Here is a 41,135-nt window from a genome sequence, read left to right as displayed (position 1 = left end):
GGCGAGAGCTGCCAGAGGACCGATATTGGGCAACTGGAATTGCAACTCTCCTTCAGGCGTAAAAGAAGGATCCAGGTCGAGCGCGCCGGAAATGCGGTTCTGGCCAAGCTCTACGAGCAGTTCCTGCAGGCGTCTCGCTCCATTCTCACTTGAGAGCACGGCGGAACCACGCAGGGTCTCGCCTGCCACATTGCCCGAAAGCGTTACGTTGGCTGAAGGTGTCGCCGCACTCGCGACACCTGTTGCGGTGAGTTTCAGCCCCTCGATGGCACGGCCGCCCGTTTCGATGCTTTCGCCGGTAACATCGAGCTGAAACTGCGGCGCGTCCAGTGAACCTTCGAGCGTCGAGGAAAAAGAAATCGCACCTCTCGCCTGCGGGCTGACAAGAGCCAGATCTGAAAGTGCGCCGTTAAGGTCGAGCTCGATCACGCCATCACGCAAGGCAACATTGCCCTGTGCATTAAGCCCCGTCGATTCGAGTGCCAGATCAGAAACCTGAATCACTCCCTCAGCCGTCCTTGCGAAGTTCAGGGAAAGATTCGCGTTTTCTCCCAAGGGGCCACGGGCAGCCTCGGGCAAGGCGCGGCTAGCCACGTCGCCAGTCAGCGCCATGGTCACGGCACCGGTATCAAGTGCGACGTCACCATTAGCGCTCAATGTCAGAACCGAATTGCCGAGCTGAGCGCTTTCGAGCGTCAGCGCGTCGCCGGTGAAGCTCCCTTGTCCACGCAGGCGTAACGCGCCTTCGAACAACTGCGCGAGTGTTGCATTTGGCGAAGACAACCCTTGTCCTTCAAGCACAAGATCGAAATCACCGCTCCTCTCAGCAATATTGAAGGCCGGCGATGTCAAGGAAAGCGTCGTCTCCTGCCCCGACACGATCCCGGCATCAAAAGCGGCAAGCTGCGCACGCGCCTCGAGTGCAGGCGCTTCGCCAGTGCCGGAAACCTGTAAATTCACATTGCCTATATCCAGATGCGTTGCGCCCTCGCCCTCGCCAAAAGCAATCGGCACAGAGCCATTACGAGCTGTAACCGTTACGTCAATATCGCTATCGGCACTCGGATTGTAGGCACCCTGCGCATTCAGCTCGAGAGCGCTAGAGACGAGATTTGCGCGCTCGATAGAGAAACCTCCGTCGGCATCCTGACTGGCTGCAAGATCCAAATTGCTTTCACCTGCGAGCAGAGAGCGAAAGTTTTCCGGCAGGAAACGGTCGAAGCTTCCATTGCCTTTGGCAGTCACTGACCGAACGCCATCTCGCACCGCATGTGTCAGGTCAACCGCTGCAAGCGGCTGGCCATCCACATTGAAGCGGGCACGCCCCGCCCAGTTATCTGCGGGTCCACCGCCGGTTACATTGAGTTCCACCGGTGACTCTGCTGGCAAGCCAAGCAGACGCGCAACGATACCGCCAGTTGGCTCAGCACCGTTAATGTTGACGGCGAGCTCCTGCGTCGCTGCATCGAAACCGATGATTGCATCCAGGCGCCCCGGAATGTCGCCCAGCCGATCGACGGAGCCTTCAAGAGAAACAATGCCGAGGTCACGCGAAACGTTCGTCGCTCCAGTCGCGGAAATCGATGCAGCCTCCCCGACCAGCCCTTCACCAAGTTGTATCTGCGGAAATTCGAAACGATCAATATCGATTGAAACCGGCAGCGACAGGGGTTCGTCGGAGGCAGGCGGCGGATTTTCGGCAGGCAATGGCACGCGTGAGACGACGATTTCGCCAGCCGCAACGCGTTGGGCTGAGAAAGTGCGGGAAAGAAGTGATAGCGGCGACCAGTCAACCTGCACATCACGCAGCGTGGCATACTCACCTTGCCTATCACCTATGCTGACACGCTCAACCCGCAAGTTCCCGCCAAACAGGCCGTGAATACCTTCCACGTCGACAGTCTGGTTCTCATTGCTCGCAACGCCGGAAATTATGCGGGCGAGTTGGCTGCGACCGCTCTCGGACAGACCTATATAGCCCACCGCCATCGCAAGAACCGCCACAATCAGGGCAACGCCGATAAGCGCGTAGCGCGAGATGGTCTTCACTGTGCTCATCGTCAATTCGCCTAGAATCTCTATCGCATTGCGGCCGCGGCCGGCGTTTAGGGCCTTGTCAGAACGCCTGACCAATGCCGGCATAGATGCCGAACCTGGCATCGTCCGGATCGCGATTAAGCGGCATTGCCACATCGAGTCGAAGCGGACCGAACGACGTAAGATAACGCAAACCAACACCGGCACCAAATTTCATATCCGAGAAATCTGGATAATTTTCGGTCGAAACGGAGCCTGCATCAATAAAAGGCACGATGCCGACAGTTTCCGTGATCGCGATACGTGCTTCAAGCGAGGCTTCCGCCAGCGACAGGCCGCCAATCGGCTCCCCATCCGCATTTTTGGGGCCGATACCTTGATATGAATAGCCACGCACCGATCCACCACCACCGGCATAGAAACGACGGTCGGCCGGAACATCGGAAAGACCAGCCCCGACCAGGGATCCCGCCTTTACGCGACCCGCCAGAATGAAGCTATCTCTCGGCGTGAAGCTGTAATAGGCGGAAACTTCGCCCTGGAGTTTGGCAAACGGCGTACCATTGAGAATGTCATAGGTCGGCTCGGCAAAGGCCAGAGCCCTGATGCCTTCCGTGGGGTTCAGTTTGTTATCCCGGCTATCATAGACATATTGCAGCGGCACCGAAGCAAGCAGATAGCGATTACGCCCAAACGCATCGTCGATCTGCGACCATTCCAGCGCGAATTCCGCCGAAACGGTCTGCCGCTCGGTGAGTTCGTAGGAGACACCGACTGTTCCCTTCACCGAAAGACGGTCATAAGCATCCGGGTGTTCCCAGACACCATTGATCTTGGCAAAGAACTTCGACGGCGGACCGATGACACCGGGCTTTTCGAAAATGATGCCGCCCTTGTAATCGAACTCGCCAGGCTGGGAGGTGGCGCCAATGCGGCTGACGGAGCTTTCGAGACGGAGATTTTCGGCACGTCCGAAAAGATTGCGATGACCCCAGTAGCCTTCGAAACCGGCGCCATCGAGATTGGAATAAGATGCGCCAACGCCGAAGTAGCGCATCTTGCGTTCCTTGACTTCCACATCGATAGGCAGTCGGCCATTAGGATCAAGGCCCGTGCCTTCCTTCATCGCCACGGACGAGAAAACCCCGAGATCAAGCAGACGTTCGCGCGCTTTGTCCACACGCTCCGGCGAATAACGCGTACCGGGTTCAAGACCGACCATATATTCAGTGAATTCGCGATCGACAAGCTCGGTGCCACCGACAGTGGTCTCGCCGAAATCGCCCAGAGGTCCGGCCTCAAGGTTGAGCGTCACATCGAGCGTCGCAGTACGGTGATCGGCAACGACTTCCCGTCCGACCACGCGCGCGAGCGGTCGGCCTTCTTCCTTCAGGCGACGCACGATTTCGTCCTCGGCCTTCAGAATCACACGTGAACTGGCATCGCTACCTGAAACGAGATCGAAGTCCGCAGGGTCAAGCCCGGCTGCATCCCCCGCAAGGCGAATATTGCCGAGCTTGAACTCAGGCCCCGGGCTGGCACGGATCTCGATGGGAACCGGACCTGTACCGAACTGCGCATCGGGCGGGAGATCGTCAATGTCGCGGCCATTGATCAGAACGGTGATGACGCCTTGGTAGCGCGCTTCATTATAGAGTGTCGCGACCAGACGTTCGCGATCCCCCCGCGCTTTCACAATGAGACCAAGAGACCCGGAAACCGGAATATCCTCGTCGTTTATCAGGCTGGACGCATCGCGCAACGCCCTCTCGACGTCACTGTCCTCCTGCTCCATCGTCAGGGTAACGGTATAGTTCAGAGGATCGACAATATCGACAGCTGCCTCTTCCTTGTCACCTTCGAAGAAGCGAAACCCAAAGAGTTGAAAAGCATCGGCCTGCGCGACAGGCCCGATCACAAGACCGGCCAATGCCCCCCCGCATAGCAGAGCGCGCCACGTTGAGCGGCGGCAGGAAGTGGGCTGTGGATTACGCGACAACTTCAAAATCATGCGCCGAGCTTATCGTGAATAGACTAAAATTGTAATGAATTGGGGAGCTCCCGACATCACAGCTCGTCTTTCATGGTTAACAGATCGTTGCCATCCCTCCTCAATAGCTATCCCATCCCGCTAGTGTCCAGCACTGCGAAGCTAATTTATGTTTCTGATCGACATATAAAAAGACACCGCGTCGCAAACGACGCAGTGTCTCGAAGGCTCGGAAAGGGAGAGACGGTCAGGCCGCGCGAGACGTTCCGCGCGTATTACCGAGCAATTCCACCTCTTGAGCTAGAGCTGCGGCCAGTTCAGGACGCTGCATCGCCATATGAAGCGTTGCCGCAACGTAGCCGGCCGGTGAGCCGCAATCGAAGGTTCGGCCCTTGAACTCGAGCGGACGGATTTCCTGCTGGGCCATGAGCTTGATGAGCGAGTCAGTCAACTGTATTTCGCCACCCGCGCCCGGTTCCTGGCTCTCCAGCAACTGGAAGATTTCCGGCTGAAGAATATAGCGTCCCGACAGAAAGAGATTGGTCGGAGCCGTTCCCGGAGCGGGCTTTTCGATCAGGCCATTGATGAGCGGACCGTTGGAAGACGGGCGCAGGGAGACAATGCCGAACTTGTGCGCATCTTCTTCCGCGCATTTTTCGACTGACAACACGTTGCCGCCAAATTCCTTGTAGACGTCCACCATTGATTCAAGGCAGCCGGTGTCGTTGACCATCAACATGTCAGGCAGAAGAACCGCAAACGGTTCGTCTCCCACAAGATGGCGCGCCGTCCACACCGCATGCCCCAGACCAAGGGCTTCCTGCTGACGCACGAAGGAGACCCGGCCAACCCCAGGAGTAGCCTCGCACAACTTGTCAGCGATCGCGGTCTTCCCCGATTTTCGCAGAGAAACATCCAGCTCGAAATTCTTGTCGAAGTAATCCTCAATGGAGGATTTCATACGACCGGTTACAATAATGACATGGTCGATACCGGCCGAAAAAGCTTCCTGCACAATATAATCCAGGACCGGGCGATCCACGATCGGCAAGAGTTCTTTCGGCACGCTCTTCGTTGCAGGCAACATGCGTGTACCGAAACCTGCCGCAGGAATAATCGCTTTCCTAATCCGGGGATTCATATTGGCACTCCTTTACTGCTTATCTGGTCGGGCGTTACACGCACCGCCGAACTAAGCATTACGATTGCCAATGGTTCCGCTTTGCACAATTATCTTTTTGTTGCGCTGCGAAACAAAATTTTTGCCCTCATTTTAATCGATGCAACCGAAATGGACAAAAAAGCATTTAAGCCTGACCGTACGTGCGATACTGCTTCAGTTAAGCCAAAAGTTGTTTGGAAATTTAGGAATGAATGCCCTGGAAAAGCCCGAGAACCTCCCGACCTCACTTCTCCCTCTTCCGGCATCCGCCGAAAGCCCCATCCGCTCCAATTTCCTCCACGAAGACGAACTCGTCGCATTGGGCGAAAGCTTGGCAGCAAATGCCATAGACAACTGGCAAGGCCTTACGCTTTTTGATTTCCAGGCGCGAAATCAGGAAAACGGCGAGAAGATCCTCACCGTCTATAATGAGATTAACCAGGCGGTCGCTAATGACGAAGCCATTACGCCAGCCGCGCAGTGGCTGCTGGACAATTATTATGTGATCGAGGAAACGATCTATCAGGTAAAGCGCGATCTGCCCCGCCGCTTCTATCGTGAGCTTCCGGTTCTGGATATTGAGCCGGGGAAAAGCGTGCCGCGCGTGCTGGCCCTTGCCTGGCTCTATGTCGCCCACACGGATTCCTCCGTTTCAGGTGCTACTTTCCGAGCGATTGTTGACGGCTACCAGAAAACCAAGCCGCTGCGGATCGGCGAAATATGGGCTCTGCCTTCGATGCTGCGCTTCGTGCTGATCGAGAATTTGCGCAGACTTGCCCTGCGCGTCAATCGCACGCGCCTTCTGCGGCAAACCGCGAACAAGGTGGCCGACCGTCTATTGAGCGCCGAAAGCGAAGAGCAAATCCACGCGATCCTCGCCCCTTACGCCACTCATGCCTCAGACTCCACCTTCTCGACGCAGATGCTTTACCGTTTGCGGGATGGTGCCCAATATTCAGCTGCGGCTCTGACTTGGCTCGAAGCGGAATTTGAACGCAATAATACAGATGCCGAGAAGGTAACCAGCCGGGAGCACGCAACGCTTTCCGGCGGCAATGTCACGATGAGCAACATCGTGCGCGGCATGCGCCATATCAACGATGTCCAATGGACAGACTGGTTTGAGGAGGTGAGCCAGGTTGACCGTCTGTTGCGCGAGCAAACCAACTTTGCCAAGCTCGATTTCCACTCTCGCGATCAATATCGGTCCGAGATCGAGGAACTGGCGCGCGGCTCTGGCAAAACCGAAGACGAGGTCACGCGGGCGACGCTCGACCTGCTGCAGCGCAAGGAGCTTGCTCCCCAGCCCAGAGAAGCAGTGGGTGCACGCAGCAGTGAGAACGATGTCGGATTCTATCTATTGGGTTCGCGGCGGGCGGAACTCGAGAAGCACGTTGGCTACAAACCCACCTTCGGCCACCGCGTCAAGCGTAGCTTTGGCAGGATGGGATGGGCTGGCATTGCCGTTCCGGTTTTGCTGTTTACTGCGATCCTGACCTGGATGGCGGGGGCGGCCCTCGCTTCGCTTGGTCTGTCGGCTGCGGCGATTGCCGTCATGCTCTTCTTCTTCATGCTGCCCGCAGCCGACGCAGCAGTGAGCTTCTACAATACGGTCGTGATGCAGTTCATCAAGCCGACCCGTCTCGTCGGCTTCGAATACAAGGAAGGCATTCCAGCCGAGGCGCGCACCCTGGTGGTCGTACCAACGCTGATCGGCTCTCGTGAAGATGTTGAAGAAAGCATCCGAAACATCGAGATCCATTATCTTTCCAATGCGACCGGCGACGTGCGTTTTGCAATTTTGTCCGACTGGCCAGACAGCAATCTGGAGGAAAAAGAAGCCGATCGCCGTGTCTTGAACTATGCGCGCGAAGAAATTGCGCGTCTCAATGCACGCTATCCGATGGAGGGGTCGCCGCGCTTCCACATGCTCCATCGCCGGCGGCTTTACAATGAGGCGCAGGGCGCCTGGATGGGTTGGGAACGCAAGCGTGGCAAGCTGCACGAGCTAAACCTGCTTTTGCGCGGCGAAAAAGACACGACGTTCATGCCCCTCGACAATCCGCTTCCGGAAGATGTCGTTTATGTCGTGACGCTGGATGCCGACACGCGCATGATGCGCGAAACAGTGACCCAGCTTGTCGGCAAGCTGGCGCACCCGCTCAACCGTCCGGTTATAATGCCGAAAACAGGGCGTGTCGTTGCCGGATATACGATCCTGCAGCCGCGCGTCACACCGTCATTGACCACGGGGGACGAAGCTTCGTTCTTCCAGCATGTTTCCTCATCCAACCGCGGCCTGGATCCCTATGTGTTCGCAGTGTCCGACCTCTATCAGGACGTCTATGGAGAAGGCACATTTACCGGCAAGGGCGCTTATCATGTCGATGCTTTCGAAAGCGCTATTGGCGATCATATCCCGGAAAATGCGATTCTAAGCCACGACCTGCTTGAAGGCGCTCTCGCACGTGCAGCTCTCGTGACCGATGTGGAGGTCGTTGAAGATTATCCGACACGTTATGCGGTCGACGCGGCACGCCATCATCGTTGGGCTCGTGGTGACTGGCAGCTTCTGCCTTTCATTTTCAACCCGAAACTGCCGATCTCCGGCATTTCGCGCTGGAAGATGATCGACAATCTGCGCCGAAGCCTGACCCCGATCTTCTGGATTCTCTCATCGGTCGCTGGCTGGGCCTTCCTTGACTTTACCAATGCCGTGCAATGGCAGGCGCTGCTGATCATCAGCCTCTTCATGGCTCCCACCTTCGACATCTTCAATTCGATCCTGCCCAAATCGAACGACGCCACGCTACGCGGTCATTTCCGAGCTCTCGGCAAGGACGTCGCGTTTGGAACGGCTCAGGTCGCGTTGAAGATGATGGTGCTGGCCGATCAGGCCTGGATGATGGGCGATGCTGTCGTGCGCACGCTGCATCGCCTTTATTCGAGTCGCAAGCAGATGCTCGAATGGCATGCGGCATCCCAGGCGAGCAAGAGCGCCGCGCGCACGATTCCAGCACATTATCGCATCATGCGCGGCGCGCTCATAATCGCCGTTCTCGGCCCGCTCCCTGCTCTGCTCTCAGGCTCAAGCGGCGTGTGGCTTGCTCTCATCTTCTCCGCCTTCTGGCTATGTTCCCCGGCGTTTGCCTATTTCATCTCGCGCTCGGCAGAGACGGAAGAACGCCTCGAACTGGACCCGGAAGATCGTCTGCGCCTGCGTCGCATCGCGCGCCGGACCTGGCGCTATTATGAGGATTTCACCACCGAAGAACATCACTTCCTGCCCCCGGACAATTTTCAGGAAGACCCCACGCCACAAGTTGGCGCGCGGACGTCCCCGACCAATATCGGCATGTATTTTCTCTCAGTCGTTTCTGCGCGCGACTTTGGCTGGATCGGCCTTGAGGAGACCATTCGGCGCGTGGATCAAACATTGACGACCATTGAGAAGATGGAGCGTTTCCGCGGCCATCTCTACAACTGGTATGGCACACGCGATCTCGCACCGCTTCAACCAACCTATATCTCGGCGGTCGACAGTGGCAATCTGGCTGGCCATCTCGTCACGCTGTCGTCAGCATTGACCGAATGGGCAGAATCTCCGGCGGTTGCGCTGCATGGCGACCTCGAGGGCATCATCGACGCCGTCAGCATTCTTGAAGAAATGCTGGGGGCCCTGCCCGACGACCGCCGCCAGATGCGCCCCTTGCGCAAGCGCCTGTCCGATCGCATCGAAGGTACACGCCGCGCCGTCGCTACAATCCAGGATGAGCCTGAAATGGCTTCCGTGCGTACGATAAACCTTGCCGTTATCTCTGCTGATCTCGTCAAGCTGGCGCAAGCAATCCACACCGAAGCTCAATCCTCGGAAAGCGAAGACGTGTTGGCCTGGGCAAAGCTCGTCGCCAAGACGTGCGAAGCACATATGAGCGATACGTTGACGGATCAGGACAATCTTGTCGCGTTGCGCAGGCAGCTTGAGAGCCTTGCACAGCGCTCCCGTCAATACGCCTTCGAAATGGATTTCAGCTTTTTGCTGCGCGAGGAACGCAAGCTGCTTTCCATTGGTTATCGTGTCGTCGAGCAGCAGCTTGACGAAAGCTGCTATGACCTTTTGGCCTCCGAAGCGCGTCTGACCAGCCTTTTCGGCGTCGCGAAGGGCGATTTACCGACCGAACACTGGTTCCGACTGGGGCGTCCGATCGTCGAAATCGGCTCGCGCGGGGCGCTCATGTCCTGGTCCGGTTCCATGTTCGAATATCTCATGCCCCCTCTGGTCATGAAGGAACCGAGCGGCGGCCTGCTCAACCAGACCAACAATCTCATCATCGACCGCCAGCGCGCCTATGGCCGTGAACGCGATGTGCCGTGGGGGATCTCGGAAGCGGCCTTCAACGCCCGCGACCGCGAAATGACCTACCAGTATACGAATTTCGGTGTTCCCGGCCTTGGCCTGAAGCGGGGACTGGCGCAGAACCTGGTGATAGCGCCATACGCTTCCATCATGTCGGCCATGTTCCAGCCGCGTGAAGCAATCGACAATCTTACCAAGCTGCGCGCCATTGGTGCGCTCGGCCGCTACGGTTATTATGACGCCGTGGATTTCACGCCGCGCCGCGTGCCGGAAGGCGACCGTCGCGTGGTCGTGAAGAACTACTATGCCCACCATCACGGCATGTCGATCGTCGCCATTGACAATGCGATTTTCGAAGGCCGCATGCGCGATCGCTTCCATCGAGACCCGGTGATCGAGGCTGCGGAACTGCTTTTGCAGGAAAAGGCGCCGCGCAACATCCCTGTTGCCGTTGTCCGTGCCGATACGGCCGAACCTGTCAAGCAGGCAGACATCGAGGCGACGCCCGACATGCGCATCACGCGCGACCCAGACAGATCACTGCGATCCACCGTCATCATGTCGAACGGTCGCTATTCGCTTATGCTGTCTGCGACGGGCACAGGCTTTTCCCGCTGGAACGATCTGGCCCTGACACGTTGGCAGCCGGACCCGACGCTCGATACGTTGGGCTCGTTTATTTTTCTGTCCGACCCGCAAACGGGCGAATGGTGGTCAGCAACCGCCGAGCCGCGCCGCGCGCCCGACGAACAGGTCGTCACCTACTTCTCGGACGACAAGGCTACTTTTGTGAAAGCGGCGGGCGGGCTTCGCTCGGAAGTTGAATGCATCGTCACTTCGGAGTGCGACGGCGAAGGCCGCAAGGTCACCGTCTGGAATGACAGCAACACCGATCGCGTCATCGATATTACATCTTACAGCGAAGTCGTGCTGGGTCAGGAAGCGGCGGACAATGCTCACCCCGCCTTCTCCAAGATGTTTGTCGAAACGGAAATCGCTCTCGACCGCCACGCGATCTATGCACAACGTCGCAAGCGTTCCGCCTCCGAGCCGGATGCGCATATGCTGCATTTCCTCAGCGCCGATATCGATGCCGCTGGCATGACCAGCGCTGAAACCGGCCGCCACGCTTTCATCGGGCGCGGGAGGGATCTCGGTACCGCTGCCGCTTTCGATAAAGGCACTGTGCTTTCCGGTCGCAGCGGCTTCATGATGGATCCCGTCATGTCTTTGCGGCGTCGTGTCAGGATTCCGGCACGCCGCAAGGTACAGATCACCTTCTGGACGATTGCCGGCCCGGACCGCGCTCATCTCAACAAGGCGATGAAGCATCTGATGCATCGCGAAAGCTTTGCGCGGGAATCAATGCTCGCCTGGACGCGCTCGCAAGTGCAGACCCGCTATCTCAACCTGTCGCTTGCGGAAGCTGCCAACGTACAGCGCCTCGCCCGCTACCTGCTCTATCCCGACGCGTCGCTGCGCCAACCTGGACAGTCGATCAGTGCGGGTCTCGGGTCGCAGGCCCGCCTGTGGCCGATGGCAATCTCGGGCGACTTTCCTATCTTCGCCATTCGCATCAGCGATCAGGCCGATCTCGAAGTCGTGGCTGAAGCGCTGCGTTATCAGGAATATATGCGCACGCACGGTCTGCTTGCAGATCTCGTCATCATCAATGAGCAGGCGTCCTCCTACATTCAAGACCTCCAGCACGCTATCGAGCATCTGTGCGAGAATGCGCGCCTGCGTGGTCACGAACTTGGGCCGCGCCAGCACATTTTCACCGTGCGTCGCGATCTTATGGACGAAGAGAGCCACCGCACGTTGCTAGCGGCGGCACGCGTGGTGATGCACGCCAGCAATGGCCGCATATTCGATCAACTGGACCGCGCCGAGATCACCGAGCGGCAGCGTTACAATATCGTCCCTCCAGTGATAGATGCCAATGTCGAGGGGGCAGTCGAAGAGACGGCGCGCAAGCCCGCTCTCCCCAAGCGAAGCATCACCAAGCTCCCTGCTCCGGCAGAGATTTCACATGATGACCTTGACTATTGGAACGGCTATGGCGGCTTCACCAAGGACGGCAGAGAATATGTCGTACGCCTCACCGGGTCGACAGCAACGCCACAGCCATGGATCAACGTCATCGCTAACAGCAACTTCGGCTTCCACACCTCCAGCGAGGGTGCATCTTTCACCTGGAGCCAGAACAGTCGCGATTTCCAGATCACGCCATGGACCAACGATGCCGTGGTCAATCGTGCGGGCGAAGCTATATATGTCGCGAATTTAGCGGATGGCTCTGTCCTTGCGCCTTACGCCTGCGTCGCGCGCAGGCCGGACGCCGTATATGAAGCGCGACACGGCCAGGGCTATTCAAGGTTCAGCGCCAATCGCGACGGTCTTGGGCTGGAAATGACGCAGCTCGTGGATCCGCAGGCGCCTGTAAAGATAAGCCGCCTTAAAATCCGCAATGGCGGCTCGAAGACGTTGAAGCTAAGGGTTTTCGCTTATGCCGAATGGGTATTGGGCAATTCGCGTGCGAAAACATCGCCCTTCATTGTGCCCGAGTGGGCAGAGCAGGAAGGCGTCTTGCTGGCAAATAACCCCTACAGCCTGGAATTTCCGCACAGGACGGCCTTCATGGCCTTCGACACGGTAGCTGATGGGGTAGGTTCTGATCGCCGTGAATTCCTGGGTGCCCCTGGCAATGTCTCTGTTCCAAAATTGGCGCACACGGGCGAACCACTCTCCGGCAATGTCGCGGCAGGGGACGATCCATGCGGCGTGCTATCCAAGGACATTACCTTGAAACCGGGCGAGGAAGGCGTTGTTCTCTGGCTGATGGGCGACGCCGGCTCACGCGAAGAAGCGGTCGATCTTGCCGTTGCACATCGCGCCGTCGACTTTGACAAACGTCTTTCCGATACCAAGAAGGAATGGAACGCATTCCTTGAAACCCTGCAAGTCAACACGCCGGACAAGGCCTTCAATGCGATGGTCAACTACTGGTTGCCCTACCAGGCGTTGGCCTGTCGCATCCGTGCGCGGGCGGCCTTCTATCAGGCGAGCGGTGCCTTTGGCTTCCGCGATCAATTGCAGGATACGCTATCACTTCTCATGCACGATCCATCGCTGGCGCGGGCGCAGATCATCAATGCAACAAGCCGCCAGTTTCCGGAAGGTGACGTGCAGCACTGGTGGCTGCCCGGAACAGGCGCTGGTGTACGCACAATGATCTCGGATGACGTCGTGTGGCTTGCCTATGGCATCCACCGCTATGTAAGCGTAACGGGCGATTATGCTCTGCTCGACGAAGAACTGCCATTCATCACGGGACGCTCGTTGGAAGATGGCGAGCATGATGCCTTCTTTCAGCCAGAAAAAGGGGCAAGCGCCACAGTCTATGAGCATGCGTTGCGGGGTCTCGACCTTGCGCTCAAACGTCGGTCGGAACGCGGTCTGTCGCTGATCCTTGGTGGGGACTGGAACGACGGTATGAATCGTGTCGGCGAAGCGGGCAAGGGCGAGAGCATCTGGCTTTCCTGGTTCCTCGTCAGCACGCTTCGCGACTTCGCGATCATCTGCGAGAAACGTGGAGACAAGGCCACAGCCGCCCGTTTCCGCAAGGAAGCGGGTGCAATCGCTAATGCGATTGAAGAACATGGCTGGGACGGCGAATGGTACAGGCGTGGCACGTTCGATAATGGGCAGCCACTCGGTTCATCGCAGTCGGACGAATGCCAGATCGACTCGATTGCGCAGTCCTGGAGCATTCTCTCAAAGGCTGGCGATCCAGAGCGCGCCGCCAGGGCCATGGACTCGGCCCGCGCGCATCTGGTGGACGAAAAGGCTGGCGTCATCAAGCTGTTCACCCCCGCCTTCTCCAAGTCTCCGAACGAACCCGGTTATATCAAGAGCTACCCGCCGGGCGTGCGCGAAAATGGTGGACAATACACCCACGCCGCGACTTGGTTCGTGATCGCGTTGGCACAGATGGGCCGGTTTGATGCGGCCTGGAAGGCGTTTGAAACACTCAACCCGGTCAATCACGCTTTGTCACAGAAAGCCGCCGATCATTACAGGGTAGAACCCTATGTGGTTGCCGCCGATGTCTACGGGGTCGGGGAAAAATCAGGCCGCGGCGGCTGGACCTGGTACACGGGTTCGGCAGGTTGGCTCTACCGTGCCGCTGTGGAAGGTATCCTCGGGATCGAGCGCGAAGGCAGCATTCTGCATGTGAATCCCCGGATACCTTCAGCATGGAGCGGGTTTAGCGCTCAGATCGTGATTGATGAAGTAAAGCTGGAAGTTACGGTAGAGCGAAAGACTGTCGTTTCGAAAAAATCCATTATTATCGATGGCCGATCCGTACCCGCCATTGATCTGGATAAACTACCCAGTGCTTCGAAGATACTTGTAGCAATCCCCATGTCGGAAAGCGCATAAGCGCGAAGAGATGACGGGACCCGCTCGGGTTCCGTCATCTCACGTATATTTTATCCTTTTAATCAAAGCGTTATCCATTCACGCGACATTACACGCGATTCGCCATAAGTGTACGCACCAAGGCAACCTGTCCCCACTCCCGTCATTGTAAGTGCTTACGCTCGGCAGTAAATACGGTCGAATTTTCTTGACGGGAGTACCCGACGTGACATTGGTTGAAATCTACAAGCGGGCCATAGGCTATCTTGCTCCGCGCAAAGGACGTGTCGCCGTCATTTGCGCGTTCAACGTTGCGTTGGCTATCGTCGTCATCGCCGAGCCAATCCTTTTTGGTCGCGTGATCGACACGATCTCCGGCGGTATGGACGTCGTCCCTACCCTGATGATCTGGGCGGCTTTGGGTGCCTTCAATATTGTCGCCAGCGTTCTGGTTGCACGCGGCGCAGACCGGCTTGCCCATGAGCGGCGAGCATCCGTCCTCACGGAAAGCTATGAACGCGTGGTTTCCATGCCATTGTCCTGGCACCAGCAGAACGGCACATCCTACTCGCTACAGACGCTTCTGCGCGCAGTCGACGCCCTGCAGGGCCTCTGGCTCGATTTCATGCGCACGCACCTTTCCACGATCGTTGCGCTCGCGCTGCTCATCCCGACCGCGCTGGCCATGGACCTCCGCATGTCTGCTGTCCTATTCGTGCTCGGCGTCAGCTATGTTCTCATCAGCCGCCTTGTCATGAAGAAGACCAAGGATGGCCAGATGAGTGTAGAGAACCATAATCACAAGATGTTCTCGCACGTCTCGGATTCGATCACTAACGTGTCGGTCCTGCAAAGCTACAATCGAGTGCAGCAGGAAACCTCCGCGTTACGTGACTACGCAGAAAACCTCCTGAAGGCTCAGTATCCGGTGCTGGACTGGTGGGCCGTCGCAAACGCCATGCACCGTCTTGCGTCTACAGTAGCGATGATGGTCGTCCTGATCATTGGCGCGATTCTTGTGTCTGCCGGTGAAATGCGCATTGGCGACGTCGTCGCGTTCACCGGTTTCGCGCAGCTTCTGATCGGCCGCCTCGAACAGATATCGACCTTCGTGAACCAGATATTCGAATCGCGTGCACGCCTTGAACAGTTCTACGTGATGGAAGATGCGGCATCTCAGTCGAAGGAGCCGGAAACGGCGCGTGATCTTGGCAAGGTCGAAGGCCACCTGCGTTTCGAGAATGTCGAGTTCTTCTTCCCGAATGGGACGAAAGGTGCATCGGATGTTTCATTCGAAATCCTGCCGGGCGAAACCCTGGCAATCGTTGGCCCGACGGGCTCAGGCAAGACGACACTCATCAATTTGTTGCAGCGCGTCTATGATCCGAGCGAAGGTGCGATTTATATTGATGGTGTCGACACACGCTCCGTAAGCAAGAACTCGCTTCGTGCCAATATTGCCAGCGTCTTCCAGGACGCCGGCCTATTGAACCGTTCGATCGAAGAGAATATCCGCGTAGGTCGTGAAGGCGCAACGAATGCGGAAGTCGAGGCCGCTGCCGAGGCTGCATCGTGCGACTTCATCCTGTCCAAGTCGGAAGGCTACGACACGCTGGTGGGCGACCGCGGCGGCAAGCTTTCGGGTGGTGAGCGTCAGCGTATCGCAATCGCACGTGCCGTTCTCAAGAATGCACCGATCCTTGTTCTCGATGAGGCGACCAGCGCACTCGACGTGGAAACCGAGGAACGTGTCAAGAGCGCGATCGACAATCTGCGCGAGAACCGCACGACGATCATCATCGCTCACCGTCTCTCGACAGTTCGCGATGCAGATAAGGTTCTATTCCTTGATGGCGGTCGCATCATCGAGATGGGTACCTTCGACGAACTTGCCAAGCAGGGCGGCCGCTTCACATCGCTCCTCAAGGCTGGGGGTCTGGCAATGGACGACGACCTCACGCCACGCGTGCTGCAGAAGGCTGCCTAAGCCTGCAATTAGCCCATGTACCCTCGAACGGTCGGCACTCTGCCGGCCGTTTTTCATTCGGGGCTATGGTCTTCCCAATTGCTGCGAAAGCTTTCCAGCATGCCAGAGAGGGTCCGTGCCTCATCCAACGACATTGCGTTGAGATAAGCGCTCACCCATCTCTCATGGGCATCGGCCATCTGCGCAAACAGGGCGCACCCCTCCGCCGTCAGGGAGACAATCGAGGTGCGCTTGTCTCCTTCCCGCTTGGCGCGCGAAACGAAGCCCTCCTGCACAAGCCGCTCAATGATGCCGGTCACATTACCATTGGAAACGAGTAGATAGCGAGACAGGTCGCTCATCAACATGCCGTCCGGAAAACGATCGAGCGCAGCCATCACGTCGAAACGCGGCAGCGTCGTGTTGAACTCTACAGCGAAGCGGTTACGCAACTCCGCCTCGATCATGCGCGACGCGCGCAGGAGACGGACCCAGAGCCTGAGCTTTTCCTTCTGCTCAATGTCGTCTTGCTGCACCGCAACGTGCATATCTTCCATCGGCGCATGTCTCCACTATTTCATGCTTAAATATTTTATCGGTCCAGCCTGTTTTGCCAGCAAAAATTACTGTGGTCCACAATGCTGTGAGATTTGATTGACAGTCTGCCGGAGGGTAAGCAAGGTGAGTCACACACCATATTTCAGGATTTTCCCATGCGCGCCGTTTTCGTTCAGCTTCAGTGCCAGCCCGGCAAAACCTACGCCGTCGCCGAGGAGTTGTTCGAAAGAGAAGTTGCATCCGAGCTTTACTCGACAAGCGGCGAATACGATCTCCTCATGAAAATCTATGTCGAAAACGAAACCGATATCGGCAAGTTCATCAACGAGAACGTCGCCAATGTACCGGGAATTGTACGTTCGCTCACGACTCTGACCTTCAAGGCGTTCTAATTCCGATTGACCGGCCCTGGATCGGTTGCTAGCAAAAAGCCGGGATGGTTCTGCGGTGTTTCGACATCGCGGATGAAAAGGGAACGCGGTTCAAAGCCGCGACTGCCCCCGCAACTGTAACTGCCGAGCGCCCTTCGGAAAGCCACTGTCGCAAGATGGGAAGGTGAAGGAACCCGCGACGACGCAGAAGTCAGGAGACCTGCCATTCCGGTCACCAGACCTTGGGTACGTGGGGTGCCGAGGTGCAGCTTTGCTGTCGCGGTGACATTAGTCGCCGTCTGACCGCAAGCCCGCGGACAGGCATGTTCTCCTTAGCGCCAGGCGCTTGCATGCGTGTAGCCATGAAAACCTTTTTGATTCATCTCGGCATTACGACCTCACTTGGGACAGGTCTCTCCCCTGCCCTTGCGCAGAATGCCGAGCCCGTTCTTCTAGACCAGATCGTCATCACCGCAGGGCGCACGCCTCTGGAAGCTGCAAAGAATGGGCGCGCCACCAGCGTCATCACGCGCGAAGAACTGGAAGCGCGCAACATCGTCAACGTGACGGATGCCTTGCGCCAGCTTCCCGGCATCAGCATAAGCGCTGGCGCCGGCCCGACACAGCTGCGCATGCGTGGTGGCGAAGCCAATCATGTCCTCGTCCTCATTGACGGGATCGAAGCCAGCGAGGCCGCCACCGGCGAATTCGATTTCAGTGGATTGCAGGCAAGCGATATAGAGCGGATCGAAGTGTTGCGCGGGCCGCAAAGCGCGTTTTGGGGGTCGAATGCACTCGCCGGTGTCATCAATATCATCACGGTAGGAGGAGAACGGAATGCCAGCCGCTGGGGCTGGGAAACTATGGTCGGCACCAGAAGCACGGCTCGCGGTCTGCTGTCATGGCGCGGCGGCGCGGAGACCATCGACGGGGCAGTGTCGACATCTCTCTTTCGCACCGATGGTCATAATATGTCCCGCGAAGGTGATGAGAATGACGGAAGCAGGAGCGGCACCTTCAGCGCGCGCTTCAATGCCGATATAGCTCCCAATACGACGCTGGACGGCACGTTACGCTATGCGCGCCTGCTCGGGGAAACGGATGCGGAGGATTACGCAACCGCCCTTCCCGCAGATAGCGATGATGCGTCTCGCCGCATCAGCCTGCTTGGCTCGATCGGCCTGACCAGCAAGACGCCTGACGACGCCCTAACGCAACGCCTGCGCTTTTCCTTCGGCGATACCGAACGCAGAAACTATCGAGACGGAACCCTGCTGTCGGGCAATAAAGGTCGCCGCGTCTCCGGTCTTTATCAGCTTTCCTACGCTTTTGAGACACCGGCCCTTGCCGACGCCAGGCATACGCTTACGGCCGGATATGAGTGGGAACGTGAAAGCTACAACATGCTTGATGCACCCGGCATCGCACCGGACCAACTTAACGAGCGGAGCCGCAGTTTGCACGGCTTCGTCGGCGAATATCGTACGGAGCTATTCGATCGCATCTACCTCGGGACAGCGCTTCGCCACGATATTAATGATGCTTTCAAGAACGCGACGACCTATTCGCTTTCGGCTGCCTGGCAGACGTTCGATGGCGGGCCCAGGCTGCACGCTTCTATCGGCACCGGCGTGACAAACCCGACCTTTGATGAGCAATTCGGCTACTATCCTGGCGTCTATCTCGGTAACCCGAACCTGAAACCCGAGGAGAGCCGTGGCTGGGACGTTGGCATTGAGCAAGGCTTCTTCCATGATCGAGTGATCGTTGATGTTACCTGGTTCAACATGGTGCTCAATGACGAAATCGTCTACAGTCCGACCTTCGACAGCGCGATGAATCTGGACGGCAGAAGCCGCCGCCAAGGTCTTGAAATCGCAGCGACCGCCGAAATCCTGGACGGCCTGACAACACGCGCTAACTATACCTACACGGACGCCACCGATCCAGACGGCGTCACCGAAATCCGTCGTCCCCGCCATAGTGCCTCGCTCAATGTCACTTACACCTTCTTTGAAAACCGGGCGACCGTGTTTGGTGAGATGGACTATAATGGGACGACGCGGGACACTTATTTCGGCCCGCCCAGCTATAGCACGCCAGTCAATCTGCGTGCGCGTACGCTGGTCAATTTCGGCGGATCCTATCAGTTCAGCGAAAACCTGAAAGGCTACTTGCGCATTGAGAACCTGCTGGACAAAGAGCACGAGGAAGTCTTGGGGTATCGTGGCTCGGGCCGCACCGCGCTTATCGGACTGAAAGGGAGCTTCTGAAACAATAAAACCGGCCCCACGAGGGCCGGCTTTATTGTTCTTACCGCGGAAATTTAAGCGCGCTCAAGCATCTTCCGCGCGCTTTCTTCGTCGGTGATGAAAACCGTGGGCTCAATCAGCTTCAGCGCCCCCATCAGGGCGTCCACCTTGTCCGGTCCGCCGGAGGTCAGAATTCGCACCGGCACCTTCTTCAGGCGCTCGACATCAACCGACATGATCAGCGAGTTGATCGGGTGATCGACCAGTTGCCCTTCCGCATCATAGAAATGATAAAGAAGATCGCCCACGGCTCCATGGTTTTCCAGCACGGCACGGTCTTCTTCCTTGAGAAAGCCGCCACGATAGAGTGTTGTGGCAGCCGACATACCCCCCACGGAAAGTAGTGCCGCATCGAGCTTGTCCGCCATCTCGAAGATTTCGTTCAAGCCGCAGCGCTCGATAAGAGCGACCCGCGTTTCGACGCTATCGACCACCGCAGGAGCCGGCATCAGATAACCGTCGCCCTGAAACACCTGTGCAAAACGCCATGCAAATTCAGCCGGATTATAACGCCGGGCGTGACCGATGCCGCCCAGCAGCGAGATCACCTTGAAATCCGCCAACGAACGCGCGTCGATGAATGGCAATGTTGCCAGAAGCGTCTTGCCCCAGCCAACGCCAACCGACATACCGGCCTTCATGGCTTCGGAAAGATAGGCGCCGGTAACGGCAGCGATCGCCGGGACGGGATCAGCTTCTTCGCCCGAGATAGGCGCAACGTAAACACGATCGATGCCGAAACGATCTTCGAGCGCACGCTCGAGACGTGTTGCTTCGGCCAGCTCGCCCTGGATGGTGACCTTCACCTCGTTGCGGCCGCGCGCTTCAGCCAGCATCCGAACCACGCTGACACGACCGATGCCAAGCGTCTCGGCGATCTCGTTCTGCGTCATCTGTTCGATGAAATACATCCAGGCCGCGCGCATACGCAGTCGATCCTGACGGCTGTCTCCCCCCAGCTGTCCGGACGGCATGGAATCATCGTCTGAAGCCTTGTTGCCTCTCCTCGCCACAGATCCTCCAAAAGCATTTGATTCGCACGAAATCGGAATCATCTAGATTTACAGCGATACAAAATAGACATGCGCCGTCAGCGTCAATGGTGAAGACATGCAGCGCCTGCGCGACTTTAGGCTATTGATTTTTATTCGGAGAAACGCCGATGCAGATGCACCGGCCTTTCGATTGCCTGTCAGGCTGCCGATTTCTTGCCAAGTTCGCTCAGCGTACGCTTGGCACGCGGAATAGACGCCGGACTCATCGAAAGTTCCGTCAGGCCGAAGCGAACGAACTCGGGAATGAGATCCGGGCGGCCCGCTGCCTCACCGCACATGCCAACCATGATACCCGCTTGGCGACCTGCCTTCGCCACCATCTCGATCGCCGCCATGACAGCCGGATTGGTCACATCGTTCAAGCCGGCAACCGCCGGATTCAGACGATCGGCCGCCATGATATATTGCGTCAGATCATTCGTACCGATGGAGAAGAAGGCTGCCTTCTTGGCAAGCATTGGCGCAATCAGCACCGCAGCCGGCGTCTCTATCATGACCCCAAGGGCGAAATCACCGAAGGCAATGCGTTTTTCCTTCAGCTCCTGGCGGCATTCCTCGATCAGCCGCTCGGTACGCTCGATCTCGTCAACCGTGGAGATCATGGGAAGCATGACCTTCAGATTACCGTGGACAGCTGCGCGCAACAACGCCCGCAGCTGCATCTTGAACATGTCCGGGCGCTCAAGGCACATGCGGATGCCGCGCCAGCCAAGGAAAGGGTTTTCCTCCGAAGGGAATTCGATGCCCGCAATGGGTTTGTCGCCACCAATATCGAGAGTGCGCACAATCACGGAGTGCTTCGGGAAAGCTTCCACCAACTGCTTGTACACATCATATTGCATATCTTCCGAGGGAAGATGCGTGTGGCGCATAAAGAGAAGCTCCGTGCGAAATAGGCCAATGCCCATAGCACCCGCTTCCTGCGCGGCTTCGATTTCTTCCGTCGCGCCAAGATTGGCGGCAACTTCGATCACGGTACCGTCATCGAGCGTCGGCTCGAGATCGCGGTAGATTCTCAGCGCCTCCTTTTCGGCATTTGCCTTGGCTAGCGTCTCCTCGAAACGAGCCGCAACGGCAGCGTCTGGATCAGGGAAGACCACCCCCTTATCACCGTCGACAGCGACGGTTTTTGCGCCTGCGAGGTCGTGCACGCTCTTCCCAAGGCCCAGTACAGCTGGAATACCATGTGTACGGGCAATAATGGCAATGTGCGAGGTAGCAGCGCCGTGACCGCAAACGATCGCGCCAATGCTCTTCAGGTCAGCCCGCGCCAGATCCCAAGCACCGATATCTTCGGCAATCAGCACCGAGCCTTTCGGAAGCCTGTCGAGAGAAACGTCTTCTTCGCCAAGCAATGCCAAACAAATCTGGCGACCGACCGCAGAGACATCGTCGGCACGGGCACGCAGATAGGGATCATCCACCTGCGAGAACTGGGCGGACAGTTGTGATGCAGCTGCAATCACAGCACCGACCGGTTCGACCCCGTTGCGGATGGCGTTCTCACTGTCCTCGATCAATGTTTCGTCACCTGCGATTTCACGCAGGGCAGAGACGATCCCCTTGTCGGAGGCCGCGAGATTATCCTCGCGCAAGGAACGGTCCATGCGCTCCTGAACCGCTGCAACCGCAGCCTGGAACTGCGCCAGCGCCGGGGCGATCTGGTCAGCCGCAAGCTTCCGGTCGAGCGGCTCGATCTGCTTCGGGAAATGCGCGAATACCGGACCGATATGAACGCCTTCCGATGCCGCGACACCCTTTATTCCACCCTCTGGGGCGGCGGCTTGCGCAGCCGGCTTTTCAGCAGGCGGCGTGGCCTCTGCTTCCACGACAGCAGCAGGCTCTTCCTCGAGACCCGACATCGGATCGTCCAGGAAGGCAATCAGTGCTTCCAGCGCCTCAACGGCATCTGCACCTTCCGCCTGCACGGTCAATTCTTCGTTTTCCTTGACGCCGAGCAACATGAGCTTGACTGTGCTCTTGGCACTCACGCTCTTTTCGCCCTTGACGAGATTGATATCGCTCTCGAAGGATTTTGCGAGCTTGACGAAGCGTGCAGCCGGGCGGGCATGCAAGCCATCCTTGACCCGGACAACCGTGGAACGTTCCATTTTCAGTTCTCTCGATGTTTTTTGGGAGAGCGAGCCTTCCGACCCGCTATCTCGACCAGATGCGCTTTAGGCACCGATGATAATGTCCGCGCCCTCTTTCAAGGCTGCGGTCAGGGCTGCGCCGTCGACTTCGCTGGCGGCAATTTCGCCGGGCGTTTCAGTTGTCGATGCGCCGGTAAATTTGATGACGACATGACCTATATCGAGCACCTTGGCCCAGGCTTTCTCGCCGATTGCGGTGATTTCCGCTGAAACATCACCGACCTTGATTGCCGTTCCGACGGTGGGAGCTGTCTGCGCGGCTTCACCTTCAACGCGATGCAGAACGGAGACTTCCGCCAGTTCAGCCGGCGAGCCGTCCGCGAAAAGAATAAGAACACCGCCTTCGGCGAGATCCGCGACATCGGGTCCAACGGCGGTGATCTTGGTCTTCAGGTGCAGCGTCATGTTCTTATCCTTCAATGTCGCCATTATTCGGCGTGTATGGCATGAAAAACGGGCGGCAACATGAAGCCTCGCCGCCCGTTTTGAAGAGTTTGGGTTAGAAAACCACCAGGCTGACAGCCCAGGCAATGAGAACCGAAACCGGTCCCATGATCTGACGCGAGATCAGAACGGCAGGGACGCCAATTTCGATAGTCTTCGGCTTGGCTTCTCCGAGTGCCAGCCCCACAGGCACGAAGTCACAACCGACCTGCGTGTTGTAGGCAAATAGCGCTGGCAGAGCCATGGCGGGGGAAATCGTGCCATTGGCGATCTGCGGCCCGATAATCGCAACACCGACAACCTGCGCGATAACCGCACCTGGCCCAAGAATCGGAGAAAGGAACGGCAGGCCGCAAATAGCCGATAGAACCAGGAGGCCTATAATATTGTTAGCCAACGGCCCCATCGGCTGCGCAAGAATGTCGCCGATACCGGTGTAGAGGATGAAGCCGATCAGCATCGTGACGAATGCCATGAAGGGCAGAACGTTACGGATGACCTGATCGATCGTGCGACGACCGGCGTTGAAGAAGACGTTGACGACCTTGCCCATGACACGGCCGACAGACGAGATTACGCCAACGAAACCGCTATTATCCGCCAAGGGAGCATCCGCATCCGTGGCGTTGGCAGCGGCAGCCGTCGCGGCCGGTCCGGCATCCGCAGTGGGTGCGGCAACGCCGGCAGTCACCGGAGCTTCCGAACCATCGGCAAGCTGGACGTCGTTTGGCGTCACGCCGGACACGTAAATGTCTTCGGTGATATATTGCGCCAGCGGGCCAACCTGGCCGACCGGTGTAACGTTCACCGTGGGGATCCGCTTGCGCGGGTAAACGCCACAACGCGCGGTACCGCCGCAATCGACGACGACGATTGCCATTTCGCCCTCGACCGGCGGCGCCTTGAAGCCGTCGACCGCCTGCATCCCGGTGAGTTCCGCGATACGCGCGGCAACCGGATGAATGCCTCCGCCGGTGACCGACACGACCTTGTCACGCGAACCTTCGGCCTTGACGACAAGAGGACCACCCCAGCCGCCTGCGCCCTTGGAAATTTTGACTGCTTTTAGTTCTTTAGCCATTTTTTCCTCCGCGCCTTAGAGCTCGACGCCCTGGCGGCGTGCCATGATGGCCGTAATGCGCTCGGTCAGCATGCCCTTGAGCAGGATGACGACGAGACCGACGATGGCGTACCAGATGGCAACCTGGATATGGTAGCCGCCCGGAACGGAACCATTCCGCTCGAGTTCCTGAAGCGCCACGAGAATACCGCCCCAGACGAAGTATTCGCCCGGATTGACGTGTGGGAAGAGACCAAGCGGCGGATGCACATAAGACACCGTGGCGTCGTAGAAGGCGGGCTTATGCTTTTCTTCCAGGAACGAACCGAAAGTGTAGGCCATCGGATTGGTGAGGAAGAAAACCGACATAAGGGGAAGAAGCGTATAACGGGTCAGTGCGATCTTGCCTGCGCCCCGTGCAAGGCCGTGAACGCGCTGTTCGCCAACAAGTTCGGTCAGCGCGTAGAACGCCGTCATCAGAACCACCAGCGTCGGGATGATTCCCGTCACAAAGCCAGCGAAGGTTTCGCCGCCTTTCTGGAAGATGCCGATGAAATAACGCCCGGCAGCCGAGAGCCAGCCGAGCTGCTCTTCCTGCTGGACGTTCTCCAGGCGATTACGAAACTCGTCGACCGTAATATCCCCGCCGCTTGCCTGCGCAAGCTGGATCATCTGGTCTGAGCCATGTTCGGCCGCCACCTTGGCATGAAAAGCCGCATCGGAAAGCACCGTGCTGGCTGCATGTGCATGCTGGATGGCCACATCCGCATGCTGCGACAGCATCGATAGAATGGACATCGTTCCTCCCTCTCTACCCCGAATGAATCACGCTGGGATCACGCGTATTGGACATTGTTCGCTTCTGTTGCGCCTTCCGCTTTCTCGAGCGCATTGGCGCGTGCCTTGTGGAGCTGTTCTATGGCTTTTTCGACGGCTACCGGAATGGAACGATCCTTGTCTTCCAACGCGGCAAAATGCGCGCCGACGGCTTCCACCGTCTGGCCCTCGTATTCTTCGAGGCGCTTGAACTTGGCAAAGACGGAGCGTCCGCTCATGATCAGCAAACGACGCACGATAAGGTCCCTGTCGCTGACGATTAGCACGATGGTGCCTTTCGACAAACGACCGCGCACGTGGCCTGCCCCTACGAAACCATCATTATACTTGTTGGTAATGCCTTTGAAGACGTCGGTGTAATGGCGCATCTGAAACCACACGCCAGCCGATTGGATGGCCCAAGCCAATCCCATCAAAAGCAGGCACCATTGCCAAATTGCCATCCCGATTATCTCCCACCCGATTTCGAACGCCATCCTCCACGAGGCGCATCCGACCCACAGAACATTTGTCTTCTTAAATGTCAATATGTAAGCAATCGCCACACGTTCTTCTGAACATATCACTGCTCGTCAGCAGCAGATAGAGGAAGAGCATAGGGCTATCGCCGAACCAAAGCATGAACTAAGAGACCTTTGTCCTAATCGGGAGATAAGCGTGAGAGCAGACAGACTGACGATTTTTGATTGCGACGGTGTGCTGGTGGATTCCGAACCACTGGCAGCAGAAGCCTATGTGCGCGTTTATGCAAAGCACGGCATGGACATTACCGCCGACGTGATTGCCCAGGGCGTCGGCATGAAGCAGGCCGACATCATCCGCAAGATCGAGGAAATTACCGGTCATCTCCTTACGGAAGACAAGGAAGCCGACATCTGGTCCGAAACCAAGCTTTTGTTCACTGAAAAGCTTGTTTCCACCGGAGGCGTCGAGGAATTCATCGCCAGTCTGCCGACGGCGCGATGCGTGGCTTCATCGTCGTCTCTGGAGCGCATCTATCACAGTCTGGAAGTTACCGGCGTCGAACAATTCTTTCCTCGCGAAAGCATTTTCTCCTCATCGATGGTCAAGCGGGGCAAGCCGGCTCCCGACCTGTTCCTGCATGCCGCCGCGCAAATGGGCTTTGATCCGTCCGTATGCACTGTGATCGAAGATTCGCCCTTCGGCGTTCAGGGTGGCGTTGCAGCCGGAATGAAGGTTATTGGCTATGTCGGTGGCGGCCACACCTATGAGGGCCATGCAGACGTTCTGCGCAAGGCCGGCGCCCATGCCATTTGCCACCACTACGGCGATATGCACGCCGTGATGAAAACATTGTGATCCAGAAACGATGAAGGCCGAAGCGCTGAGACGCTTCGGCCTTGTCGGGCGTCGGGAAAATCCCCGCTAAATTCATGAAGCCGCCCTGCCCTAAGGCGGAGCGGCTTCTGTTTTCTAGACCAGCATCCCCGTCGGGTTTTCGATGCGTGCTTTAAAGGCGGCGAGCAGCTCGGCTCCCAGCGCACCATCCACGGCCCGATGGTCGCAGGAAAGTGTAACGCTCATGACGTTGGCGATCTTGAACTCACCATTCTTGGCAATCACGCGCTCTTCACCCGCACCCACGGCAAGGATCGTACCTTGCGGCGGGTTGATCACGGCCGAGAAGTTCTTGATGCCGAACATACCGAGATTAGACACCGACGTGGTGCCGCCCTGGTATTCTTCTGCCTTGAGCTTCTTTTCCTTCGCACGCGCAGCCAGATCCTTCACCTCGTTCGAGATGGTGGATAGCGTCTTCTGCTCCGCCTTGCGAACGATCGGCGTAATCAGTCCGCCTTCCAGCGCAACAGCCACGCCGACATCCGAATGCTTGTGCAGGAGCATGCCACCTTCAGTCCAGGAGGCGTTCGCCGCAGGAACATCGGAGAGCGCCATGGCAAGCGCCTTGATGACGAAATCGTTGACCGAGAGCTTATAGGCTGGCTTGTCGCCCTTCTTCGTCGCACCCGCGTTGAGTTCGGTGCGCAGCTTAAGCAGCGCATCGATCTCGCAATCGAGCGAGAGGTAAAAGTGCGGCACGGTCTGCTTGGACTCGACCAGACGCTTGGCGATGGTGCGGCGCATGGAATCATGCGGCTTCACCTCGTAAGAGCCTTCCTCGTATAGCTTGAGAATAGCTTCGTCCGACATTCCCTTCGCGACGGCAGCAGGCGCCGCTTCAGCGCGAACCGGCGCGTCAGCAGCTTCCGCCTTTGCAGCACCAGCACCGTCTTTGGCAGCGGCTTGGACGTCGGCGCTGACAATGCGACCGCGCGGTCCCGAGCCTTTCACGCTCGAAAGATCGAGCCCCGCTTCCTTCGCCAGACGGCGTGCCAGCGGAGTAGCGCGGACACCCTCGCCTTCCGGAGCCGCAGGTGTCGCCTGCGGAGCCGGGGCAGACGCTTTGTCTTTCGGCGCCTCGACCTGCTTGGAATCGGTTTTCGCTTCGACGGCAGATGCCGGTGCAGCACCTGCGCCTACCGCTTCGCCTTCCGCGTAGATATAAGCCACGACATCGCCAACCGGAATGTCGATGCCTTCCTTACCGGTAATATTGGCGATCGTACCGCTCTCAGGGCTATCGATCTCCATCGCAGCCTTGTCGGTCTCGATCTCGAAGAGCACGTCGCCTTTCTTGACGCTTGCACCCTCTGCCACATACCACTTGGAAATACGGCCTGTGGCCATATCCATATCAACCTTGGGCAGGATGACTTCTGTCGGCATCAGCGCTCTCCTTTAACCAGAGCGCGCGTCGCCTGATAGATGTCATCGACCTGCGGCACGGTAGCGCGTTCAAGGTCCGGATTATACGGAATCGGCGTTTCCTTGCCGCCAAGGCGCACGATCGGGGCGTCCAGGTAGTCGAAGGCATCGCTTTCAGCAACCAGCGCCGAGATTTCCGCGCCGATGCCGAGCGTCTTGACCGCCTCGTAAACGCAGACGAGACGCGTCGTCTTCTTGACGCTGTTGATGACCGTTTCGCCGTCGATCGGACGAATGGTGCGCAGATCGACCACTTCGACGTCGATGCCTTCGGCAGCAAGCTTTTCAGCCGCTTCAAGAGCTTTGTGCACCATGATCGAGGTCGCAACAATAGTTACGTCCTTGCCTTCGCGGCGGACGGCAGCCTTGCCGATCGGTGTCTCGTAATAGCCTTCCGGCACATGACCCTTCATCTTGTAGAGGATCTTGTGCTCGTAGATCATCACCGGATCGGGATCGGCTACCGCTGCAAGCAACATGCCCTTGGCATCTTCCGGTGTTGCCGGCTGAAGAATCTTCAAGCCCGGTACGTGAGCAAGCCATGCCTCGAGGCTCTGGCTGTGCTGCGCTGCCGCACCTGTTCCCGAGCCGGCCGGGAAGCGCATGACGAGTGGAACCGAGACCGCGCCGCCAAGCATGAAGCGCATCTTCGCAGCCTGATTGACGATCTGTTCCATGGCCAGCGTGGCAAAATCGGAGAACTGGAATTCGAAGATCGGGCGCAGACCGGTAACGGCTGCACCGACGGCAACACCAGCACCGCCAAGTTCGGAGATGGGAGTGTCCATCACGCGGTCCGTGCCGAAGCGCTCGACCAGATCGCCGGTTACCTGAAACGCACCGCCGTAAACGCCAATGTCTTCGCCCATGAGAATGACGCGCTCATCCTTCTCCATGGCAATAGCCATGGCTTCCTGGATGGCCTGGGCATAGCTGAGTTCGCGAATTTCAGTACTCATTTCGCTTCCTCGGTATAAACGTAAAGCGCGCTGTCTTCTGGCCGTGGGGCCGGGCTGTCCTTGGCAAATTCGATCGCGTCGGCGATTTCCTTCTTCACGCTTTCGCGGATTTCGGCCATGCCGGCGTCGTCGAGGAGACCGAATTCCTTGAGTTCCTTCTCAAGACGCGCGATCGGATCGCGCTCGGTCATCCACTGATCGATCTCTTCCTTGGTACGATAACGATTGCGGTCCGACTTCGAATGGCCGCGGTAGCGATAGGTCTTGGATTCGATCAGCGTCGGACCTTCACCACGGCGAGCGCGTTCGACAGCCTGATGCGAGGCTTCCGCCACATCCGACAGGATATTGCCGTCAACGATGACGCCAGGCATGTTGTAGGCGACAGCGCGATCAGCAATATTTTCGACAGCGGTCGAACGAGCCGTCGAGGTGGACATGCCATAGCCGTTGTTTTCACAGACGAAAACGACTGGCAGCTTCCAGACCGAAGCCATGTTCAGAGCTTCGTGGAAGGCGCCTTCATTGTTGGCGCCGTCGCCGAAGAAGCAAACGACGACCTTATCGTTCTTCAGGCGTTTGGCGGTGAGAGCAGCGCCAACAGCGATCGGGAGACCGCCGCCGACAATACCGTTCGCGCCGAGATTGCCCTTGGAAACGTCGGCAATGTGCATGGAGCCGCCACGACCCTTGCAGTAACCGGTTTCCTTGCCGAAGAATTCGGCGAACATGTATTTCACCTCCGCACCCTTGCCGATGCAGTGGCCATGACCGCGGTGGGTCGAGGTGATCTGATCCTGTTCAGTCAGGGGAAGGCAAATGCCGATGGCGCTAGCTTCCTGACCGATCGAGAGATGCATTGTGCCGTGAATCAGGCCGCGCATGTAGCTCTCTTCCGCACCTTCTTCGAAGGCACGGGTGAGCAACATCTTGCGATAGGCGTCCTTGATCGTCTCGGCATCATACTGGCGATAGAGAAACGGACGATTGTCCGCTTCGCTTGGGTTGCGTTCAGCTTGCGCCATGATGATTAGGCTCCTTTGCCGTAAACCAGCTCATCCTGGCGAGCGCGCAGCGCTGCAATCTTCGAGCCTGCTTCCGGTCCGGCGTTGTCATAGGTAATGAGTTCGCCCTTCTTGATCGGCTTGGTAACGACGCCCTTGTGCAGCAGACCGCAAGGAATGGCCTTCGCGGCACGGGCCTCGTTCGCCGTCATGATCCAGGCGCGATAAGTGTATTCGCCAATATTGTCGAGCGTGTCGCCAGGCTGCAGATCTTTCTTGGCGAGCGCACAGACTTCAGCAACGGGTGTTGCCAGCGGCACCATGTCGGCCTTGCCATAAAGGGCGGCGCGCGCGCAGGTAAGCGGCACTTCGAGCGACGTCAGGTGGTACGGGCGATGGAAGGTGAAATATGGCCCCTCGCCCATCTTCAGATCGGTCATCCGTTCCGAAACGCGCGGATGCGACATATCGGCGACTACGAACACGCCAGGAGCGACGCCCTTGCCAATCGTATAGTCGACGACGCCGACGCGCGACAGAACACCGCCATCCTTCTGCGGAATCAGCGTTTTGTTGAGCTGGTCGAGCGTCGCTGCCGGGCCGTGCATGCCAGCAATATCGGGGACCAGACCGGTCGCATTGGCAATTGCAGCCATTTCCACCATGGTCTTCGAACCGTCAACGAACTCGACGAGCATGCGCACGTTCATGTTGCGGCGATGCGCTTCTTCCTCGTAATCGACCGGAACGGCATCAATGTTGAGCGGGTTGTTCTTGCCTTTGCCTGCCGCAACGATCGGGTGGCCCATGGCGGAAACGAACTCGATCAGTTCCATACAGGAAGAAGGCTCGTCGCCTGCGCCCAGCGAATAGACGACGCCAAGGCGCTTGGCTTCAGCCTGGAGCAGCGCCCCAATGGTGATATCGGCCTCGACATTCATCATGACGAGATGTTTGCCATGTTCCATCGCCGTCAAACCGATCTCTGCGCCAACGGCTGGAATGCCGGTCGCATCAATGACGACGTCGATGAGCGGGTTGGAAATGACCAGAGAAGAGTCAGTCGTCACAGCAACCTTGCCGGCTTCCATCGCAGCAGTCATTGCGGCTTCGGAATTGGCTTCCTTCGTATGACCTTCTTCCTGGAAAGCGATATCGACCGCCTTGTGTGCGTGCGGCAGGCGCAACTCACTGATGGCGCCGATTTCGAGACCGTTCATGTGTGCAGCGCGGGTTACGATATCTGTACCCATCTCCCCGCAACCGATCAGACCGACACGAATAGGCTTGCCGGTCTTGGCGCGTTCCTCAAGATCTCGCGCAAGGCCGGTAAGAGCGACATTGGTTCCCATGACGGAATCCTCCCTAGGTAAATATGCAGGCAGCCGTATTGAACATATGTATTTATGTCAAGACGAATGTGCCTCTTCTGTGACGCAGTCAACGCCATACGGTCCTTTCATGACGGCACGACGAAAGCAACACAGCAAGACGCGCCCACCTTTGCGCGAGCCCTTCTCAGTCGCTCGGATTTTCGTCTTTTTCTGTTGAAGACTTCTTGGGTTCGATAAGGCCCAGCACATAAAGAATGAAAATGCTGGCGATCGTTCCGAAGATGGCCGTCTTCCAATGCCCCAAGCCCACAGCCAGACCTATGCCACCGGACAGCCACATACCGGCCCCCGTCGTCAGCCCTTTGACGCGACCGCGAGAAACGATGATCATCCCGGCCGCAAGGAAGGCGACCCCTGCGGTCACTGCCTCGATCACACGCAGTGGATCAATCTGCACCTGCTGGTCTTCAAAACCGCGCATGTGGACGCTTTCTATTGAAAGCACTGCAAAGGTCGCGGCTGCAAGGCAAACGAGAATATGGGTCCGCAAGCCGGCCGGTCTCCCGTGCATCTGGCGCTCGAAGCCGATCAATGCGCCGAACACAATTGCGCCCAGCAGCCGGGCGAATTGAACCGATGTCGGCAGCACGCCTGGCGCAATAATGTCGTTCCAGATTTCCTGCATGAGCCATCAAACGTGCAATACGTCCTTCGGTTCCGACACCTCGAGTCACTGCATCAAGCACAATTCAGCCAGAAACTTATAGACGCTGCCCTAGCGTCAACCTATGGTCCGGCGCATTACTTCTGAGTATGCGACGCGTTTGAGTATGCGACGCGTTCGCATATATTCTGGACCTGAGGCGTGACCGAACCAACTTCCCGCGTCGATCTGACGAATTGCGATCGCGAGCCGATCCACAAGCTGGGCGCTATCCAGCCATTCGGCTTCCTTATCGCTGTCGCGGCCAACTGGTACATTACGCGTGCATCGGTGAATATTGCTACCTACCTCGGCATCGAGCATCACGACGCAATAGGCCAGCCTCTCTCTTCTGTTCTCCACAGTGAGGCGATTCACACGATTCGCAATCGCCTGACCATCGTCCGCACGCCCAATATTGTCGAACGTATTTTCGGCCTGCGCCTGCAGGAAAATGGCCCACTGTTTGATATTGCCGTTCACATGTCCGACGGGGTGGTGATCATAGAAGCGGAGCCCTGCCAGGAAGAAGAGCAACTTAGCGCGTCAAGTTCCGTTCGTGCCATGATGGCCCGTCTTGACCAGGCTGCAACGGTTGAAGCGTTTTGTCGGGAAGGCGCTCGTCAGATGCGGGCCATCACGGGTTTTGATCGAGTCATGATCTATCGTTTCGATCAAGACGGAGCGGGTGAAGTTGTCGCCGAAGCCGCCAAACCGGGCATAGGGTCCTTCATGGGTCTTCACTATCCTGCTTCTGATATTCCCTCACAGGCTCGCGCGCTTTACCGTCGCAATTTGTTTCGGATCATAGCGGATGTGGAGGCCACCCCTGTTCCAGTGTTCCCCGCCGGGAATGAGCATGACCACCCGCTCGACCTGTCGATGTCAATCCTGCGCTCGGTTTCACCAATCCATATCGAATACCTGAAGAATATGGGCATTGGCGCGTCCTTATCGATCTCGATCATCGTCGATGGTGAGCTTTGGGGGCTATTTGCCTGCCATCATTATTCTCCGCGCCTGCCATCCTTCGAACGCCGCTCCACTGGCGAACTCTTTGGCCAGATGTTTGCCTCGCGGCTTGAAAGCCGTGAACGTCATCTTGCGCTCGCGTTCGAGACCAGGGCGCGTCAGATCGCCGACCAGGTGCTCACGTCGGTTGCCGATAATGCGACGCTTCTGGAGGATCCAGCCTGGCTGAGCGAGGCGCTTTCGAGCGTCGTTCCGGCAGATGGCATCGGCGTCTGGATCAACGGCAGGCACGCGCTTTCGGGCATGACCCCTACCGCGGAGCAGTTCGAATGCATCGTCAAAGCGTTGAACAAGAACAATGCCCGGCGAATTTTCAGCACGGACCACTTGGGCTCCGCAATGCCGGAGATCGTACTGGACGGCAGTGTCGCCGGCTTGATTGCGATACCTATATCCCGGTTTCCGCGCGACTATGTTGTGCTGTTTCGCCAGGAGATAATACGCACCGTGCGCTGGGCAGGCGATCCGTACAAGCCGGTGGAATATGGAGCCAACGGCCCGCGCCTCACCCCTCGCAAAAGCTTTGAAAGCTGGTCGGAGCTGGTCAGCAACCGGTCAGTGCCTTTCAGTTCTGCGGAGATCCGTGTCGCCGAAACGATTCGCGTTACACTGATCGAAGTCGTGCTGCGCTTGACCGATGAAGCCAACAGGGAACGCCAGCGGTCCCACGAGCGGCAGGAACTGCTCATCGCCGAACTCAATCATCGCGTTCGCAACATACTGAGCCTCATCAGCGGCCTGGTCCGTCAATCGCGCAGCTCCGGGGATACGGTTAGCGCCTATGTCGAGCAGCTTGAGGGGCGCATTCAGTCTCTGGCCCGCGCTCACGACCAGATCACGCGGGACAGCTGGTCACCGGCGCCTCTCTCCATGCTGCTTGAAGCCGAAGCAGAGGCCTATCTCGGCAAGACCTCGGCACGGTTGAGTCTCGAGGGCAGCAATGTTCTCTTGCAGCCAGAGGCCTATTCGACGGCTGCGCTCGTCTTTCATGAACTCGTCACCAACAGCGCGAAATATGGCAGCCTGTCAGATGGCGGGCGCGTCGCTGTCTGCTGGACACTGGCGGGCAATGGCGACCTTGCAATCACTTGGCGCGAGAACGGCGGGCCGCCGGTGAAAGAGCCCACCCGTCAAGGCTTCGGCACCACGATAATTCGGCGCTCCATCCCCTACGACCTCGGCGGACGGGCCGAGGTGACCTTCGCCCCGGAAGGCCTGACTGCGCAATTCATTATCCCGGCGCGCTATGTTACATATTCAGAAGAAATCATCAGCAGCAAACATAACGAGAGCGGTCGAAGCGCCCCCACGGACCGCACGCCATCCGTCAAGAACCCGCTCGCGGGAAAACGCATACTCCTTGTCGAGGACAATCTCATCATTGCCATGGATGGTGAAGACATCCTGACGCTTCTGGGCGCCACCGAGGTCGTAACGGCGAGTTCCGTCTCCCAGGCGCTTGAACTTATCGAAGAGCGCAGCTTCGACCTTGCGCTGCTCGATATCAACCTCGGAAACGAGACGAGCCACAGGATCGCCGAGAAGCTGCTGGGCGGGCCCACGAAATTCGTCTTCGCAACCGGGTATGGCGAGATGGGCAACACGTTTGACGATTTCCCCGACGCGATCGTCCTGCAAAAGCCCTATACGATAGAGAGCGTCGCTGCGCTCCTAGAACGCATATCCGCCGTCCCGGATTGACTTTGCATAAGTGAACAATCGCCTGGGCTAGAGATCGTATAAGGTCCGGATGCGCTTTTCGATCCGGGCAATCGTGGTTGTGGTGGAGCGTAGTTCCTCTTCGCTGACATCGGCCAGGATGAGGTTTCGCAATGCAGTAAGTTCTTTCTCGATTTTATCTGCCTTGGTCTGTCCGCGCGCGGTCAAGACCAGGATTTTTGCGCGTCTGTCGGAAGCATCTTCCCGCCGAGTGACGTATCCCTCGGCGACAAGGAGATCGACGATGCGGACCAGCCCCGGCCCCTCGATTCCCGACGCCTCGGCAATCGCTCCCTGACGAGCCTCGCCCCCCATTCGTCTTAACATGCGCAGCGGCGTAGCCGTCGCGTGCGAAAGCCCGAGCTTTTCCAAAGAAAGGTCTGCCGCGCGCCTCCAAAGGCGCGCGATACTGACAAAACTTTGTCCGAAGCCGATACGTATATCGGCAATGTCTTTAGGATCATTCATCCAAACAGATTACATGCTATATATTTTCATGCAACCTTAACTCGCGATGGGCACGCCGTGACGCCGCCACGGCACCCTTTTTACTGCGAAATGCCATAGGTGATATTCACCTGGACCTGATAGGTGTTCTCACCTGCCTGGACAGGCACGGAATCGGCAGCTGCCATCATGCTGACTTTCATGCCGCGTTCCATGGGCATCGGACGATAACTATTCTCGGAGATTTCGAGAACCGGCCCCAGCTTGACGCCCGCTGCTGCCGCCAGCGTTTCCGCTTTTGCACGAGCCCGCGCGACAGCATCCTTGCGCGCCGCCTCGATGATGGCATCGGGATTGTCGTTCGTGAAGGAAATATTGCCGCCCTGGTTGACACCAAGGGTCACCGATTTGTCCAGCACCTCACCAGCCTTCGCAATGTCGCGAATACGGACGGCAAGAGTGTTGGTGACCTGATAGGCAACAAGTTCGGTATTGGTATTGCCGTCCTTCTCGATATTCTGATAGCGCGGATTGATGTTGATGCCGGAGGTTTGTAAGTCGCGCTCCTCGATTCCCAGCCCCTTCAACGAGGCAATGACAGCGGCCATCGCATCATTATTCGCGCTCAGCGCATCGCGCGCGGTCTTGGCTTCGCGCATCACCGCCAGGTTCACGATCGCCATATCGGGAGCGATAGAGGCTTCCCCCTCCCCCGAGACAATGAGCTTCGCAGGCTCTTTAGGTGCTGCGGGTTGCGCAAAGGACGGTACCGCGACAAGGGCGCTGCAAAGAACGAGAGGGAGGAGATAGGCTTTCATGCAATAAGCTCCATAAACTCAGGATAATGGGAGCAGTTTCTCCCATGTGAATAAGGGGGTATTTAGGCATTCGCTCTTGTGCAGTCGACAAAAAACCCCTATGCGGATTTCCGTCGGGCCTGTAGCTCAATTGGTTAGAGCCGGCGGCTCATAACCGCTTGGTTGGGGGTTCGAGTCCCTCCGGGCCCACCAGTACCGACATTACCATTGATATCATTAAATGTTTATGGCTTTATCCTGCCTGAAAACCGGGCGTGAGCTTAATCTTTTCCTTTGCCGTTCCAGGGTTCGATCCCGTGCGGGATCGAATTTTTGGGCTTCCTTCGCAATCATCAGGATGGCAACAGGAATGGCGCGCGCTCAAATCAATTTGCGAACCTTGTAATTATGCAATTCTCAGCCGAACAACGCGACATCTTCTTCGATCTTATGAAGTGGCGACGCGATGTCCGCCATTTCCAGCATGAGCCTGTCACAGACGAGATCATGGTCGCGCTCAAAAAGGCCATGGACTACGCGCCTTCCGTGGGTAATGCCCGCCCGTGGCGGGTCTTCAATGTCGCAAGTCCCGAAAAGCGAGAGCAGGTCCGCCAAATTTTCGAGAAAGCCAATAGCAAAGCACAAGCAATCTACGAGACCGAGCGCGCGAATGAATATCGAAAATTGAAACTGGAGGGTATCAGGGTCGCGCCGCTGCAACTCGCCATCTTTACCGAAAGTGAGCCCGATGCCGGGCATGGTCTCGGCCGCCAATCAATGACCTCGACCCTGGAACAAAGCACGGCCATGGCCGTGCAGAACCTCTGCCTTGCCGCCAGAGCCTTTGGCCTTGGCACCGGGATGGTTTCGATCCTCGATCCGGAGGCCATGCAGAAGCTGTTTTGTGTTCCGCCAAGCTGGCGTTTCAGTTTCTACCTTTGCATCGGTTTACCCAGTTTCACCGACGACACACCACTGCTGCACAAATGTGGCTGGCAGGAAAACATTAAAACCCGGTGGCAGAACTGCTGAGGCGCATCGTATAACTGGCGCCGCATTGAAAGCCTGCGTTCGACTGCAACAATATTCTAGGCCTGAACACCCGTGACATGTTCAACGCCATCATCTTCCGGTGACGCGATTACGCGGTTTCTCCCGCCCCTCTTGGCTTCGTACAGGCGCTGATCCGCCTCGTCGTAAATATCGAGCCAGGTTTCGCCCGGCCTCAACGTCGCTATGCCGAAACTGGCGGTTACCTGTAAACGGGGCGAAATTTCTGGAAGACTTTTTGCAGCGATGGCCTGACGCAGACGCTCCGCCTGCTCGAATGCCTCGTGAAGAGAACACCGTGGCGCAAGCACTGCAAATTCCTCCCCTCCCAGACGACCGACCAGATCATCCTTGCGGGAATGATGTCTGAGCACAGCCGCCACCTCTCTGAGCGCTGCATCGCCTCCCCTGTGTCCGTACGTGTCATTCACTTTCTTGAAATGATCAATGTCGACGATGATCAGTGATATGGGCTGGAGCAGTTTGTCGCTCAGCATTCGCTCCGCCCTTGTCTCGAAGGCCTTGCGATTGAGTATGTTGGTCAGGCCGTCGATATCGCTGCTTACCCGCAGTTCCTTCATGACATCGTACATGGCGATTACCAGCACCGTTACAGCCAGAACCGAACCCGATATCGCCATCCATAATTGCAGGAATTGCCAGAAGACACTGTTGCCAAACGCCGCAGCCCCAACTGGAGCATCCCCGCCGAAAGTAAGGATGGTTCGAGGGAAAAAACTCGCAGCAAATAAGAAAAGGACCCAGAACAGGGCAGCATCCGGCCAAGACCGTTTTCGATAGGGAAATAATCGAAACGCCGTAATCAGGAGGATCAGGCCATAGCCGAAATTCTGGATATAGACGCGCGTCGTTAGGCTTCGTTCAATATAAAAGAAATAGGCAATCGACAGCATGATCGCACAGCCGACGACGACATGATAAAGCATCGGGTATGATTGCTTGTATCTTCGCATCATGGATTCGGCCACAAGCAACGTGGCTGCCGTATAGAAGGCGCAGGAAAACAGGGCATTCAGCCCTATATCTCTGGGAATACTCAGAATCTGCGCGCAGGCACCTGCCGCGAAAACCAGACACGCTAGCCCCATCAGCCGCAGGTAGCCCTGCTTTCTGTCAAAATACCAGGCGACGAAAAAAGCCGCCCCATAAACCATTATTGTCGCGGGCACGATAAGGGAGATAGTCACTCTAACTATCGCAGGCTCCACTCCCATGCTCCCTATCGTAAAATTCGCATGATAATTCGAACTTGCCCGCCACCTCCGGCCGGGATGACGGGCAAAACCTCCGTAGAACAAACCGCAGGCCATATATCACGTCAAGGCGTGACTTTCTAACTCTGCCTGATAGTCTTCAAAGGGCGAACGAATTCGAGGAAGCAGACAATGGGGTCCGGCGATTGGAGTGATTACGTGGAGATCAACCCGCCCATCAATCCGGCAAGACAGGTCGCTTCCCCCTCATGCTGATCCTCGAAGGTGAAAACAGGACCCGTAGGGTAGATGTGGCGCTTGCTGCTGTCTTCGCCGGTATAGCGGGCGCCATCAACGCGGCTGGTTTTCAGGCAGCCGGCTTTTTCTCTGCCAACATGACAGGTAATGCATCCTCTTTCGCCGATTATGTGGCCCTGGGTAAGTTGGAGCTCATGAATGCTTTCGCTGCTTTGATTGCGGCGTTCATTCTGGGGGCATTTTTGGCCGGAATGATGATCGAGATCGGCCGGAAGCGCCGGATCGCGACCATCTACACATATTGCATACTGCTTGAAGCACTGATCTTGGCGGCCCTGTCGATGCATGACATCTACCTGGCTCGAAACGAAGCGGATATCGTTCTTGTGTTGGGACTGAGTTTCGTCATGGGACTTCAAAATGCAACCACGACCCGGTTGACGGATGCCAGAGTCCGTACAACGCATGTATCGGGCATGGCCACGGATCTAGGACTAAACGCCGCCAGGCTGTTGACCTCTCCGCGAAATAATCAAGAAACGGCCAATCGGGTTATCCTGCATAGCAGTACATTCGTCGCGTTCGTGACAGGCGGAATATTGGGAGCCGGCGGCCATATCCTTATCGGCAACATCCTGTTCGCCATGATTGCCACAGCACTTCTATTCCTTGCACTCGTCACGCTGCGCCGAGCCAGGCTCCAGACGCGGAAACTGTAAGACGCGCCCGCAAGGGGCGCGTCAGAAAATCATTTATCGGCGAGCGATCCGGCAATTCGGCGTATCTGATCGGAAGGTCACGAGATCCGGCCCACGACGGCCTATACCGCGAACGGTGACGGTGCGACGATTTATATCCACGACGCGAACTGCGCGTAGCCCCATGGCACGTGCCTTGGCGACTGCTTCACCCGGTGTGCAACGGCCACGATAACCGGGGCGAGGACGATGATCACGATCACGATCGCGACGGTCCCAATGCTGGGCAAGCTGGATGGAACCAGCCTCAGCCGCAACCCCGAAGTTCTGCGCCAAGGCTGCGGACGGCATGGCTGAGAATGCGCCGAGACCAATCATCGCCGAAAGAAACGTTGTCTTGAGGAAACCGTTCATGTTGCTTCTCCTTGAATGGCCGGGCCCACGCCCTCAGCCGATGCGAAGACATTGCCACCGGATAACTGAACGTTTCTGGAACTACGCGTTCATTCCCGGTTCAGGGAGCACAGAACGCGTCATCGGCGGAAAAAGCCAGAGGGTGCGCTGTTCAAATTTCTCTATCGGCGCGTTGCTTTATCTTGAACACGAGGCCGAAAGTCAGGGCAATGACGGCGGAGGAGCACAAAAAGAACGAGAGTGGAAGGAGCGTACTCGGCTCCACAAGATCGCCCTCGACAGTGCGAGCTGCGGGCTCGAAAAGGAACTTTACGAAAACGAAGATACCCGCCGCAAAAAGAATTGCAGCCAGAGCAAACAGAGCTTTCATCGCTTTTTCCTCATTATGATGCAGCGAAAGCTACGGCGCTTCTTCAAGCATATGTTCGAGATACTCGTCAGTATCATCGAGATCGTGCTCATGGGCCGTGACCATACCGCGCACCGAAACACCTGCCTCATGCACGCTCTCGCGACGACCCGAGATCAGCGGGTGCCAATCATGGAGATCCCTGCCCTCGTTTACCAGCCGGTAGGCGCACGTTTCGGGCAGCCAGACAATTGAAGGCACATTCTCGGGCGTCAACTTGACGCAATCATCTACTTTTTTCTGCCGGTTCGCGTAATCGGAGCAACGACACTCGCTCTCATCGAACAGACGACAAGCTACGCTCGTCCAATAAATCTCACCCGTATCTTCGTCCTCGAGCTTTGCCAGGCAACATTTTCCACAACCGTCGCACAGGGCTTCCCACTCCTGCCGATTCATCTCGGCAAGGCTCTTTGTCTTCCAGAAGGGCGCGTCGATCGTCATGCGCAAAGCCATGGCCGAAAAGACTGGTCACGTCAAGGATCGCAGGTCACTCGAGCGCCGCGGCATGACTTTCTCAGTTCGTGCGACCTGACCGTGCGTATATCCACGCATGCGACATTTGAGATTAAATTATCACAATTCGGCCATATTTCGGGAAGCAATTCCGGCCCCGTCAAACGCATGTTTTAATTAATATTTTTACCCAAGGGAATTTTTCTATGACGAAGAAAACCGAACTGCTGCACGCGGTTCAGGAATTGCGTCAGGTGCGCGAGAACGCCAAGGCCGAGATGGCCCGCTCCGATGACACATTTGCCGCACTCGAACAGCAGATCAAAGGCGCCAAAGACGACGACGAAGACAGTCCCCATGTTGAAGCGCTTCTCGACGCGATTATCGACATGACGGCGGTTATGGTACAGTTGATGGTTTCGATCCAGAAGATCAACCATTCGATTGAACGATTGAACCAAGCAATTTCCGAACTAGGCCTAAGCGCCATCAACACAAGCGAAGCCGATCAGAAAGTAGTAGCAGCGGTCGAGACACGCCAGGACGGTAAGGACGGCGAGCAAGACGAAGCAGCAGCAGAAGCTGCACGCATCGCTGAAGCACAGCGCGTCGCAGACGAAGCTGCTGCCGCCGCTGAAGAAAAGCGCGTTGCTGACGAAGCTGCTGCTGCCGCTGAAGCACAGCGTGTTGCCGACGAAGCTGCTGCTGCCGCTGAAGCACAGCGCGTTGCTGACGAAGCTGCTGCTGCCGCTGAAGCACAGCGCGTTGCTGACGAAGCTGCTGCCGCCGCTGAAGCACAGCGCGTTGCCGACGAAGCTGCTGCCGCCGCTGAAGCACAGCGTGTTGCCGACGAAGCTGCTGCTGCCGCTGAAGCACAGCGTGTTGCCGACGAAGCTGCTGCTGCCGCTGAAGCACAGCGCGTTGCCGACGAAGCTGCTGCTGCCGCTGAAGCACAGCGCGTTGCTGACGAAGCTGCTGCCGCCGCTGAAGCACAGCGCGTTGCCGACGAAGCTGCCGCCGCCGCTGAAGCACAGCGTGTCGCAGACGAAGCTGCCGCCGCCGCTGAAGAAAAGCGCGTTGCCGACGAAGCTGCTGCCGCCGCTGAAGCACAGCGTGTCGCAGACGAA

The 41,135-nt window shown here is 57.4% G+C and carries 30 protein-coding genes, 1 tRNA gene and 1 riboswitch; of the genes, 10 read left to right on the top strand and 21 right to left on the bottom strand.

Features of this window, described 5'->3' with window-relative positions; all coding sequences use genetic code 11:
• The 3 genes from IE151_RS12205 to IE151_RS12195 all read right to left on the bottom strand — a co-directional run.
• A partial coding sequence (locus IE151_RS12205) for a translocation/assembly module TamB domain-containing protein (protein WP_487343532.1) occupies window positions 1–2,058 on the bottom strand: 2,058 nt, incomplete at its 3' end.
• 58 nt (window positions 2,059–2,116) lie between these two features.
• Complete coding sequence (locus IE151_RS12200; protein WP_189490557.1) at window positions 2,117–4,048, bottom strand: autotransporter assembly complex protein TamA; 1,932 nt, start codon at window positions 4,046–4,048, stop codon at window positions 2,117–2,119.
• Window positions 4,049–4,274: 226 nt separating this feature from the next.
• On the bottom strand, window positions 4,275–5,168 hold the full coding sequence (locus IE151_RS12195; protein WP_189490555.1) for a UTP--glucose-1-phosphate uridylyltransferase: 894 nt from the start codon (window positions 5,166–5,168) through the stop codon (window positions 4,275–4,277).
• 229 nt (window positions 5,169–5,397) lie between these two features.
• Between IE151_RS12195 and IE151_RS12190 the strand changes: the two genes are divergently transcribed.
• Both IE151_RS12190 and IE151_RS12185 read left to right on the top strand, forming a co-directional pair.
• Window positions 5,398–13,992: a glycoside hydrolase family 94 protein gene (locus tag IE151_RS12190; RefSeq protein ID WP_189490553.1), complete on the top strand. Its 8,595-nt coding sequence runs from the start codon at window positions 5,398–5,400 to the stop codon at window positions 13,990–13,992.
• Window positions 13,993–14,197: 205 nt separating this feature from the next.
• Window positions 14,198–15,958 carry a glucan ABC transporter ATP-binding protein/ permease gene (locus tag IE151_RS12185; protein ID WP_189490551.1) on the top strand — a complete coding sequence of 587 codons (1,761 nt, stop codon included), beginning with the start codon at window positions 14,198–14,200 and terminating at the stop codon, window positions 15,956–15,958.
• Window positions 15,959–16,011: 53 nt separating this feature from the next.
• Here the strand turns inward: IE151_RS12185 and IE151_RS12180 are convergent, their stop codons facing one another.
• Window positions 16,012–16,485 carry a MarR family winged helix-turn-helix transcriptional regulator gene (locus IE151_RS12180; RefSeq protein ID WP_382344734.1) on the bottom strand — a complete coding sequence of 158 codons (474 nt, stop codon included), beginning with the start codon at window positions 16,483–16,485 and terminating at the stop codon, window positions 16,012–16,014.
• A gap of 165 nt (window positions 16,486–16,650) precedes the next feature.
• On the opposite strand from IE151_RS12180, the gene IE151_RS12175 reads away from it, so the two are divergent.
• Both IE151_RS12175 and IE151_RS12170 read left to right on the top strand, forming a co-directional pair.
• The gene (locus IE151_RS12175; protein WP_189490547.1) at window positions 16,651–16,887 is read left to right on the top strand and encodes an Lrp/AsnC ligand binding domain-containing protein; all 237 of its coding nucleotides are present in this window, start codon (window positions 16,651–16,653) and stop codon (window positions 16,885–16,887) included.
• A 28-nt stretch (window positions 16,888–16,915) separates the two neighbouring features.
• Window positions 16,916–17,108: riboswitch (cobalamin riboswitch) on the top strand.
• Between the two features lie 120 nt (window positions 17,109–17,228).
• Complete coding sequence (locus IE151_RS12170) at window positions 17,229–19,139, top strand: TonB-dependent receptor plug domain-containing protein (RefSeq protein ID WP_189490545.1); 1,911 nt, start codon at window positions 17,229–17,231, stop codon at window positions 19,137–19,139.
• 53 nt (window positions 19,140–19,192) lie between these two features.
• On the opposite strand, the gene IE151_RS12165 is transcribed toward IE151_RS12170, so the two are convergent.
• The 6 genes from IE151_RS12165 to IE151_RS12140 form a co-directional block, all read right to left on the bottom strand.
• Window positions 19,193–20,152 carry a sugar-binding transcriptional regulator gene (locus IE151_RS12165; protein WP_244636746.1) on the bottom strand — a complete coding sequence of 320 codons (960 nt, stop codon included), beginning with the start codon at window positions 20,150–20,152 and terminating at the stop codon, window positions 19,193–19,195.
• Window positions 20,153–20,370: 218 nt separating this feature from the next.
• Window positions 20,371–22,344 (bottom strand): phosphoenolpyruvate--protein phosphotransferase, encoded by a 1,974-nt coding sequence (ptsP, locus tag IE151_RS12160; protein WP_189490543.1) that lies wholly within the window; start codon window positions 22,342–22,344, stop codon window positions 20,371–20,373.
• A 66-nt stretch (window positions 22,345–22,410) separates the two neighbouring features.
• On the bottom strand, window positions 22,411–22,791 hold the full coding sequence (locus tag IE151_RS12155) for a PTS glucitol/sorbitol transporter subunit IIA (RefSeq protein ID WP_189490541.1): 381 nt from the start codon (window positions 22,789–22,791) through the stop codon (window positions 22,411–22,413).
• 94 nt (window positions 22,792–22,885) lie between these two features.
• Window positions 22,886–23,911: a PTS glucitol/sorbitol transporter subunit IIB gene (gene srlE / locus IE151_RS12150; RefSeq protein WP_189490539.1), complete on the bottom strand. Its 1,026-nt coding sequence runs from the start codon at window positions 23,909–23,911 to the stop codon at window positions 22,886–22,888.
• A gap of 15 nt (window positions 23,912–23,926) precedes the next feature.
• Window positions 23,927–24,688, bottom strand: coding sequence for a PTS glucitol/sorbitol transporter subunit IIC (gene srlA, locus IE151_RS12145; protein WP_189490537.1), 762 nt, complete (start codon window positions 24,686–24,688; stop codon window positions 23,927–23,929).
• Window positions 24,689–24,726: 38 nt separating this feature from the next.
• Complete coding sequence (locus tag IE151_RS12140) at window positions 24,727–25,170, bottom strand: transcriptional regulator GutM (RefSeq protein WP_189490535.1); 444 nt, start codon at window positions 25,168–25,170, stop codon at window positions 24,727–24,729.
• A 214-nt stretch (window positions 25,171–25,384) separates the two neighbouring features.
• Here IE151_RS12140 and IE151_RS12135 point away from each other — a divergent pair, with 214 nt between their 5' ends.
• Window positions 25,385–26,047: an HAD family hydrolase gene (locus IE151_RS12135; RefSeq protein ID WP_189490534.1), complete on the top strand. Its 663-nt coding sequence runs from the start codon at window positions 25,385–25,387 to the stop codon at window positions 26,045–26,047.
• Between the two features lie 114 nt (window positions 26,048–26,161).
• On the opposite strand, the gene IE151_RS12130 is transcribed toward IE151_RS12135, so the two are convergent.
• The 5 genes from IE151_RS12130 to IE151_RS12110 form a co-directional block, all read right to left on the bottom strand.
• Entirely contained in the window at window positions 26,162–27,475 is a 1,314-nt protein-coding gene (locus tag IE151_RS12130; protein WP_189490531.1) for a pyruvate dehydrogenase complex dihydrolipoamide acetyltransferase, read from the bottom strand.
• Entirely contained in the window at window positions 27,475–28,473 is a 999-nt protein-coding gene (locus IE151_RS12125; RefSeq protein ID WP_189490528.1) for an alpha-ketoacid dehydrogenase subunit beta, read from the bottom strand. Before IE151_RS12125 ends, IE151_RS12130 begins: the two co-directional genes overlap by 1 nt.
• Complete coding sequence (locus tag IE151_RS12120) at window positions 28,470–29,498, bottom strand: thiamine pyrophosphate-dependent dehydrogenase E1 component subunit alpha (protein WP_189490526.1); 1,029 nt, start codon at window positions 29,496–29,498, stop codon at window positions 28,470–28,472. The genes IE151_RS12125 and IE151_RS12120 overlap by 4 nt, the downstream gene beginning before the upstream one ends.
• Window positions 29,499–29,503: 5 nt before the next feature.
• A complete protein-coding gene (locus tag IE151_RS12115) occupies window positions 29,504–30,829 on the bottom strand; it encodes an NAD(P)H-dependent oxidoreductase (RefSeq protein WP_189490524.1) in 1,326 nt (441 codons plus the stop codon).
• A gap of 166 nt (window positions 30,830–30,995) precedes the next feature.
• Window positions 30,996–31,496 carry an MgtC/SapB family protein gene (locus IE151_RS12110; RefSeq protein ID WP_189490522.1) on the bottom strand — a complete coding sequence of 167 codons (501 nt, stop codon included), beginning with the start codon at window positions 31,494–31,496 and terminating at the stop codon, window positions 30,996–30,998.
• A gap of 180 nt (window positions 31,497–31,676) precedes the next feature.
• Here IE151_RS12110 and IE151_RS12105 point away from each other — a divergent pair, with 180 nt between their 5' ends.
• Complete coding sequence (locus tag IE151_RS12105) at window positions 31,677–34,247, top strand: HWE histidine kinase domain-containing protein (RefSeq protein WP_189490519.1); 2,571 nt, start codon at window positions 31,677–31,679, stop codon at window positions 34,245–34,247.
• 27 nt (window positions 34,248–34,274) lie between these two features.
• Here the strand turns inward: IE151_RS12105 and IE151_RS12100 are convergent, their stop codons facing one another.
• Window positions 34,275–34,733 (bottom strand): MarR family winged helix-turn-helix transcriptional regulator, encoded by a 459-nt coding sequence (locus IE151_RS12100; protein ID WP_189490517.1) that lies wholly within the window; start codon window positions 34,731–34,733, stop codon window positions 34,275–34,277.
• Between the two features lie 80 nt (window positions 34,734–34,813).
• Window positions 34,814–35,530: an SIMPL domain-containing protein gene (locus tag IE151_RS12095; RefSeq protein WP_189490515.1), complete on the bottom strand. Its 717-nt coding sequence runs from the start codon at window positions 35,528–35,530 to the stop codon at window positions 34,814–34,816.
• 115 nt (window positions 35,531–35,645) lie between these two features.
• On the opposite strand from IE151_RS12095, the gene IE151_RS12090 reads away from it, so the two are divergent.
• Window positions 35,646–35,722, top strand: a tRNA-Ile gene (locus tag IE151_RS12090).
• 195 nt (window positions 35,723–35,917) lie between these two features.
• Complete coding sequence (bluB, locus tag IE151_RS12085) at window positions 35,918–36,541, top strand: 5,6-dimethylbenzimidazole synthase (RefSeq protein WP_189490929.1); 624 nt, start codon at window positions 35,918–35,920, stop codon at window positions 36,539–36,541.
• A 56-nt stretch (window positions 36,542–36,597) separates the two neighbouring features.
• Here bluB and IE151_RS12080 read toward each other — a convergent pair whose 3' ends face one another.
• Window positions 36,598–37,767, bottom strand: coding sequence for a GGDEF domain-containing protein (locus IE151_RS12080; RefSeq protein WP_189490513.1), 1,170 nt, complete (start codon window positions 37,765–37,767; stop codon window positions 36,598–36,600).
• 275 nt (window positions 37,768–38,042) lie between these two features.
• Here IE151_RS12080 and IE151_RS12075 point away from each other — a divergent pair, with 275 nt between their 5' ends.
• Window positions 38,043–38,750: a YoaK family protein gene (locus IE151_RS12075; RefSeq protein WP_189490511.1), complete on the top strand. Its 708-nt coding sequence runs from the start codon at window positions 38,043–38,045 to the stop codon at window positions 38,748–38,750.
• Window positions 38,751–38,783: 33 nt separating this feature from the next.
• Here IE151_RS12075 and IE151_RS12070 read toward each other — a convergent pair whose 3' ends face one another.
• The 3 genes from IE151_RS12070 to IE151_RS12060 form a co-directional block, all read right to left on the bottom strand.
• Entirely contained in the window at window positions 38,784–39,143 is a 360-nt protein-coding gene (locus IE151_RS12070) for a hypothetical protein (protein WP_189490509.1), read from the bottom strand.
• Between the two features lie 151 nt (window positions 39,144–39,294).
• A complete protein-coding gene (locus IE151_RS12065; protein WP_189490507.1) occupies window positions 39,295–39,513 on the bottom strand; it encodes a hypothetical protein in 219 nt (72 codons plus the stop codon).
• Between the two features lie 30 nt (window positions 39,514–39,543).
• Complete coding sequence (locus IE151_RS12060) at window positions 39,544–39,990, bottom strand: YcgN family cysteine cluster protein (protein ID WP_189490926.1); 447 nt, start codon at window positions 39,988–39,990, stop codon at window positions 39,544–39,546.
• A 224-nt stretch (window positions 39,991–40,214) separates the two neighbouring features.
• Between IE151_RS12060 and IE151_RS12055 the strand changes: the two genes are divergently transcribed.
• Window positions 40,215–41,135 (top strand): hypothetical protein (locus tag IE151_RS12055; protein WP_189490505.1); only part of this gene is annotated, 921 nt, incomplete at its 3' end.

Origin of the sequence: Limoniibacter endophyticus (genome assembly GCF_014652835.1) — a bacterium.
In the GTDB taxonomy this organism is placed as follows: domain Bacteria; phylum Pseudomonadota; class Alphaproteobacteria; order Rhizobiales; family Rhizobiaceae; genus Limoniibacter; species Limoniibacter endophyticus.
This window is presented reverse-complemented; position numbering and strand designations above follow the sequence as displayed.

Coding starts and splice junctions, on each gene's coding strand:
- IE151_RS12200 (WP_189490557.1), bottom strand. CDS start 4,048: ATGATTTTGAAGTTGTCGCGTAATCCACAGCCCACTTCCTGCCGCCGC.
- IE151_RS12195 (WP_189490555.1), bottom strand. CDS start 5,168: ATGAATCCCCGGATTAGGAAAGCGATTATTCCTGCGGCAGGTTTCGGT.
- IE151_RS12190 (WP_189490553.1), top strand. CDS start 5,398: ATGAATGCCCTGGAAAAGCCCGAGAACCTCCCGACCTCACTTCTCCCT.
- IE151_RS12180 (WP_382344734.1), bottom strand. CDS start 16,485: ATGCACGTTGCGGTGCAGCAAGACGACATTGAGCAGAAGGAAAAGCTC.
- IE151_RS12175 (WP_189490547.1), top strand. CDS start 16,651: ATGCGCGCCGTTTTCGTTCAGCTTCAGTGCCAGCCCGGCAAAACCTAC.
- IE151_RS12170 (WP_189490545.1), top strand. CDS start 17,229: ATGAAAACCTTTTTGATTCATCTCGGCATTACGACCTCACTTGGGACA.
- IE151_RS12165 (WP_244636746.1), bottom strand. CDS start 20,152: ATGCCGTCCGGACAGCTGGGGGGAGACAGCCGTCAGGATCGACTGCGT.
- ptsP (WP_189490543.1), bottom strand. CDS start 22,344: ATGGAACGTTCCACGGTTGTCCGGGTCAAGGATGGCTTGCATGCCCGC.
- IE151_RS12155 (WP_189490541.1), bottom strand. CDS start 22,791: ATGACGCTGCACCTGAAGACCAAGATCACCGCCGTTGGACCCGATGTC.
- srlE (WP_189490539.1), bottom strand. CDS start 23,911: ATGGCTAAAGAACTAAAAGCAGTCAAAATTTCCAAGGGCGCAGGCGGC.
- srlA (WP_189490537.1), bottom strand. CDS start 24,688: ATGTCCATTCTATCGATGCTGTCGCAGCATGCGGATGTGGCCATCCAG.
- IE151_RS12140 (WP_189490535.1), bottom strand. CDS start 25,170: ATGGCAATTTGGCAATGGTGCCTGCTTTTGATGGGATTGGCTTGGGCC.
- IE151_RS12130 (WP_189490531.1), bottom strand. CDS start 27,475: ATGCCGACAGAAGTCATCCTGCCCAAGGTTGATATGGATATGGCCACA.
- IE151_RS12125 (WP_189490528.1), bottom strand. CDS start 28,473: ATGAGTACTGAAATTCGCGAACTCAGCTATGCCCAGGCCATCCAGGAA.
- IE151_RS12120 (WP_189490526.1), bottom strand. CDS start 29,498: ATGGCGCAAGCTGAACGCAACCCAAGCGAAGCGGACAATCGTCCGTTT.
- IE151_RS12115 (WP_189490524.1), bottom strand. CDS start 30,829: ATGGGAACCAATGTCGCTCTTACCGGCCTTGCGCGAGATCTTGAGGAA.
- IE151_RS12110 (WP_189490522.1), bottom strand. CDS start 31,496: ATGCAGGAAATCTGGAACGACATTATTGCGCCAGGCGTGCTGCCGACA.
- IE151_RS12100 (WP_189490517.1), bottom strand. CDS start 34,733: ATGAATGATCCTAAAGACATTGCCGATATACGTATCGGCTTCGGACAA.
- IE151_RS12095 (WP_189490515.1), bottom strand. CDS start 35,530: ATGAAAGCCTATCTCCTCCCTCTCGTTCTTTGCAGCGCCCTTGTCGCG.
- bluB (WP_189490929.1), top strand. CDS start 35,918: ATGCAATTCTCAGCCGAACAACGCGACATCTTCTTCGATCTTATGAAG.
- IE151_RS12075 (WP_189490511.1), top strand. CDS start 38,043: ATGCTGATCCTCGAAGGTGAAAACAGGACCCGTAGGGTAGATGTGGCG.
- IE151_RS12070 (WP_189490509.1), bottom strand. CDS start 39,143: ATGAACGGTTTCCTCAAGACAACGTTTCTTTCGGCGATGATTGGTCTC.
- IE151_RS12065 (WP_189490507.1), bottom strand. CDS start 39,513: ATGAAAGCTCTGTTTGCTCTGGCTGCAATTCTTTTTGCGGCGGGTATC.